Source organism: Methylobacterium longum (assembly GCF_022179385.1).
GTDB classification, from domain to species: domain Bacteria; phylum Pseudomonadota; class Alphaproteobacteria; order Rhizobiales; family Beijerinckiaceae; genus Methylobacterium; species Methylobacterium longum.
The window spans coordinates 167365-225035 of record NZ_BPQS01000006.1 but is presented as its reverse complement, the minus strand read 5'-3'; the positions used below and the strand labels follow the sequence as shown (position 1 = coordinate 225035).

At 70.4% G+C, this 57671-nt stretch carries 47 protein-coding genes (2 of these 47 only partly in view); 23 read left to right on the top strand and 24 right to left on the bottom strand.

The window, feature by feature from the left end; genetic code table 11:
- On the bottom strand, positions 1 to 129 hold the beginning of the coding sequence (fabA, locus tag MFF58_RS08225) for a 3-hydroxyacyl-[acyl-carrier-protein] dehydratase FabA (protein ID WP_238286547.1). Its footprint begins 408 nt before the window's first position; the window shows 129 of its 537 coding nt (coding positions 1–129); it begins with the start codon at positions 127 to 129; its stop codon lies off the left edge, out of view.
- A 218-nt stretch (positions 130 to 347) separates the two neighbouring features.
- On the opposite strand from fabA, the gene irr reads away from it, so the two are divergent.
- Positions 348 to 857: a Fur family transcriptional regulator Irr gene (gene irr / locus MFF58_RS08220; RefSeq protein ID WP_238286546.1), complete on the top strand. Its 510-nt coding sequence runs from the start codon at positions 348 to 350 to the stop codon at positions 855 to 857.
- Between the two features lie 350 nt (positions 858 to 1207).
- Here the strand turns inward: irr and MFF58_RS08215 are convergent, their stop codons facing one another.
- A complete protein-coding gene (locus tag MFF58_RS08215) occupies positions 1208 to 1768 on the bottom strand; it encodes an SH3 domain-containing protein (protein WP_238286545.1) in 561 nt (186 codons plus the stop codon).
- 254 nt (positions 1769 to 2022) lie between these two features.
- Between MFF58_RS08215 and MFF58_RS08210 the strand changes: the two genes are divergently transcribed.
- A complete protein-coding gene (locus MFF58_RS08210; RefSeq protein ID WP_238286544.1) occupies positions 2023 to 3021 on the top strand; it encodes a 2-hydroxyacid dehydrogenase in 999 nt (332 codons plus the stop codon).
- A 201-nt stretch (positions 3022 to 3222) separates the two neighbouring features.
- Here MFF58_RS08210 and MFF58_RS08205 read toward each other — a convergent pair whose 3' ends face one another.
- Positions 3223 to 3849: a Crp/Fnr family transcriptional regulator gene (locus MFF58_RS08205; RefSeq protein WP_238286543.1), complete on the bottom strand. Its 627-nt coding sequence runs from the start codon at positions 3847 to 3849 to the stop codon at positions 3223 to 3225.
- A gap of 87 nt (positions 3850 to 3936) precedes the next feature.
- Positions 3937 to 5313 (bottom strand): flavin monoamine oxidase family protein, encoded by a 1377-nt coding sequence (locus MFF58_RS08200; protein WP_238286542.1) that lies wholly within the window; start codon positions 5311 to 5313, stop codon positions 3937 to 3939.
- A 109-nt stretch (positions 5314 to 5422) separates the two neighbouring features.
- On the opposite strand from MFF58_RS08200, the gene MFF58_RS08195 reads away from it, so the two are divergent.
- Together MFF58_RS08195 and MFF58_RS08190 are read left to right on the top strand one after the other, a co-directional pair.
- Complete coding sequence (locus MFF58_RS08195; protein WP_238286541.1) at positions 5423 to 6127, top strand: sulfate transporter family protein; 705 nt, start codon at positions 5423 to 5425, stop codon at positions 6125 to 6127.
- 109 nt (positions 6128 to 6236) lie between these two features.
- Entirely contained in the window at positions 6237 to 7511 is a 1275-nt protein-coding gene (locus tag MFF58_RS08190; RefSeq protein WP_238286540.1) for an efflux RND transporter periplasmic adaptor subunit, read from the top strand.
- A 6-nt stretch (positions 7512 to 7517) separates the two neighbouring features.
- Here MFF58_RS08190 and MFF58_RS08185 read toward each other — a convergent pair whose 3' ends face one another.
- On the bottom strand, positions 7518 to 7964 hold the full coding sequence (locus MFF58_RS08185; RefSeq protein ID WP_238286539.1) for a plastocyanin/azurin family copper-binding protein: 447 nt from the start codon (positions 7962 to 7964) through the stop codon (positions 7518 to 7520).
- 144 nt (positions 7965 to 8108) lie between these two features.
- Here MFF58_RS08185 and MFF58_RS08180 point away from each other — a divergent pair, with 144 nt between their 5' ends.
- Entirely contained in the window at positions 8109 to 10991 is a 2883-nt protein-coding gene (locus MFF58_RS08180) for an EAL domain-containing protein (protein ID WP_238286537.1), read from the top strand.
- Between the two features lie 223 nt (positions 10992 to 11214).
- Here MFF58_RS08180 and MFF58_RS08175 read toward each other — a convergent pair whose 3' ends face one another.
- From MFF58_RS08175 to MFF58_RS08145, 7 genes are all read right to left on the bottom strand, one after another.
- Positions 11215 to 12597 carry a class II 3-deoxy-7-phosphoheptulonate synthase gene (locus MFF58_RS08175; protein ID WP_238286535.1) on the bottom strand — a complete coding sequence of 461 codons (1383 nt, stop codon included), beginning with the start codon at positions 12595 to 12597 and terminating at the stop codon, positions 11215 to 11217.
- Positions 12598 to 12712: 115 nt separating this feature from the next.
- Positions 12713 to 13030 carry an RNA polymerase sigma factor region1.1 domain-containing protein gene (locus MFF58_RS08170; RefSeq protein ID WP_238286534.1) on the bottom strand — a complete coding sequence of 106 codons (318 nt, stop codon included), beginning with the start codon at positions 13028 to 13030 and terminating at the stop codon, positions 12713 to 12715.
- A gap of 54 nt (positions 13031 to 13084) precedes the next feature.
- A complete protein-coding gene (gor, locus tag MFF58_RS08165; RefSeq protein WP_238286533.1) occupies positions 13085 to 14467 on the bottom strand; it encodes a glutathione-disulfide reductase in 1383 nt (460 codons plus the stop codon).
- On the bottom strand, positions 14464 to 15684 hold the full coding sequence (locus MFF58_RS08160) for an O-antigen ligase family protein (RefSeq protein WP_238286598.1): 1221 nt from the start codon (positions 15682 to 15684) through the stop codon (positions 14464 to 14466). Before MFF58_RS08160 ends, gor begins: the two co-directional genes overlap by 4 nt.
- A gap of 40 nt (positions 15685 to 15724) precedes the next feature.
- The gene (locus MFF58_RS08155; protein WP_238286531.1) at positions 15725 to 16285 is read right to left on the bottom strand and encodes a DUF2059 domain-containing protein; all 561 of its coding nucleotides are present in this window, start codon (positions 16283 to 16285) and stop codon (positions 15725 to 15727) included.
- Between the two features lie 43 nt (positions 16286 to 16328).
- Positions 16329 to 17042: a ribose-5-phosphate isomerase RpiA gene (gene rpiA / locus MFF58_RS08150; RefSeq protein ID WP_238286529.1), complete on the bottom strand. Its 714-nt coding sequence runs from the start codon at positions 17040 to 17042 to the stop codon at positions 16329 to 16331.
- Between the two features lie 170 nt (positions 17043 to 17212).
- Entirely contained in the window at positions 17213 to 17677 is a 465-nt protein-coding gene (locus tag MFF58_RS08145) for a hypothetical protein (RefSeq protein ID WP_238286527.1), read from the bottom strand.
- A 189-nt stretch (positions 17678 to 17866) separates the two neighbouring features.
- Here MFF58_RS08145 and MFF58_RS08140 point away from each other — a divergent pair, with 189 nt between their 5' ends.
- Positions 17867 to 18565, top strand: a complete 699-nt coding sequence (locus MFF58_RS08140; RefSeq protein ID WP_238286526.1) for an HAD family hydrolase — start codon at positions 17867 to 17869, stop codon at positions 18563 to 18565.
- Between the two features lie 3 nt (positions 18566 to 18568).
- On the opposite strand, the gene MFF58_RS08135 is transcribed toward MFF58_RS08140, so the two are convergent.
- Entirely contained in the window at positions 18569 to 19723 is a 1155-nt protein-coding gene (locus tag MFF58_RS08135; protein WP_238286525.1) for an aminotransferase class I/II-fold pyridoxal phosphate-dependent enzyme, read from the bottom strand.
- Between the two features lie 394 nt (positions 19724 to 20117).
- On the opposite strand from MFF58_RS08135, the gene MFF58_RS08130 reads away from it, so the two are divergent.
- From MFF58_RS08130 to aat, 4 genes are all read left to right on the top strand, one after another.
- A complete protein-coding gene (locus MFF58_RS08130; RefSeq protein ID WP_238286524.1) occupies positions 20118 to 20903 on the top strand; it encodes a DsbA family protein in 786 nt (261 codons plus the stop codon).
- 151 nt (positions 20904 to 21054) lie between these two features.
- Positions 21055 to 21531, top strand: coding sequence for an acetyl-CoA carboxylase biotin carboxyl carrier protein (gene accB / locus MFF58_RS08125; protein WP_238286523.1), 477 nt, complete (start codon positions 21055 to 21057; stop codon positions 21529 to 21531).
- Between the two features lie 101 nt (positions 21532 to 21632).
- Entirely contained in the window at positions 21633 to 22985 is a 1353-nt protein-coding gene (gene accC, locus MFF58_RS08120; RefSeq protein WP_238286522.1) for an acetyl-CoA carboxylase biotin carboxylase subunit, read from the top strand.
- A gap of 79 nt (positions 22986 to 23064) precedes the next feature.
- The gene (gene aat, locus MFF58_RS08115; RefSeq protein WP_238286521.1) at positions 23065 to 23748 is read left to right on the top strand and encodes a leucyl/phenylalanyl-tRNA--protein transferase; all 684 of its coding nucleotides are present in this window, start codon (positions 23065 to 23067) and stop codon (positions 23746 to 23748) included.
- Between the two features lie 179 nt (positions 23749 to 23927).
- Here aat and MFF58_RS08110 read toward each other — a convergent pair whose 3' ends face one another.
- On the bottom strand, positions 23928 to 24587 hold the full coding sequence (locus MFF58_RS08110; protein WP_238286520.1) for a DUF2155 domain-containing protein: 660 nt from the start codon (positions 24585 to 24587) through the stop codon (positions 23928 to 23930).
- Between the two features lie 128 nt (positions 24588 to 24715).
- Positions 24716 to 25132 (bottom strand): NADH:ubiquinone oxidoreductase subunit NDUFA12, encoded by a 417-nt coding sequence (locus MFF58_RS08105; protein WP_238286519.1) that lies wholly within the window; start codon positions 25130 to 25132, stop codon positions 24716 to 24718.
- Between the two features lie 514 nt (positions 25133 to 25646).
- Between MFF58_RS08105 and MFF58_RS08100 the strand changes: the two genes are divergently transcribed.
- The 8 genes from MFF58_RS08100 (at position 25647) to MFF58_RS08065 (ending at position 38858) form a co-directional block, all read left to right on the top strand.
- Positions 25647 to 29378 carry a vitamin B12-dependent ribonucleotide reductase gene (locus tag MFF58_RS08100; protein WP_238286517.1) on the top strand — a complete coding sequence of 1244 codons (3732 nt, stop codon included), beginning with the start codon at positions 25647 to 25649 and terminating at the stop codon, positions 29376 to 29378.
- A 309-nt stretch (positions 29379 to 29687) separates the two neighbouring features.
- Entirely contained in the window at positions 29688 to 30737 is a 1050-nt protein-coding gene (locus tag MFF58_RS08095) for an ABC transporter substrate-binding protein (RefSeq protein WP_238286516.1), read from the top strand.
- A gap of 350 nt (positions 30738 to 31087) precedes the next feature.
- Positions 31088 to 31177 carry a K(+)-transporting ATPase subunit F gene (locus MFF58_RS08090; protein WP_020091582.1) on the top strand — a complete coding sequence of 30 codons (90 nt, stop codon included), beginning with the start codon at positions 31088 to 31090 and terminating at the stop codon, positions 31175 to 31177.
- 23 nt (positions 31178 to 31200) lie between these two features.
- Entirely contained in the window at positions 31201 to 32916 is a 1716-nt protein-coding gene (gene kdpA, locus MFF58_RS08085; protein ID WP_238286515.1) for a potassium-transporting ATPase subunit KdpA, read from the top strand.
- Between the two features lies 1 nt (position 32917).
- Positions 32918 to 33115 carry a hypothetical protein gene (locus tag MFF58_RS08080; RefSeq protein WP_238286514.1) on the top strand — a complete coding sequence of 66 codons (198 nt, stop codon included), beginning with the start codon at positions 32918 to 32920 and terminating at the stop codon, positions 33113 to 33115.
- 56 nt (positions 33116 to 33171) lie between these two features.
- Complete coding sequence (gene kdpB / locus MFF58_RS08075; protein WP_238286513.1) at positions 33172 to 35262, top strand: potassium-transporting ATPase subunit KdpB; 2091 nt, start codon at positions 33172 to 33174, stop codon at positions 35260 to 35262.
- Between the two features lie 17 nt (positions 35263 to 35279).
- Complete coding sequence (locus MFF58_RS08070; RefSeq protein WP_238286512.1) at positions 35280 to 35885, top strand: K(+)-transporting ATPase subunit C; 606 nt, start codon at positions 35280 to 35282, stop codon at positions 35883 to 35885.
- Between the two features lie 255 nt (positions 35886 to 36140).
- Positions 36141 to 38858 (top strand): ATP-binding protein, encoded by a 2718-nt coding sequence (locus tag MFF58_RS08065; protein ID WP_238286511.1) that lies wholly within the window; start codon positions 36141 to 36143, stop codon positions 38856 to 38858.
- Positions 38859 to 38900: 42 nt separating this feature from the next.
- Here MFF58_RS08065 and MFF58_RS08060 read toward each other — a convergent pair whose 3' ends face one another.
- From MFF58_RS08060 to MFF58_RS08050, 3 genes are read right to left on the bottom strand one after another with little or no spacing between them, the layout of a single operon-like run.
- Positions 38901 to 40217, bottom strand: a complete 1317-nt coding sequence (locus tag MFF58_RS08060; protein WP_238286510.1) for an NCS2 family permease — start codon at positions 40215 to 40217, stop codon at positions 38901 to 38903.
- A gap of 29 nt (positions 40218 to 40246) precedes the next feature.
- Positions 40247 to 42994: a molybdopterin-dependent oxidoreductase gene (locus tag MFF58_RS08055; protein ID WP_238286509.1), complete on the bottom strand. Its 2748-nt coding sequence runs from the start codon at positions 42992 to 42994 to the stop codon at positions 40247 to 40249.
- A complete protein-coding gene (locus tag MFF58_RS08050) occupies positions 42991 to 43866 on the bottom strand; it encodes an FAD binding domain-containing protein (RefSeq protein ID WP_238286508.1) in 876 nt (291 codons plus the stop codon). The genes MFF58_RS08055 and MFF58_RS08050 overlap by 4 nt, the downstream gene beginning before the upstream one ends.
- Before the next feature lie 156 nt (positions 43867 to 44022).
- Between MFF58_RS08050 and pucL the strand changes: the two genes are divergently transcribed.
- Positions 44023 to 44865 (top strand): factor-independent urate hydroxylase, encoded by an 843-nt coding sequence (gene pucL, locus MFF58_RS08045; RefSeq protein ID WP_238286506.1) that lies wholly within the window; start codon positions 44023 to 44025, stop codon positions 44863 to 44865.
- A 351-nt stretch (positions 44866 to 45216) separates the two neighbouring features.
- Positions 45217 to 46701 carry a methyl-accepting chemotaxis protein gene (locus MFF58_RS08040; RefSeq protein ID WP_238286504.1) on the top strand — a complete coding sequence of 495 codons (1485 nt, stop codon included), beginning with the start codon at positions 45217 to 45219 and terminating at the stop codon, positions 46699 to 46701.
- A gap of 14 nt (positions 46702 to 46715) precedes the next feature.
- Here the strand turns inward: MFF58_RS08040 and MFF58_RS08035 are convergent, their stop codons facing one another.
- A complete protein-coding gene (locus tag MFF58_RS08035) occupies positions 46716 to 47435 on the bottom strand; it encodes a sensor histidine kinase (RefSeq protein WP_238286502.1) in 720 nt (239 codons plus the stop codon).
- A 509-nt stretch (positions 47436 to 47944) separates the two neighbouring features.
- On the opposite strand from MFF58_RS08035, the gene MFF58_RS08030 reads away from it, so the two are divergent.
- The 3 genes from MFF58_RS08030 (at position 47945) to MFF58_RS08020 (ending at position 52479) form a co-directional block, all read left to right on the top strand.
- On the top strand, positions 47945 to 49105 hold the full coding sequence (locus MFF58_RS08030) for a tetratricopeptide repeat-containing glycosyltransferase (RefSeq protein ID WP_238286500.1): 1161 nt from the start codon (positions 47945 to 47947) through the stop codon (positions 49103 to 49105).
- 723 nt (positions 49106 to 49828) lie between these two features.
- The gene (locus tag MFF58_RS08025; protein WP_238286499.1) at positions 49829 to 51496 is read left to right on the top strand and encodes a methyl-accepting chemotaxis protein; all 1668 of its coding nucleotides are present in this window, start codon (positions 49829 to 49831) and stop codon (positions 51494 to 51496) included.
- 146 nt (positions 51497 to 51642) lie between these two features.
- A complete protein-coding gene (locus tag MFF58_RS08020; protein ID WP_238286498.1) occupies positions 51643 to 52479 on the top strand; it encodes a substrate-binding domain-containing protein in 837 nt (278 codons plus the stop codon).
- A gap of 250 nt (positions 52480 to 52729) precedes the next feature.
- On the opposite strand, the gene MFF58_RS08015 is transcribed toward MFF58_RS08020, so the two are convergent.
- The 5 genes from MFF58_RS08015 to mdcE all read right to left on the bottom strand — a co-directional run.
- Positions 52730 to 54211, bottom strand: coding sequence for an aldehyde dehydrogenase (locus MFF58_RS08015; protein ID WP_238286497.1), 1482 nt, complete (start codon positions 54209 to 54211; stop codon positions 52730 to 52732).
- Between the two features lie 68 nt (positions 54212 to 54279).
- A complete protein-coding gene (gene gmd, locus MFF58_RS08010) occupies positions 54280 to 55263 on the bottom strand; it encodes a GDP-mannose 4,6-dehydratase (RefSeq protein WP_238286496.1) in 984 nt (327 codons plus the stop codon).
- 176 nt (positions 55264 to 55439) lie between these two features.
- Positions 55440 to 56366 (bottom strand): acyltransferase domain-containing protein, encoded by a 927-nt coding sequence (locus tag MFF58_RS08005; protein ID WP_238286495.1) that lies wholly within the window; start codon positions 56364 to 56366, stop codon positions 55440 to 55442.
- Positions 56363 to 57022 carry a malonate decarboxylase holo-[acyl-carrier-protein] synthase gene (mdcG, locus tag MFF58_RS08000; RefSeq protein WP_238286494.1) on the bottom strand — a complete coding sequence of 220 codons (660 nt, stop codon included), beginning with the start codon at positions 57020 to 57022 and terminating at the stop codon, positions 56363 to 56365. The genes MFF58_RS08005 and mdcG overlap by 4 nt, the downstream gene beginning before the upstream one ends.
- Positions 57015 to 57671, bottom strand: partial view of a biotin-independent malonate decarboxylase subunit gamma gene (gene mdcE / locus MFF58_RS07995; RefSeq protein ID WP_238286493.1) — the 3' portion only. Its footprint extends 60 nt past the window's final position; 657 of the gene's 717 nt are visible here — the last part of the coding sequence; its start codon lies off the right edge, out of view; it ends in the stop codon at positions 57015 to 57017. Before mdcE ends, mdcG begins: the two co-directional genes overlap by 8 nt.

Below are 57671 nucleotides of genomic sequence, written 5' to 3'. Positions count from 1 at the left end.
GGGCGGCAGTGGCAGCTGCGCGTTGCCGGGCCCGAACAGTTCGCCGCGCCCGCAGGCCAGAAGGTCTTCGTAGGTGTAATGCGACCTGCGGCTCGTGCCCTGCGCGGGTGTCTCGGCGTCTGGCGGCATTGCGGTGGCTGTTTCCTCGGTGATGCGCGCAGGGCGCGTTCTCGGGCGGCGTCGCTCGCCCTTGCGGAGGCGCGCGGGTTAGCACGGGGCGCAGCGCCTTCAAAGCCATTGCCACCCATCGCGGCCGTGCGGGCGTCGGGTTGCGACAGCCGGGCCCGTCTCATATACTAGAGGTAAGTCCGTTCCCCCGGCCCCTTTGTCGAGCGTTCAGTCCAGCAATGTCCGAACCGGTGCCATTCCAGGCCGTCTTCAACGGGCGGGTCCCCCTCCCTCAGCTGGAGGCCAACGGGACCCCGCGCCGCGGCTGCCCGCTCTCCGACCTGCGCGATCGCCTGCGCCGGGCTGGCCTGCGGCCGACGCGGCAGCGTCTGTCCCTCGGCTGGCTGCTGTTCGGTCGGGGCGACCGGCATCTGACGGCCGAGATGCTCTACGACGAGGCCATGCGCGCGAAGGTGCCGGTCTCCCTGGCGACGGTCTACAACACGTTGCACCAGTTCACCGAGGCGGGTCTGCTTCGCCAGCTCGCCCTAGATGGCTCGAAGGCATACTTCGACACCAACCCGAGCGAGCACCACCACTTTTATCTCGAGGATGAGAGTCAGGTGATCGACATGCCCGATTGCGGCATTACGGTCGATTCGCTGCCCGAGGCGCCCGAAGGTATGGAGATCGCGGGTGTCGAGGTGATCGTCCGCCTGCGCCGCAGCCGACCGGCGGGTCGCCGCTAGGGCTGAAGCCGTCGTCCCCACGACGCGAAATGTTCAAGATCGGCATGAGGCCCGGCATAGTCCGGGCCTTTCGCGTTCTAGAACGAGGACTGCGCCACAGTCGGGCCGGGGAATCGAAAACGCCGTTGGTGCTGATCCTGTGAGGTTCAGCGGTTTCCAATCCTAGGCTCCGCTGTGCGGCCCGCGACGATGGAGCGACTGGCGTCAGGGCCTCGGAAAAACCAGCGGCCTTGCTCCCCAGCCTGATCGTGCCACTTCACGCGCACCCCGGAAGGTGTTGCCGAATGGGTGGTCGGGGCTCGCCGAACCCTCGGTGATACGTCCATCACAGGGAGGCACTGCACGAACAGCTACTCCACGACCTCGTTCGGGTAGACGCCCCAGAGCCGGTTCTGCCGGATGTAACCATCCACATCCCGCTTGTTCGGTAATGCCACGATCAGGCGGCACCACGTTCCGGTGCAGCTCTTGACGTTGCCGATCACGCCCGTCTGCAGTCGCGCTTCGTCCGGCGCCCCGTCATCGGCCTTGGCCCGAAGCGATACGGCGGATTTCTCGACGCCCTTGTCGGGGCCCGCATTCACGAGGGCCGTGCGGCGCCCCGAGAGAAGTGAATGCAGCACCCAACCCTCCGTCCCTTCCGAATCGCGGATTCGGCGCCAGGTCTCGAACTCGCCGACGATTTCCACCGGCAGGCCGGCGCGCTGGAAGACCCAGAGGGTCCGGTGATCCTTCGATGGACCCTCCCGGAGATTGACGCGATCGGTCTTCAGGCTGGCATAGCGCGGTAGCGGCAGCTTGGTCACCGGACCGACGCCCGTTTCCGGTCCCGCGGGGGCCGCCACGGCTCCGGTCGCGAGGCCGCCGGCCACCAGCGCCCCGATGGCGAAGCGGAGGCGTGACACGCGCATGGTCCTCTCCCATTTTCGGACGTGACGGGTTCGAGTGCCGGGCCATTCAGAAGCGGGCCGGGCCGGCTTCCGATTGTGTTCCGGCCCACCTCTGGTAGAGAGGCCAGTGGGTCGGAACAGGCTCCGAAACCGGCGCCTCGTACCCGATCCTGTCTGGCCGAGTTCGGTTAACGGACGCTTGCGGGAAGCGGTCCGGACGGAAGTCACCGGACACGCGCTGCAACCAGGGCCGTGGGGCGACGGGGGAGAGAGACGTGTCGAAGCGCAAGCCGCTGGTGGTCGTGACGCGGCGCCTTCCGGATGCCGTCGAGACGCGGATGCGCGAGCTGTTCGACGTCCGGCTCAATTCCGATGATGCTCCCATGGGCGCGGACGCCATGGCGGTAGCCCTGCGCGAAGCCGACGTGCTCGTCCCCACGGTAACCGACGAGATCGATGCCGGGCTGATCGCGCAGGCCGGTCCAAACCTGCGGCTGATCGCCAATTTCGGCAACGGCGTCGATCACATCGACGTGGCGGCGGCGCTGGAGCGGGGCATCACGGTCACCAACACGCCCGGCGTGCTGACCGAGGACACCGCCGACATGACGATGGCTCTGATCCTGGCGGTGGCCCGCCGGGTCACCGAGGGCGCGCGCATCATCCCGGACGACGAGTGGACCACCGGCTGGTCGCCGACTTGGATGCTCGGCCGGCGGATCACCGGCAAGCGGCTCGGTATCGTCGGTATGGGGCGAATCGGTCAGGCGCTGGCCAAGCGCGCTCGCGCCTTTGGACTGCAGGTGCATTACCACAACCGCCGCCGGGTGCCCGCCGCCATCGAGAGCGCGCTCGACGCGACCTACTGGGAATCCCTCGACCAGATGCTGGCGCGGGTCGATATCGTGTCGGTGAACTGCCCCCACACGCCGGCCACCTATCACCTGCTCTCGGCGCGGCGCTTGAAGCTCCTCAAGCCCGAGGCCGTCGTCGTGAACACCGCCCGCGGCGAGGTCATCGACGAGAATGCCCTCGCGCGCTTGATCGAGGGCGGGGAGATCTCGGCGGCCGGCCTCGACGTGTTCGAGCAGGAGCCCGCGGTCAGCCCGCGGCTGGTGAAGCTCGCCCGTCAGGGAAAGGTGGTTCTCCTGCCCCACATGGGCTCGGCGACCTACGAGAGCCGCACCGACATGGGCGAGAAGGTCATCATCAACATCAAGACCTTCATGGACGGCCACCGGCCGCCGGACCGGATCCTGCCGAGCATGCTCTGAAGCGCCGTTCGACGTGGAGAACTCCCATCGGCGGTTGTCCTGAGCGGGCGACCGCTTAATCCCGATTCCTGCCGGTAGTCCCGCGTCGAATCCTAGGCCTGTGGGAAGCAGACCTCCGGGGCGGCTTCGCCATAGCTCGGGATCAGGGCGTCGGTGGGAATGGCCGGGTCAAACGGGCGGTAAGCGATTCCGGCCGACGTCTCACAGGGCGTCCCCCGCCACAACCTGCGGTTTCGCCATGCCCTGCACGCCTTGGAAGAGGCGCTCACTGGTCAGCTTGAGGAAATAGAATCCGAATTCCGGGTTCTGGTAGTAGAGCTGCTTGACGTCCGAATACGACACGCACAACGCGTGTCCGGCCTCGATACAGACCAGCGAAGCGGTGCGCGCATTTCCGGGGGACAGGAGGCCGAGCTCGCCGACGATGGCCCCTTTACGGACTTCGATCCCGACTTCTGTGATCCGGAATACGCCGCTCTCGATGTAGTACATCTCGTCGGCAGTATCACCTTTGCTGAAGACCACCTCGCCGACGCCGAACGGCCGGCGCGAGCCGAAGGGGCGCAGCCATTCGAGGGACAGGTCTCCGTCGGCCGCGGTCTCCACGTCCCGGACGAGACGCAGCATCTGCCAGAGCCGGTAGGCGTTGAACGGCATCTGGATGACTTCGGTGAGCACCACCGGCATGCTCCCGATGAGGATGCCGTACGTGATCACCGCGCAGCTTGCGCAGAGCGAGATGATCCGCAGTGGGATCATCGTGCTCATCGCGGTGGCCGAGATCGTCAGCGCGGTGCCGAGGTATCCGATGCCTTCGATCCAATCCATTGCGGCCCCCTCAAGCTCTTGGCCCGGGGGATGCCCGTCTTGTCCGAGCCCGGCAAGCTGGCCCAATGCCTGCGCGGTGCGCGTGCCTCAACCTGTGCTCGCGCGGGCACGCTCCGGGAGAGTGCCGGCGACGGCCTCGGCGACCGACCCCGCAGCCCGCGTTCCCTCCTCGTAGGCGCCGCCCACCGTCCCCCACTGCTCCCGCGAGAGCGCCTCCCCCGCGAACCAGACGGTGCCCGCGAGCGGCTCCCGCAGGAACTGGCGGGCGGGCGCGTGGCCGGGCGGTACGACCGCCCAGGATCCCAGCGACCAACGATCGTGGCGCCACGCGCTCACCGCCGGGATGGTCAGGTCACGTAACCGCGCCCGGCCGAAGAAAGCGCCGAGGACTGCGCGGACGTGGCGGCGCACGCCGTCGGGCCCCGAGCCGGCGGCATCGATCGCCGCGGCCTCGTGGAGGTCGAGTTCGTAGTAGTGGAACGGCGTGCCGTCGATACGGGTGAGCAGGCCCGCCGGGGCTCGCCGCCCGCCATGGATCGCCGCCAGCCGGTCGCGGCCCCGGAACGGGCTCGACGGCCAGTGGAGCACGGCGTGCTCGTAGATGCCCGTGGAGAAGCCGCTGATCGCGGCCTGAACCGCGTTCGGAAGCGGCGGTGAGAAGGTCGGGCCATCGCGCAGCACCATCAGGGGCACGGTGACGATCACCGCTCGGGCACGGTATTCCGCGCCGCTCTCCGCAGTGACCCGGACGCGCTCGCCTGACCAGTCGATCCGCGTCACCGGGGTGGACAGCGCCACCGGTAGTCCGTCGGCGAGGCGGGCGAGGTAGCTGCCGTAGCCGTCGGCAAGGAAGAAATTCTCACTATACTCGAGGCTGGGGAAGTCTTGCAGAGAGACCTCACTCAGAGGTCTGCCGGACACGAGGCCGTGGACCTGAACAACCCGTCGGCCCCACGGACCCAACCCAGGCGGCAGGGCACTGGAGGCGGGGCGGTCCGAACCGGGTTGCGCGGCGCCGCGTGTCATGGCCCGATCGGCGCGTTCGAAGGCGCGAGCATTAGCGCGAACCGCATCCGGCCCGCCGGGGCGGCGATCGACCCAGACGTGGCTGTCCTGTGGAGCTCGGCGCAGCCGCTCGCCGCGGGCGCGCCCGAGGGCGACCAGGGGATTGATCGGTCCGGCGTGGAGCCAGTGCGCACCCAGATCCAGGGCATGGCCGCGCAGGGCGACCGTGTGAGCGCGTCCCCCCACGCGATCCCGCGCCTCCAGCACTGCCACCCTGACGCCCCGCGCCAACAGTGTCCGCGCCGCGCCGATGCCGGCCGCGCCGGCCCCGATCACCAGGACCTCCGGCGCATCCGGAAGCGCCGCGAGACGCGATACGTAGGCAGGCCGATGCGGCGGATCGGCGCTCCTGAAGCCGTGAGCCTGAACCGCCGGGGTGTCCGTCCCTCTGTCCTGCACGTGTCCTCCCCGTCATCCATCCGAGCCACCGCGACGACCTTGCGCCACCGGTCGCATCGCTTCACAACGCAGCCGCGCCGCGCCTGGCGCGGGCCGGAACCTTCGCCCGATGCTCGTCGAGTCCGCCACGGCGGCTTTGCGCCAGACCTTTTCCCCGCCGCTGCGGGCGATCCTCTGGAAATCCCTCGGCCTGACGCTGGGGCTCCTGGCGCTGATCTGGCTTGCTTTGACCCGCCTGATCCAGGCGTTCCAGGCGAGCCACCACATCTCCGCTCAGTACCCGATCCTCGACAGCCTCGCCTATTATCTCGCAGGGTTCGGCCTCGTCGTCGTGCTGGCCTACCTGATGCCGGCGATCTCGATTCTGGTGGCTGGCTTCTTCCTCGACGACGCGGCCGCCATCGTGGAGCGGACCGACTTTCCCGAGGATCCGCCGGGCCGCGCCATGCCGTTCGGGACCGCCATGCTGTACGCGGCCCGGTTCGCCGGTGTGACGTTGCTGGTAAACCTCGCCGCGTTGGTAATCTTCTTCGTCCCGGTGATCGGGATCGCGGCCTTCTTTGCCGCCAACGCTTACCTGCTCGCCCGCGAGTATTTCGAGATGGCGGCCGCGCGGTTTCGCCCCCTTCCCGAGGCCGCCGAGATGCGCCGGGCCTTCTCGGGCCGGACGCTGGCAGCCGGATGCCTCCTCGCGGGCCTGATGGTGGTGCCGATCCTCAACCTGCTCACGCCGCTCTTCGGGATCGCCCTGATGGTCCATCTGCACAAGCGCCTGAGCGGACGCCCGCGCTTGGCCGGTCCCCGTCCGGCCTAGGCGGCACTGATCCGGCACCGATGCGGCCAAAACCCGCTCTGGCGGTCGTCGGTTACCACCGCTACCATCCCGCAGTCCCGGCTTCACGCTCGGGCGGAGAGCCGGTCGGATGAAGGCGCACGACGCGGGAGAGGACATCCCCCCGCCGCCCGGCAAGGCTCCGTTCCTGCTCGTCGGTCTCGTGGGGATTGGTCTGCTGGCCTGGGGCGGCTACGGCCACTGGCGGCGGGACGCCGAGGCGACCGCCACGCTGGAGCAGACCAAGTCCCTGATCCCGCAGGTCCGCACGGTCGTGGCGGAGCGCGCGGCGGGGCCGCTGGACTTGGTACTGCCCGGCGAGATGCAGGCCTTCACAACGGCGTCGATCGCTGCCCGCGCCACCGGCTACATCGCGGAGCGGCGCGTCGATATCGGCTCCCGGGTCAAGGCCGGAGACCTTCTGCTGCGGATCGCCGCCCCCGACCTCGACCAGCAACTGGCGCAGGCCGAGGCGCAGGTCGGCCAGTTGAAGGCGCAATTGCTCCAGGCGCAGGCGCAGGTCGAGCAGGCCCGCGCCAACGTGAACCTCGCCAACCTGACCAACAACCGCACCACGACGCTGGCCGTTCAGGGCTGGGCCTCGCGGCAGAACGCCGACAACGCGCAGGCCGGCGTGCTCTCCCAGGCGGCGACCCTTGCGGCCGCGGAAGCCGGCGTGAAGGTGGCGACCGCCAACATCCGGACGCAGGAGGCCGCGGTCGAGCGGCTGAGGGCGCTGACCGCCTTCGAGCGGGTCGTAGCGCCCTTCGACGGCGTGGTCACGACCCGCAACGTCGATGTCGGCGATCTCGTGCGGGCCGACAACGGCGGCACGCCGCTTCTGAGCATCGATCAGGACAGCATCCTGCGCATCACCGTCAACGTGCCGCAGAACGATGCAGTCGGGGTCAAGCCGGGCGTCGAGGCGGTGATCACCGTGCCGCAGCTTCCGGGTCGCAGCTTCGACGGCTTCGTGGAGCGCAGCTCGGTCGCATTGAACGCCGCATCGCGCACCCTCACCACGCAGGTCGACGTGCCCAACCCGGACCGGATCCTCCGGGCCGGGCTCTACGCCTACGTGACCCTGAAGATCCCGCGGGGCGCGCCGTCGGTCTCGGTCCCCGCGGAGGCCACGGTGTTCAATACCCAGGGCCTGCAGGTCGCCGAGGTCGGCGGCGACGATCGGGTGACGTGGCGGACCGTGCGGGTGCGGCGCGATCTCGGGCGGACCCTGGAGCTGGAATCCGGCCTGTCGGCGGACAGCCACATCATCTACAGCCCGCCGCCGGACCTCCGCGACGGTCAGGCGATCGAGCGGGTGACGCCGGCGACCGGGGCGCCGGCGATACGCTCGGCCCAGCGCTGACGGGGCTCAGTCCACGCGGACGACGAGCTTCATCTTCGGATGGATGCCGCAGAGGACCTGGAAGGTTCCACGCTCGGTGAAGGTGACCGGCGTCCGGCTGCCGGGTTCCTGATCGCCGGAATCGAAGCTGAAGCTGTCCGATTCGACGAAGACGTGATGCAGCAGGTCGCTGTCGTCGTTGACGAAGGTAATCGTGTCGCCGCGGCCGACGACGAGATTGCCCGGATGGAACATGCGTCCTTTCTGGGACACGGCCGTTCCGGCGGCCTGCAGGGTTCCCGTCAATACCAAGCCGCACAGCGCACCCGCCACCAGGGCCAGCGCGGCGGGGATCATTGTCGGACAGGGTGCAAAGTCGGACACCCGCAGTTTCGAGGCGAACATGTTAGTCCCCGGCATCACGAGATCAGCTTTGCCGGTACTTCCTTGAGAAACCATTTTCTCGATGCGCAAACTATCGCGGATCTCCTCGATCAGTCGGCTTTTAGATCGTCCGATGCGGTCGCCATCCCAGGAAATTCTGGAAACGGACGCATAAGCGCCTCTTAACATGTGGCAATTACACGTGATCGGACGTGCGATGCGGCGACCGGTGCGATGCGAGACCCCGACACAGCGGCGGACGGATACGAGCAGCCTCGGCAGGGACGCGCGGCGCGTCGGACCTTCGGGCTGACCACCACGATCCGGGGCCGGATCTTCGTCGCCTTCCTGGGCATGAGCCTGCTGTCGGGGGCGCTCGGGCTCTACGCGGTGATCGCGATCTCCCACATCGGGACGCTGATCAATCGCACGTACGACGAATCCCTGATGTCCATCAATTACGCCCGCGCGACGGCGGCCGATTTCGCCAAGATGCGGATGGCCTTCGCCCGGCGGATCAGCCGTCACGGCGCGGCCGAGACGGCCAAGCTCGACGCGGAGATCGCGGAGCTGTCGACGACGCTGGCCGAGGATCTGACGATCGCGGTCGAGCGCTCCCAGTCCGATCGGGCGGTCCGGACGGCCGGCGCGGTCCAGGCGGCGGTCGCCGCCTGGGAGGAGATGCGCCGGACGTTCGATCCCGCCACGGCCCGGCCGGAGCGCTGGGATGCCCTCGACCAGCAGGCCAGCGTGGTGGACAATCAGATCGACCTGCTGGTGAATCACACGGCGGGCGACGGCTTCACCTTCCGGCAGGCGGCGCGCACGCTGGTCGCCTGGGAGATGCGGCTCAACGCCATCGCGGCCGCCCTCGCCATCGTGACCTGCGCGCTCATCGCGTGGCTGCTCCACCGGCGCATCAGCGGGCCGCTGGCCGCGGCTTCGGCCGCCGCCGAGCGCATCGCCAGCGGGCGCCTCGAAGACCGCATCCCGGCGGGCGGTCGCGACGAACTGGGCAGCCTGCTGCAATCCATGGCGGCGATGCGCGACAACATCCGGGCCATGATGGCGCGCGAAGTCAGCCAGCGTCGCCGGGCCGAGGCGCTGGTCACCGATGCCCTCCAGACGTCCCGCGAGGCGGTGGTGATCGTCGACGCGGCCGGGCGCATCGCCCTCGCGAACGATCAGGCCCTGCACTTCTTCGACGGCCTCGAGGCCGCCATGGAAGCGGGAACCCGCCTGGACATGCCGGCCGGCGGACCCGAATCCGCCGAAGCCGAGGGCCTGGCGGATTGTTTCCGGGCGCTCGCACGGGATGGCGACCTCCGCCTCGACGACGGCCGCTGGCTGCGGGTCAGCCGCAGCGCCACCCAGCAGGGCGGGTTCATCGCGGTGTGCAGCGACATCAGCCTGCTGAAGGAGCAGGAGGATCGCCTCAGGCAGACCAACCTTCGTCTCGACGCCGCCCTCGACAACATGTCGCAGGGTCTCTGCCTCTACGACGCGCAGGACCGCCTGATGGTGGTCAACCGGCGCTACGGCGAGATCTACGGCCTTCCGCCGCGAGTCGTCGTCCCGGGGATGACCGCTGTCGAGGTCCTCTCGGCGAGCTTGGCGGCCGGCAATCACCCCGGCTGCGACCTGGACACGCTGATCCGGCAACAGGGCGAGTCCTACCTGAACGGTGTGTGGCGCACCCACTTCCAGGAGCTGGCCAACGGACGCATCGTCGCCATCGACCGTCGCCAGACCGCGGACGGCGGCTTCGTGGCCACCTACGAGGATGTCACCGAGCGCCGACGCGCCGAGGCGCGCATCGCGTTCCTGGCCCACCACGACATGCTGACGGGGCTGCCGAACCGCGTAGCCCTGAGCCAGCACATCGAGGCGGCGATGGCCCAGGCCGGGCGCGAGCACGGCTTCGCGGTCTTCGCCGTCGACCTGGACGATTTCCGGCCCGTGAACGAGACCCTGGGCCACGGCGTCGGCGATGAACTGCTGGCCGCGGTCGCCAACCGGCTCACCGCCTGCGTGCGCGAGATCGACTGCGTCGCCCGCCTGGGCGCCGACGAGTTCATCATCGTCCAGCGCGGCATCGACCGCCCGGAGGACGCCGCCGTGCTGGCGCGCCGCATCATCGAGGTGGTGGGTGCCCCCTACAGCCTGAGCAGCCACGAGATCAGCGTCGGGCTGACCATCGGCATCACGCTGGCGCCGGGCGACGGGTCCGGCGGCGAGAAGCTCCTGAAGAACGTCGAGGTCGCCCTCGACCGCGGCAAGGCCGAGGCGCGGGGCTCGTTCCGGTTCTTCGAGCCCGAGATGGATGCCCGTCTCCAGGCGCGCCGCGTTCTCGAACGCGACCTGCGCGACGCCCTCTCCCGCGAGGCCTTCGAGGTCTACTACCAGCCGATCTACAGCCTCGACACGGACCGGATCTGCGGCTTCGAGGCCCTGCTGCGCTGGAACCACCCGCAGCGCGGCTTCATCTCGCCGGCCGAATTCATCCCGATCGCCGAGGAACTCGGCCTGATCGTGCCGCTGGGCGAGTGGGTCCTGCGCCAGGCCTGCGAGGAAGCCACCCGGTGGCCGGACGGGCTCAAGGTCGCCGTCAACGTCTCGGCGGTGCAGTTCACGTCGGCGAGCCTCGTCACGGCGGTGCGCGAGGCCCTGCGCTGGACCGGACTGCCGGGCCGGCGCCTGGAGCTGGAGATCACCGAATCGGTGCTGGTGGCCAATCCCGGCGCCACAACGGCGATCCTGCACAGTCTCAAGGCGCTCGGCGTGCGGGTCGCGATGGACGATTTCGGGACCGGTTACTCGTCGCTGAGCTACCTGCGCAGCTTCCCCTTCGACAAGATCAAGATCGACCAGTCCTTCGTGCGGGATCTCTGCATCAAGGACGGGACGGATTTCATCGTCCGGGCCGTGATCGGCCTGGGCGCGAGCCTCGGCATGACGACCACCGCCGAGGGTGTCGAGACCGAGGCCCAGCTCGCGCAGCTGCGTGCCGAGGGATGCGACGAGGTTCAGGGCTACCTCTTCAGCCGCCCCGTGCCGGTCTCCGAGGTCGCCGCGGTGATCCTGCGCTGGAACGGGGCCAGCCGGGCCATCGCCTGAGCGGATCGAGGGCCTCGGCGACCGCGCTCCAGGGCGGTTCCCCGCCCCCGGCGCGCGGGACAGCGGCGGCGTCGCCCCGGAACCCGGCGCCGGTCGTCGCGCCGCCTCGCTGTCGAGACGGGAGCCGCCCGCGGCCCCGTGCCGTCCGTCCCGGTCCGGGTCCTGCTGTCGCGTCGTCCGTCCGGGACAGGGCCGGCGCGGGCCTGCCGCCCGCGCCCCCGCCCTACTCCGCCGCGTCGAGGCGCGGCCGCTCCACGTGGCTGCGCTCGGCCTTGACCAGCTCGGCCGTGCGGAACGCCACCTCCAGCGCCTGCTCCGCGTTGAGACGCGGGTCGCAGTAGGTGTGATAGCGGTCCTGCAGGTCGTCAGCGGTCAGCGCCCGGGCGCCGCCCGTGCACTCGGTCACGTCCTTGCCGGTCATCTCCAGGTGGATGCCGCCCGCGAAGGTGCCCTCGGCCCGGTGAACGCCGAAGAAGCCCTCGATCTCCTGCATGACCCGCTCGAAGGGCCGGGTCTTGTAGCGGCCCGCCGCCACGGTGTTGCCGTGCATCGGATCGCAGATCCAGACGACCTTGCGGCCCTCGCGCTCCACGGCCCGGATCAGCGCCGGCAGGTGGTCGCCCACCTTGTCGGCCCCGAAGCGGCAGATCAGGCTCAGGCGTCCGGCCTCGTTGTCCGGATTGAGCATGTCGATCAGCCGGATCAGGCCGTCGGCCTTCATCGACGGACCGCATTTGAGGCCGATCGGGTTCTTGATGCCGCGGGCGTATTCCACGTGGGCGTGGTCCGGCTGCCGGGTCCGGTCGCCGATCCACAGCATGTGGCCGGAGGTGGCGTACCAGTCGCCCGTCGTCGAATCGACGCGGGTCAGCGCCTCCTCGTAGCCGAGCAGCAGGGCCTCGTGGCTGGTGTAGAAATCGGTGGTCCGCACCTCCGGATGGGTCTCCGGATTGATGCCGATCGCCCGCATGAAGTCGAGGGCGTCGGTCATGCGGCCGGCGACATCCTGGTAGCGCGAGGATTGCGGCGAATCCTTCACGAAGCCGAGCATCCAGCGATGCGCGTTCTCCAGGTTGGCGTAGCCGCCGGTCGCGAAGGCGCGCAGCAGGTTCAGGGTCGCGGCCGACTGGCGGTAGGCTTCCAGCTGACGCCGCGGATCCGGCACGCGGGACTCGTCCGTGAAGCCGATGCCGTTGACGATGTCGCCGCGGTAGCTCGGCAGACTGACCCCGTCGAGGGTCTCGGTGGGCGAGGAGCGCGGCTTCGCGAACTGCCCGGCGATGCGCCCGACCTTCACCACGGGCGAGCCGCCCGCGAAGGTCAGCACCATCGCCATCTGCAGGAACACGCGGAAGAAGTCGCGGATGTTGTCGGCGGAATGCTCGTCGAAGCTCTCGGCGCAGTCGCCGCCCTGCAGCAGGAAGGCCTCGCCCGCTCCGACACGCGCGAGCGCGGCCTTCAGCTTGCGGGCCTCACCGGCAAACACCAGCGGTGGAAAGCTCGCGATCTGCGTCTCGACGGCACCCAGCGCGGCGGCGTCCGGATAGGCGGGCACCTGCTCGATCGGCAGATGTCTCCAGCTCTTCGGTGTCCAACGCTCGCCCATGACCTCTCTCCGCGCACCTTTCGTGCGACCGCGCTTCGTGCGCGAAGCGCGGCTTATAGAGGGGTTCCCGCCGCGTTGCGAGTGCCGGGCGTGCAGGGGCAGGCACGCCGACGCGTCAGGCCTCGCCGTCCTCGACCTCGATCCCGTGCTCGGCGAGGATCCAGAAGATGGCCTCGAGATCCTCCGCCGAGACGTCGCGGGGCGGCAGGGCCTCCTCAAGGTCGTCGTAGGTCAGGCAGCGGCTGCGCTGGGATTCTGCCTTGGCGAGGAGCTGGTCGATGGCGTGCCGGATGTCCGGCGGCAGCGCCTCGTGGCTCGGCGGCCGGTGGAAGGCCGGGCGCAGGGCGTCGGCCAGCAGGCCGTCGATGACCGCCTGTCGACGCGCATGCGCGTCGTCGCCGCCCCGTCCCTTGCCTGCGCCCTGCTTGCCCATGACCCTGATATGGCTCGGGCGAGCACCGCGTCGAGGGCCTGCGCCGCGGAGTCCTCAGCCGACGCCCACCGGATGCTTGGTGACCTCCGGGACCCGCATGGTCACGAGTTCCTCGGCGGCGGTGGGATGGACCGCGATCGTGCGGTCGAAATCGGCCTTGGTGGCGCCCATCGTCACGGCGATGCCCACCGCCTGGATGACCTCGCCGGCGTCGTGGCCGAAGATGTGGACGCCCACCACCCGGTCGGTGGCGCAGTCGACCAGCACCTTCATGAAGATCCGCTCCTCGCGGCCCGACAGGGTCGCCTTCATGGGGCGGAAACGCGCCTTGTAGACGTCGATCTTCCCGTAGACCTCCCGCGCCGCCGCCTCGGTGTGGCCGACCACGCCGATCTCGGGGGTGGAGAACACCGCGGTCGGGATCAGGCGATGGTCGACGCAGGCCGGCTTGCCGCCGAAGACCGTGTCGGCGAAGGCGTGCCCCTCGCGGATCGCCACCGGGGTCAGGTTGGCCCGGTTCGTCACGTCGCCCACCGCGTAGATCGACGGGACGCAGGTCTGGGAATAGGCGTCGACCGGGATCGCCCCCGCGGCGTCGGTCCCGATGCCCACCCGGTCGAGGCCCAGCCCGGCGACGTTCGGACGCCGCCCCGTGGCGACCAGCACCTGATCGACCGGGATCGCGCTGCCGTCATCGAGCTCGGCCCGGAGGCTGCCGTCGTGGCGCTCGATCCGCGTGAGCGTCCGCCCGAGCCGCAGGTCCATCCGGTGGCCGTAGGCTTCCGCGAGGGCATCCCGGACCTCGTCGTCGAAGCCGCGCAGCAGGCGGTCGCCGCGGTGCAGCAGGGTCGTCCGGCTTCCCAGCGCGGCGAAGACGCCCGCGAACTCCACCGCGATGTAGCCGCCGCCGATGACCAGGATCCGCTCCGGCAGGCTCTCCAGCTCGAACACCTCGTTGGAGGTGATCGCACCCTCGATGCCGGGCACCGCGGGCTCCTTCACCGGATGCCCGCCGACCGCCACCAGGATCCGTTCGGCCCGGACGGTCCGCCCCGATCCGACGAGGCGCACCATGTGCGGATCCTCGATCACTGCCCGCTCGGGCACGATCTCGACCCCGGCGCGGATCAGGTTGGCGTCGTAGATGCCTTCGAGGCGGGTCACCTCGGCGTCGCGGCGGCGCTTGAGGGTGCCCCAGTCGAAGCGGGGCTTCTCCACCGTCCAGCCGAAGCCGGCCGCGTCCTCGAACTCGTCGGCGAACCGGCCCGCGTAAACCATCAGCTTCTTCGGGACGCAGCCGCGGATCACGCAGGTGCCGCCGACCCGGTACTCCTCGGCGAGCATCACCCGGGCGCCGTAGCCGGACGCGATCCGCGCCGCGCGGACGCCCCCCGAACCGCCGCCGATGACGAAGAGGTCGACGTCGTACGCGCTCATGCCGAATCGTCCATCCCGGATCCCGTGATCGCGCCGGGCTTCGAGGCGGCGCGCATCCACGAGATGGCAGCGCCGAGCCCCGCCGTCCACCACGCGGCCCAGCCGTTGTGCTCGACGAACGCGATCGCCGCCGTGCCGGCGACGAGACCGAGGGCCGCGGCCCGGTCCGGCTGGGGCAGCCGGGCGATCCGGGCGAGGAGCAGCATCAGCGCGAGGCTGGCGAGGACCGCGCCGGGCAACCCCAGTTCGGCCCAGACCTGGAGGAAGCTGTTGTGCGGGTGCCCGACCCCGAGCAGGACCCGCATCTCGGGCGGGACCGTCCCGGCGACGGGTGTCTCGGCGAAGCGCGCGCTGGTGCCGACGCCCGCGCCCCGCCAGGGATCGGCGGCGACGCTCGCCCCGAAGCTCCGCGCGATGGCGACCCGCGCCCGCGACGAGGACTGGACGAGGCGCTCGTGGGCGGCCTCCGGCATGATGCGGGCCAGGAGATCGCCCTCGACCGGGGCGAGGGCCACCGCGAGGCCGAGGCCGAGGCCGGCCAGCCCGATCCCGATCCGCGGCGGCAGCACCCGGGCCAGGGCGAACATCGCGGCGCCGGCCAACAGGCCGAGCTGCGCGGCCCCGCTGATCGAGCGCAGCACCCCGAGCGCCGCCAGGGCGATCACCGCCGTCGCGGGGCCGCGGGCGCGCCGCCGCCACAGGACCAGCGCCACCGGGCCGGCCACGAGATCGAGCGTCAGCGCCGGCCTGTTGTGCACGAAGGCGGCGACGCGGCGCCCCAGCGCGCGTTCCAGGGCGAGATCGGACGCCAGATCCCCCGCGATCAGCAGGCCCGCGAGGCCGATCACGCCTGCGGCCAGGCGCGGCGCGAAGGCCGGGATGCGGCCGGGCGCCAGGGCGGCGAGCAGGTAGGCGGCGGCCAGGGTCGGCAGGAACTCGCCGAGCACCCGGAGCGCGCTCGCCGGGAACGGGGTCCAGCTCAGCGAGACGAGACACCAGGCCAGGAACGCCAGGGCCGTGCCCCCGAGCGCGCTCACGAGGGGCCGGAGGAGATGCTCCCGGCAGGCGGCGGCGTCCTCAAGGCAGCGCCCGGCCAGGAAGGCGAGCGCGGCGAGGCCGACGACCGCCGGGCTCGACCGGTTGGCGAGCACCATCGCGAGCGGCATGACGGCAAGCAGCCCGCCACCCGCCGCGTAGAGGCGGCCGGCCGCGACCATGCGGTCCGTCACCGTGACCCGCTCCCGGGCGCGGCCGTCCTCACTGCATCTGGTGTCCGCGCTTGCCCATCTCGGCGCGGACGCGGACCATCACGTATTCCGAGACGTCCTGCGTCCAGTCCTGCATCTCCTGCACCATCTCGTCGAGGAGCTGCGGCTGCGCCTCGACGTAGTGCTTGCCGGCGGGCGAGCGGAAGAAGGTTGCGATCTCCTTCAGCTCGGTCTCCGAGAACTTGGTCGCGTAGGTGCGCGCCGCGATGCCGATCATGCGCTGCTTCTGCAGCTCCATCTCCGGCTGGAGCGAGGCTAGGACCTCGTCGAGGTCTTTGGCGAGTTCGGGCCGGGTGACCGCCTGCTTGCGGATCTGCTCCGCGAAGGACGGCAGCACCGAATCGAACGAGCGGGCGATGCCGGAACTCAGCATCACCTCGCGGGCGAGCGCGAGGTGGCTCTGGGAATAGGTCTCGCCGGGCGTGTTGGCGGCCGCCGTGCCGGGCGTCGCGGCCGGCTTGGCGGGCGCGGGCTTGTTCGCCTGGGCGGAGGCCGCCTGCGGAGACGCGAGGAGCGCGAGGCCGAGCGCGGCGATGAGGCGTCGGGACATGCGGGGCTTTCTTGAGACGATGGCCTGAGGGGAGCGCGGCGCCTCAGGCGAGGCTGCCGAGAACGGTGACTTCGGCCGTCCCGTCGCGGGCGGCGGCCAGGATCGCGGCGTCGGCGATGCCGAGGAACAGGCCGTGTTCGACGACGCCCGGCACGGCCCAGAGCGCGGCGCCCAGGCCTTCCGGATCGAGGATCGTGCCGAGATGCGCGTCGAGGATATGGTGCCCGCCGTCCGTGACGACGGCGCCGCCGTCCGGCCCGTGCCGGAGGCGGACCGGGCCGGCGCAGCCGGCGCGTGCGACCGCCGCCTCGACGGCGCGCTGGGTGGCGGTGAGGCCGAACGGGTTCACCTCGATCGGCAGGGGAAAGGCGCCCAGCGTCGCGACCCGCTTGGCGGCGTCGGCAATCACCACCATCCGGCGGCTGGCGAAGGCCACGATCTTCTCGCGCAGGAGCGCGGCGCCGCCACCCTTGATCAGGCGCAGCTCAGAATCGACCTCGTCGGCGCCGTCGATCGTCAGGTCGAGGTCCGGCTGCTCATCCAGGGTGGCGAGGCGGATGCCGAGGCCCTCGGCCTGCAGGCGCGTCGCCTCCGAGGTCGGCACCCCGATGATGTCGAGCCCGTCGCGCACCCGCTCGCCAAGGAGCGCCACGAAGGCCGCGGCGGTCGAGCCGGTTCCGAGGCCGAGCCGCATGCCGGGCTCGACGAGATCGAGGGCGCGTGCCGCCGCCGCGCGGCGCAGGTCCGGCCCGCTCACCGCGCGGGGTTCCTGTCGGCGATGTCGGTCGAGGGAGCGCGCATCCTGTGCCGATCGTCCTTCCGCTGAGTCCGGCCGGCCCCTAGCATGGGACAGGTCCGATCGGAACGCCCGCTCCGACAATGCCGCGACAATGCCGCGTCACCGGCGGCCGGCGCGCGTCGGCCGCCTCAGGGGCGCCCGCCCTGCGTCGGCGTGGCGCTGGCCCCGGCGCGGCCGGGCGCCGAGCCGGTCAGCGGCGCGTCGGATCCGGCCTCGGCTCCGGGCTTGCCCTGCTGGGTGCAGACCACCTGCTCCTTCTTCACGAGCACGAAGCAGATGCTCATCTCGCCGGTCCGGTAGTTCACGCGGAAGACGCCGGCCTCGCGGCTGTGGCGGCTCGCCACCAGCCCGTATTCCGACGGGGTCTGGGCGCCCGCGCCCTCGCCCGGGCCGAAGCAGACGGTCTGGCCGATCCCGCCCACCGATTCCTGCAGGCCGTACTGGCAGGAGGTCACCTCACCGGTGACCTTGTCGACGCGATACATGCGGTTGAGGTCGGTCTGGGGCGCGGGCACGAACTCGTAGGACGCCGCCGCGGCCGGCAGGGCGTGGAGCGCGGCGCACACGGCCAGGAGGGGCAGAGACGGTTTCATCGCGGATCCCTCGGGGCGGGTGAACGCAGCCTCTCGCGCCGCTTTCGGGCGAGTCTGGGGCGTGGCGTCCCATATACCGGGCCCGTCCGGAAAGGTACCTGCACGCGCCCGGACCCGCGTCGCGGCGTCGGGTTGCTCCGCGTGCCGCGCACCGCTAGCGAGACCGGACCCAACAGGAGCCCCGCATCCATGTCCGCCGAACCGTCGTCCCGCCCGCCGATCGCCGTGTTCGACCTGGACGGGACCCTCGCGGAGACCGCGGGCGACCTGATCGGCACCCTCAACGTGCTGATGAAGCGTGAGGGGTTGGCCGAGCTGCCCCTGTCGCAGGCCAGGGGCCTGATCGGGGCCGGCGCCAAGGCGCTGATCCGGCGCGGCTTCGAGGCTGAGGGGCGCGCCCTCTCGCCGGAGGATCACGAGCGCCTGTTCGACGACTTCATCGCCCATTACGGCGACCACCTCGCCGACACGTCGCACCTCTACCCGGGCGTGGTCGAGGCCCTCGACGCGCTGGAAGCGGCGGGCTTCCGGCTCGCGGTCTGCACCAACAAGTACGAGGGACAGTCGGTCGAGCTGCTGCGGATCCTCGGCATCGGCCACCGCTTCGCGGCCATCTGCGGCCGCGATACGTTCCCGCAGTTCAAGCCCGATCCGCGCCACCTCGCCGGCACGATCGCGCAGGCGGGGGGCGACCCGGCCCGGGCCGTGATGGTCGGCGATTCCCGCACCGACATCGACACCGCCAAGGCGGCGGGGATCCCGGTGGTCGCCGTCACCTTCGGCTACACCGACCGCCCGGTCGCCGAACTCGGGCCCGACCGGGTGATCGAGCATTTCGCGCAGCTGTTCGAGGCGGTCGGCGATCTGGTGCCGGTGGAAGCCGCCTGACCGTCAGCGCAGCCAGGCGCGCAGGCGGGAGACCGCCTCGCGGCACTCGGCCTCCGAGCCCGCGAACGAGAACCGGACGTGGTGGTGACCCTCCTCCGGGTCGAAGTCGAGCCCCGGCGTCGCCGCGACATGCGCCTCGTCGAGCATCCGCCGGCAGAAGTCGGAGGCGTCGCCGGTGAGGTTCGCCACGTCGGCGTAGAGGTAGAAGGCGCCGTCCGCCGGGTGGAGGCGCCCCAGGCCGAGGCCGGGCAGCGCGTCGAGCAGGATCCCGCGGTTGCGCGCGTATCCGTCGCGCACGGCGTCCAGTTCCGCCGTGGCATCGAAGGCCGCCAGCGCGGCGACCTGCGAGAGGTAGGGCGCCGAGATGTACAGGTTCTGCGCCAGGCGCTCGATCGGGCGGACCAGCGCCTCCGGCACCACCATCCAGCCGATGCGCCAGCCGGTCATGCAGTGGTACTTCGAGAACGAGTTGATCACCACCGCGTCCGGATCGAACTGGAGGGCCGTGACGGTGGGCAGCCCGTAGCTGAGGCCGTGGTAGATCTCGTCCGAGATCAGTGGCAGGCCCAGGGCCCGGGTCGTCGTGCAGAGGTCGCGCAGGGCTGCCTCCGTGATCACCGTGCCGGACGGATTGGCGGGGCTCATCACCAGCACGCCGGCCACCGCGGCACGCGCGTGGGTCTCGCGGAGGAGGGCGGCCGTCGGCGCGAAGCGATCCTCGGCGCGCAGGATCATGGGCGCCGGGACGAGGTCGAGGGCCGACAGGATGTTGCGATAGGCCGGATAGCCGGGCTGCGGCACCGCCACGCGGGCTCCGGCGTCGAACAGGCTCATGAAGGCCAGGATGAAGCCGGCCGAGGATCCGGTCGTGATCACCACGCGCTCCGGACCGACCGCGACGCCGTGCCGCTCCGCGTAATCCCGGGCGATCCGCGCGCGCAGGGTCGGCAGCCCGAGGGCTTCCGTGTAGGGCACGCGGCCGGTGGCCAGGGCCGCCTGCGCGGCCGCGATCACCGCCTGCGGTGCCGGCGCGGAGGGCTGGCCGACCTCCATCCGCACCACGTCGCTCCCGGCGCGGGCCTTCGCGGCGGCGGCGGCCATGACGTCCATGGCGAGGAACGGCTGGACGGCGGCGGCGCGCCGGGAAATCGGGGTCATGCGGTTGCCATTCTGCGCCGGGCGAGGCCGGCCCCCCGGGGTAGCCCCTCGCGGTGCCAGCCTCAAGCGGAGGGCCCGCTGGGCCGCGTCAGGACCTTGGCCGCCTGGGCCCGGCCGCCCGTACCCTCGGCCGCAAAGCCGTGCCTGATCCCGCCCTTGCCGTCCCGCCTGTCGTCAGTGCTGGCTGAGCGCCTTGGCCCCGGTGCGACCGAGCCGGTCCTCTGGCCGGGCGCGGCCGCCCGGCTTCTGGATTCGGGCGCTGCCGGACCGACGGCGGCCGCTGTATCGCCCCGCGAAGTCGTCACCGGATTTGACCGGGTGCCGTGAAAACGCCAAACCCGGTTCCTACCGCTCGCCCCACGCGCGGGCCGGCTTGCCCCGCAAGCGAGGATCCATGCCGTTCATCCGCCCCCTGCCCGCTCTGATCCTCGCGCTCGGCCTCGCGGCCGCGCCAGCGCTCGCGCAGACCGCGCAACCGCCCGCGGCGGCGCCGTTCACGGACGCGCAGCGCGCCGGTATCGAGGCGATCGTCAAGGATTACTTGGTCAAGCACCCCGAGGTTCTCCAGGAAGCGCTCGCCGAGGCCGAGAAGCAGCAGACCGAGACGCAGCGCCTCGCCCAGGCCGCCGCTCTCAAGGAGTCGCGCGAGGCGCTGCTCAACGGCCCGCACGACGTGGTCGCCGGCAACCCGTCGGGCGACGTCACGCTGGTCGAGTTCTTCGACTATAATTGCGGCTACTGCCGCAAGGCGCTGGGCGACGTGCAGGCGCTGATCAAGTCCGATCCGAAGCTGCGGGTCGTGATCAAGGATTTCCCGGTGCTCGGTCCGGAATCCCTCGAGGCCAGCCAGGCTGCCGTCGCGGTGCGTCAGCAGCTTAAGGGCGAAAAGCTGTTCGAATTTCACCAGAAGCTTCTGGAATCCAAGGGCCGGGTGAACGGCGCCAAGGCCATCCAGGTGGCCAAGGACCTCGGCGTCGACACCGCCAAGTTGCAGAAGGACATGGCCTCGCCCGAGGTGAAGGCCGCGCTCAGCGAGAATCGCGGTCTCGGCGACCGGCTCGGCCTGTCGGGCACGCCGGCCTTCATCATCGGCGACGAGGTGATCCCGGGCGCGGTCGGCGTCGAGCCGATGCGCAAGACCATCGCCGACGTGCGTCAATGCGGCCACGCCTCCTGCTGAGCGGCAGGGTCGGCCCGCCGCATGACGGAAGGTGCTCCGCGTGGCCTTGTCGCGCCGGGCTGCCTTCGTCTAAGAGCCGCCAGCCGCAGGGCCACGGTCCAGCGCCGTTCCGGATGAACCGGGCGGCGCGCCGCGATACGAAGTAGGCCGGATGCCAAAGAACGACGCCATCGATCCCGAGCTCGTGCGCGAGCTCGCCAACCTCGTCACCGAGACCGGCTTGTCCGAGATCGAGGTCGAGAAGGGCGACCTGCGCATCCGCGTCGTGCGGCGGCTCGAACCCGTGAGCGTGCAGGTCGCGGCCCCGGCGCCGATGGCGGCGATCGCCGCCCCCGTGCCGGCGGCGCCCTCGGCTTCGTCCGCCCTCGCCCCCGCCGAACCCGTGCGGACGCAGCCCGGCAGCGTGCCGTCGCCGATGGTCGGAACCGCCTATCTGCGGCCCTCGCCCGACGCCAAGGCCTTCGTGGATATCGGCTCGACGGTCGCGGTCGGCGACAAGCTGCTCCTCATCGAGGCGATGAAGACCTTCAACGAGATCGTGGCGCCCCGCGCCGGCACGGTCACCGCCATCTTCGTGGAGGACGGCCAGCCGGTCGAGTTCGGCGAGGCCCTGCTCGTCATCAGTTAGGACGTCCGCCGGGCTCGCCGTTCAGTCCTGGAAGACGCCGCACAACAAGAGGATAGTGCCTCCTGCGCGGTTCGGATCGCCAGGACGCCCTAACGGGTCCGATGTTCGACAAGATCCTGATCGCGAACCGCGGCGAGATCGCCCTGCGCATCCTGCGGGCCGCGAAGGAGCTCGGGATCGCCACCGTGGCGGTCCACTCGACGGCGGATGCCGACGCCATGCATGTGCGGCTGGCCGACGAGAGCGTCTGCATCGGGCCGCCGGCCGCCCGCGACAGCTATCTCAACATCCCGTCCCTCATCGCGGCCTGCGAGATCACGGGCGCGGACGCGGTGCACCCCGGCTACGGCTTCCTGTCGGAGAATGCGCGCTTCGCCGAGGTTCTGGCCCATCACCAGATCGGCTTCATCGGCCCCAAGGCGCAGCACATCCGCACCATGGGCGACAAGATCGAGGCCAAGCGCACGGCGCTGAAGCTCGGCATCCCCTGCGTCCCCGGCTCCGAGGGCGGCGTCGAGGATGCCGTCACCGCCAAGCGGGTCGCCGCCGAGATCGGCTACCCGGTCCTGGTCAAGGCCGCGTCGGGCGGCGGCGGGCGCGGCATGAAGGTGGCGCGCACCGAGGCCGATCTGGAGCAGGCGATCGGCATGGCCAAGTCCGAGGCGAAGGCGGCGTTCGGCGACGACGCGGTCTATCTGGAGAAGTACCTGGAGAAGCCCCGCCACATCGAGGTGCAGGTCCTGGGCGACGGGCGCGGCGGCGCGGTCCACCTCGCGGAGCGCGACTGCTCGCTCCAGCGGCGTCACCAGAAGGTCTGGGAGGAAGGCGGATCGCCGGCGCTCAACGAATCGATGCGCGCCGAGATCGGCGGCATCTGCGCCAACGCCATGAAGGAACTCGGCTATCTCGGCGCCGGCACCGTCGAGTTCCTGTACGAGGACGGCCGGTTCTACTTCATCGAGATGAACACCCGGATCCAGGTGGAGCACCCGGTCACCGAGATGATCACCGGCATCGACCTCGTCATCGAGCAGATCCAGGTCGCGTCGGGCGGTCCGCTGTCGGTGTCGCAGGCCGACATCAAGGTCGAGGGCCATGCCATCGAGTGCCGGATCAACGCCGAGCACCCGGAGACCTTCCGCCCGTCGCCGGGCGAGATCACCCACTACCACACGCCGGGCGGTCTCGGCGTCCGGGTCGATTCCGCCGCCTTCCAGGGCTACCGGATCCCGCCGCACTACGACTCGCTGATCGGCAAGCTGATCGTCCACGGGCGCACCCGCAACGAGTGCCTGATGCGCCTGCGCCGCGCGCTGGACGAATTCGTCATCGACGGCGTCGACACGACCCTGCCGTTGTTCCGGACCCTGGTTCGTAACGCGGACGTGCAGAACGGGCTTTACGACATCCACTGGCTGGAGCATTTCCTGGAAGACGGCGGCATGAAGGCCTGACCGGCTCAGGCCGGATCTGCGGCGACCGCGCCCCGCCCGGGCTCTGGTCTTCGCGCCGCCCGCGCGCGACACTGAGGCCATGCACGATCCCAGCCGCGTGGACATCACCCCCGAGATCCTGCTGAAGGCCTACGCGGCGGGCATCTTCCCGATGGCCGAGGATGCCGACGACCCGACCCTCTACTGGGTCGAGCCCAAGGCGCGCGGCGTCCTGCCCCTCCACGATTTCCGCGTGCCCCGGCGCCTCGCCCGGACGGTGCGGTCCGACCAGTTCGAGGTCCGCTGCGACACGGATTTCCACGGGGTGATCGACGGCTGCGCCGCGCCGCGCCGGGACAGCGAGCGCACGTGGATCAACGGGCGGATCCGCGACCTCTACGGCGCGCTCTACGATCTCGGCTACGTCCACACCGTGGAGGTCTATGCCGGGGAGGACCGCCGCCTCGTCGGCGGCCTGTACGGCGTCTCCCTCGGGGCGGCCTTCTTCGGCGAGAGCATGTTCCACGAGGTGCGCGACGCCTCGAAGGTCGCTCTCGTCCACCTGATGGGCCGCCTGCGCGCCGGGCGATACCGGCTCGCCGACACCCAGTTCGTCACCGAGCACCTCTCGCAGTTCGGCGCCGAGGAACTGCCCCGCCATATCTACAAGCGGCGGCTCGCCGAGGCCCTCGAACAGGCCGCGGATTGGCACGTCTGGCCCTGCGACGGCTCGGTCAGGGGCGCCCGGGTGCTCGCGGCCCTCGGGAGCGGCGACGAGGCTTAGGCGCCGCGACGGGTGCGTCCGATGGCGCCGCGCTTCCGGGGGCAAGCTGTCGGGCCGTCACGGCCGGCCCCGTCCGACCCGAGGCCCTCAGGCCGAGCTTCAGGATGAGGGTGGGCTGGAGCGTCCGCCCATGGGTCCGAATCCCGGCACCGGACGCGTTTCAGGGTTCGGGATCTGTCCTATCGGAACAGCGCGTCGAACAGGTTCTGCGGCTGCTGCTGCACGGGTGGCGGCGCCGGCGCCGGGCCCTCGTTCGACGGGAAGAATTTGCGCGACGGCTTCTGGCGGGGCTGGACCGGCACTCCGCGGGGGGCCTCCACGTCCACCTGGCCGGCGGCGTTGAGCTGCTGGGCGGTCTTCGTGGCGTCCCGGCCCGGGCGCTTGGCCTTCTCGGGCTTGGCCGCGACGGCGGGAACATCCTCCTGCTCCTTGGCCTCGGCGATCACGTCGCTGCCGCCTTTGCAGTCGACCAGCCACACGTCGTAGATCGGATGCTCGATGGCGTGCAGGCCGGGGCTCGACGCGAACATCCAGCCGGTGAAGATCCGGCGGTACTTGCTGTCGAGGGTCACCTCGTCGACTTCGAGGAACGCCGTGGTCTTCACGCTCTCGGTGGGCGGCCTCGTGTAGCAGACCCGCGGGGTGAGCTGCAGGGCGCCGAACTGCACGGTCTCGTCCACCGCGACCTCGAACGACACGATGCGGCCGGTGATCTTGTCGAGACCGGAGAAGACGGCGGTCGGGTTCTTGATCTTGTCGGCGGCGGCCGGGCTCGCGCAGAGAGCGAGCGCGAGGCTCGGGGCGAGCACGCGGCGTGCGAGGGTTGTGATGCGGCTCAAGGCTCGGACCCCTAGACGAGGGTGGCCGGCCGCGCCGTCAGGTGCGCGGCGGACGTTCGGGATTGGCCCGCCATGAACACCGCAACGGTGGCGGCAAAAGGGCGCCGCAGCGGCCGGAGCGCCGCGTCCTACTCGCCCGGCGTCCAGGACACGTAATCGCCGGTGGTCGCCGGCCGCTGCCCCCAGGAGAGCTGCGATCCCGCGGGCCGGTAGGCGTTCGGCGTCCCGGTCTGGTTCTCGACGTGGGACTTCTGCCACGCGCGCGGCTCGTAGGTCTCCTCGCTCGGGGCCACGTCGACGTTGTGGCAGAGCCAGCCGCGCCAGCCCGGGGGCACCTTCGAGGCGTCGGCGTAGCCGTTATAGACCACCCAGCGCCGCTCCGAACCGACCGAGCGGTCGATCAGGGCGCCCTCGGCCTTGTAGTACTTGTTCCCGAACTCGTCCTCGCCGACGAAGATGCCGGTGCGCGCGGTCTGCATGGCGAGGGAGACGGTCTGACCGTTCCACCACGTGAAGACGCGCAGCAAAGTGTCCTTCAGCGCCATCGCCGATCCCGAGGTCGTGCCGCGCCGCCACGGCGCGTCTGGGCGCCGTTATGGTCAGCGCGCACGTCCAAGTCCAGCCGCCTGGCGGTTGTGTCGCTCTCCGGCAACGCACCGACTCCGGATCGGGCCTTCCGCCGCACCCGATGGACCCCGGCTTCGCGTTGCGCTGTGAATCCAAAATTTTCCCGAGGCGATTCCGGGAAGCCGGAAGGACACTTATCCGGACCGCCCGGGATATCCACAGGCTTTTGCGAGCCGGCACAACATCTAGCGTGGAACAGAGTCGCCGCACACCACTTGTTGACGTGAGTGGCTTGGCGGCGGTAGTGTCCCTGCATCGGTCGCGCCCTTGAGTGGTGCGTTAGAGCAGGGCTGGCCGTTCCAAGATTCGATTCGCGGATCCGCCTCGCGCCCGGCCTTCGGGCGCGGCGGACTCCGAGTCCCATCATCGGGCACAGACCCCGCTTCGAGGCGGGGCCGGGACCGTCGTGTCCCGTCGGGAGAGGTGTGTTTCATGCGGTTCGAGCGTCGCTACACCACGGCCGGACAATCGCCCTATTCCGGCATCCCCTTCCGCAAGGCGCTGAGCGAGATCCGCAACCCGGACGGATCGATCGTCTTCCGCCTCGACGGCATCGACGTGCCGGAGAGCTGGAGCCAGGTCGCGAGCGACGTGCTCGCGCAGAAGTACTTCCGCAAGGCGGGCGTGCCGGCCCGGCTGCGCAAGGTCGAGGAGAACGCGGTCCCGTCCTTCCTCTGGCGCGCGGTGCCGGACGACGCGGCGCTGGCCGAACTCCCCGAGGATGAGCGCTTCATCTCCGAATCCTCCGCCACGCAGGTCTTCGACCGGCTCGCCGGCTGCTGGACCTACTGGGGCTGGAAGGGCGGCTACTTCTCGTCCGAGGACGATGCCGCGGCCTTCATGGACGAGCTGCGCTTCATGTTCGCCCGCCAGATGGTGGCGCCGAACTCGCCGCAATGGTTCAACACCGGCCTGCACTGGGCCTACGGGATCGATGGCCCGAGCCAGGGCCATTATTACTGCGACCCGAAGACCGGCGTGCTGACCAAGTCGGCCTCGGCCTACGAGCACCCGCAGCCGCATGCCTGCTTCATCCAGTCGGTCCAGGACGACCTCGTCAACGAGGGCGGCATCATGGACCTGTGGGTCCGCGAGGCGCGGCTGTTCAAGTACGGCTCAGGCACCGGCTCCAACTTCTCGATGCTGCGTGGCGAGAACGAGAAGCTCGGCGGCGGCGGCAAGTCGTCGGGCCTGATGAGCTTCCTCAAGATCGGTGACCGGGCGGCCGGCGCGATCAAGTCGGGCGGCACCACCCGGCGCGCCGCCAAGATGGTGATCGTCGACATCGACCATCCGGACATCGAGTCCTTCATCGACTGGAAGGTGAAGGAGGAGCAGAAGGTCGCCGCCCTGGTGACGGGCTCGAAGGTGGTCTCCAAGCACCTCAACCTCGTGATGAAGGCCTGCACCCAGTGCGAGGCGGAGGGGGACGCCTGCTTCGATCCGGAGCGCAACCCCGCCCTCAAGCGGGAGATCAAGGCCGCCCGCCGCGCCTCCGTGCCGGACGCCTACATCAAGCGCGTCGTGCAGTTCGCCCGGCAGGGCTTCACCAAGATCGACTTCCCCGTCTACGACACCGACTGGGACTCGGAGGCCTACCTCACGGTCGCGGGCCAGAACTCCAACAACTCGGTCTCGCTGACCGACGACTTCCTGCGCGCCGTCGAGGCGGATGCCGACTGGAGCCTCCAGGCCCGCACCACCGGCAAGGTCACCAAGACCCTGAAGGCCCGTGAGCTGTGGGAGCGGATCGGCGAGGCGGCCTGGGCCTCGGCGGATCCGGGCCTGCACTTCAACAGCACGATGAACGACTGGCACACCTGCCCGGCCGGCGGGCGGATCCGGGCGTCGAACCCGTGCTCCGAGTACATGTTCCTCGACGACACGGCCTGCAATCTCGCCTCGGCGAACCTGCTGACGATGTACGACCGGGAGACCAAGCGCTTCGACGTGGAGGCGTTCGAGCACCTCAACCGCCTCTGGACGGTGGTGCTCGAGATCTCCGTGATGATGGCGCAGTTTCCGTCGAAGGAGATCGCGGAACTCTCCTACCGCTACCGCACGCTGGGTCTGGGCTACGCCAACATCGGCGGCCTGCTGATGACCATGGGCCTGCCCTACGATTCGGACGCCGGCCGGGCACTCGCCGGCGCGCTCACGGCGATCATGACCGGCGTCGCCTACGCGACCTCGGCCGAGATGGCGGCCGAACTCGGCACCTTCCCGGCCTATGAGGAGAATGCCGACGCGATGCTGCGGGTGATCCGCAACCATCGCCGGGCCGCGCACGGCGAGGCGGAGGGCTATGAGTTCCTCAACGTCGCGCCGGTCGCCCTCGACCACGCCAACATCCCGCAGGCCGATCTCGGCGACCATGCCCGCGCCGCCTGGGACCGGGCGCTGAAGCTCGGCGAGGAGCACGGCTACCGCAATGCGCAGGCCACCGTGATCGCGCCCACCGGCACGATCGGCCTCGTGATGGACTGCGACACCACCGGCATCGAGCCCGACTTCGCCCTGGTGAAGTTCAAGAAGCTCGCCGGCGGCGGCTACTTCAAGATCATCAACCAGGCCGCGCCGGACGCCCTGCGGGCCCTGGGCTACCGCGAATCCGAGATCGCCGAGATCGAGGCCTACGCGGTCGGTCACGGCTCCATGGGGCAGGCGCCGGGCGTCAACCCGACGACGCTGCGCGCGAAGGGGTTCTCCGACGACAAGATCGCCGCGGTGGAGAAGGGCCTGAAGTCGGCCTTCGACATCAAGTTCGTGTTCAACCGCTGGACGCTCGGCGACGACTTCCTGACCCAGACCCTCGAGGTCCCGGCCGAGAAGCTGTCGGACCCGACCTTCGAGCTGCTGCCCTTCCTCGGTTTCTCGAAGAAGGAGATCGAGGCCGCCAACACCCATATCTGCGGGGCGATGACGCTGGAGGGCGCGCCCTTCCTCAAGCTCGAGCACTACGCGGTCTTCGATTGCGCCAATCCCTGCGGCCGGATCGGCAAGCGCTACCTCTCGGTGGAGAGCCACATCCGCATGATGGCGGCGGCGCAGCCCTTCATCTCGGGGGCGATCTCCAAGACCATCAACATGCCCAACGACGCCACGGTGGAGGATTGCAAAGCGGCCTACCTGCTGTCCTGGCGCCTCGCCCTCAAGGCGAACGCCCTCTACCGCGACGGCTCGAAGCTGTCGCAGCCGCTGAACGCCGCCCTCATCTCGGAGGAGGACGACGAGGCGGACGAGGGCATCGAGGCGCTGCTCCAGGCGCCGGCGGCCGCCAAGGCCGCGGCGGTGGCGGAGAAGATCGTCGAGCGGGTGATCGAGCGCGTCGAGCGGATCCGGTCCCGCGAGAAGCTCCCGACCCGCCGGAAGGGCTACACCCAGAAGGCGGTGGTGGGAGGCCACAAGGTCTACCTGCGCACCGGCGAGTACGACGACGGCCGCCTCGGCGAGATCTTCATCGACATGCACAAGGAGGGCGCGACCTTCCGGAGCCTGATGAACAACTTCGCCATCGCGATCTCGCTGGGCCTCCAGTACGGCGTGCCCCTGGAGGAGTACGTCGAGGCCTTCACCTTCACGCGGTTCGAGCCGGCCGGCTTCGTGCAGGGCAACGACGCGATCAAGAACGCGACCTCGCTCCTCGACTACGTGTTCCGGGAGCTGGCGGTCTCGTATCTCGGCCGTGCCGACCTCGCCCATGTCAGCCCCGCCGAGATCGGCGGCACGGTGATCGGCGGCGGCGAGAGCGGCGACACGACCCGCGAGGGTCCGAAGCCGGCGCCGGCCTCCTCGGTGGTCTCCCGCGGCCTGCTGCGCGGCTCGGCCGACCGTCTGACCCTGATCCAGGGCGGCCCGGCCGGCGGGACTGTCGGCGTCGGCGCGGTGAGTGCCGGCCAGTCGGCCCCGGCCGGCGGCGTCGTCCACGCGATCCGCGGCAGCGCGGCGCTGAAGGCCGAGCCGGCGGCTGCCGGCCACGCCGAGACCATCGCCGACACCCTCCCCTTCGCCAAGGCGGAGCGGAGCGTCGCCGACCGCCGCGCCGAGGCGAAGATGAAGGGCTATGTCGGCGAGGCCTGCCCGGAATGCGCGAACTTCACGCTGGTCCGCAACGGCACCTGCCTGAAGTGCGACACCTGCGGCGGCACCACCGGCTGCTCGTGATCGGAGCCGTCTGATCCGGCGGGCGAGCAGCGCAGGCTGCGCGCCCGCCCGGAAACCGTGTCGAACGCGTCCCGGCGGGGCGCGGTCGGCCACAGCGTCCGGACGACCGACGGCGATGCGCCCGAACGGGCACCGGACCTTACGACCGCCCGTCGCACCGGCCGCCATGCCGCGGAAAACCGGGAGCGTCCGCAGGCATTTCGCTGGAATACCAATTCCCGCTACCCGCCGGCGCCCTCTTGCACTAGCCTGGCCGCAGGGTTCGGCCGAAACGACCGGTTGGGCTCACCCATCCCGTACGGGGGCCCCATGCGTTCAGGCGACACCAAGACAGTTCGTGGCGGTTCCACCCGCCGGAAGCTCCTGCAGACCGGCCTCTCGGTCGCTGCCCTCGGATCGCCCCTGGTCTGGTCCCGCTCCGCACGGGCTGAGGCCGGCGAGCTGCGCATCGCGAAGCAGCCCGGCCTGTCCTACCTGCCCGCCGTGATCGCCGAGAAGCTCGGCCTCGTCGAGAAGCACGCGAAAGCCGCCGGGATCGACAATCTCCGGGTGAGCTGGACGCGCCTCACCAACGGCGGCGCCAGCAACGACGCGCTGCTGTCGGGCGGCGTCGACATGGTCATCAGCGGCGGCCCCAACATGCTGATCATGTGGGGCAAGACCAGCGGACGGGTGAAGGGCGTCGTGGCGACCGGCGCGCTGCCGATGAAGCTCGTCACCAACAATCCGAACGTGAAGGCGCTGAGCGATTTCGGGCCGAACGACCGCATCGCGGTTCCGACCATCCGGGTCGGGACGCAGCCCGTCGTGCTGGGGATCGCCGTCGAGAAGCAGTTCGGGGCCGGAGCCCTGGAGAAGTTCAACGCGATGACCGTCGGGATGGGTCACCCCGACGCGATGATCGCGCTCCAGAACAAGAACAACGGCGTCACCGCGCACTTCTCCCAGCCCCCCTACCAGGACCAGGAGCTGGCCATGCCGGACGTCCACGAGGTCCTCGACTCGGTGGCGGTGATGGGCGGTCCGCTGACGAACGGCTGCGTCTACAGCACGACCACCTTCCACGACGCCAATCCCAAGATCATCGCGGCGTTCGTCGGGGCCATCAAGGAGGCCATCGCGCTTATCGAGACGGACAAAGCGGCGGCGGCCGGGATCTATCTCGAGATCAACAAGGAGAGCATCTCCGCGGACGCGCTCGCCGCCCTGATCGCGCGGCCCGGGATGGTGTTCTCGGCGGCGCCGCAGAACCTCCTGCCCGCCGCCCAGTTCTTTTCCCGGGCCGGCTACATCAAGCAGAAGCCGACCAGCTGGAAGGAATTCTTCTTCGAGGAGGTCCACGATCTCCCCGGAAGCTGAAGCGCCGGCGCGGATCCGGCCGTCCTGACGGGCGCATCGACGAGGCGGGTGGGTTGGAGGGCGCCTCCGGCCGCTCGCGTCCGGCGTCGCAGATCGCTGGCGGGGACGATGGCGTCCGCCCGATCCTAACGCGGTCCTTATAAGTTCACCCCCGCGGCCGTCTCGAACCCTCACGCGGTTCGGGGCCATTCTTCCGGCCGGCCAAGACCGCCGCCGGACCTCCGCGGCCGGTCCGCCGAACCGGACCGGATCACCATGCTCGACATCGTCTTTCTCGCGGGGGGGCTCGCCGCCTTCGCGGCTTCCGCCGGCTACGCCGCCCTGTGCGAGCGGCTCTGAGCGAGGCCGCCGTGACCCTGGACCTCGCCCTCGGCGCGTGCGTGACCGCCGGCCTCCTCGTCTACCTCACCTACGCCCTCGTCCGCCCCGAGCGGTTCTGAGCGGCTGAGCACGGACCTCCCCCATGAATCTCGACGGCTGGATCCAGATCGCGCTCTACGGCGCGGTCGTTCTGGCGCTCGTGAAGCCCCTCGGGTCGTACATGACCCGCGTCTTCACCGGTGAGCGCACCCTCCTCTCGCCCGTGCTCGGCCCCGTCGAGCGCGGGCTCTACCGGGCTGCGGGGCTCGATGCCCGCCAGGAGCAGCACTGGCTGGCCTACACCGGCGCGGTGATCCTGTTCCACCTGCTGGGCTTCGCGGTGCTCTACGCGATCCTGCGCCTGCAGGCGGTCCTGCCGCTCAACCCGGCCGATCAGGGCGCGGTGGCGCCGGACCTCGCGTTCAACACGTCGACCAGCTTCATCACCAACACCAACTGGCAATCCTACGGGGGCGAGACCACGCTCTCGTACCTGTCCCAGATGCTGGGGCTGACGCACCAGAACTTCCTGTCGGCGGCGACCGGCATCGCGGTGGCGGTCGCGCTGATCCGCGGCTTCGCCCGCGCCTCCTCGGGCACGATCGGCTCGTTCTGGGTCGATGTCACCCGCGCGACCCTCTACGTGCTCCTGCCGATCTGCGTGCCCTACACCCTGTTCCTCGTCTGGCAGGGCATGCCGCAGACGCTCGGCGCCTACGCCGACGCCACGACGCTGGAGGGGGCCCACCAGACCATCGCGCTGGGGCCGGTGGCGAGCCAGGTGGCGATCAAGATGCTCGGCACCAACGGCGGCGGCTTCTTCAACGCCAACGCCGCGCACCCGTTCGAGAATCCCACCGCCCTATCGAACTTCGTCCAGATGGTGTCGATCTTCGCGATCGGCGCCGCGCTCACCAACGTCTTCGGCCGCATGGTCGGCGACGAGCGCCAGGGCTGGGCGATCCTCGGCGCCATGGGGATCCTGTTCCTGGCGGGCGTCGCCGTCACCTACTGGGCCGAGGCCCACGGCAGCTCGGTGCTTAACGGCTTCGGGCTGACCGGCGGCAACATGGAAGGCAAGGAGACCCGCTTCGGCATCGCGGCCTCGGCGCTGTTCGCGGTGATCACCACGGCGGCCTCCTGCGGCGCCGTCAACGCCATGCACGACTCGTTCACGGCGCTCGGCGGCCTGATCCCGCTGCTCAACATGCAGCTCGGCGAGATCATCATCGGTGGCGTCGGCGCCGGCCTGTACGGCATGCTGATCTTCGTGATCGTGGCGATCTTCGTGGCGGGCCTGATGGTCGGCCGCACCCCCGAATATCTCGGCAAGAAGATCGAGGCGAAGGAGGTGAAGATGGCCATGCTCGGCATCCTCTGCCTGCCGCTGATGATGCTGGGCTTCACGGCGCTCGCCACCGTGCTGCCGGCGGGTCTCGCCGGCCCGGCCAATGCCGGCCCGCACGGCTTCACCGAGATCCTCTACGCCTACACGTCGGCGGCGGCCAACAACGGATCGGCCTTCGGCGGTCTGTCGGCCAACACGCTGTTCTACAACAGCACCCTGGCCATCGGCATGCTGGTCGGGCGGTTCTTCGTGAAGATCCCGGTCCTGGCGATCGCGGGTTCGCTCGCGGCCAAGAAGACGGTTCCGGCCTCCGCGGGCACGTTCCCGACCCATGGCGGCCTGTTCGTCGGGCTCCTCGTCGGCGTGATCCTGATCATCGGCGGCCTGACCTTCTTCCCGTCACTGGCGCTGGGCCCCGTGGTCGAGCACCTCGCGGGCGCGGCCGGCCAGACCTTCGCGACGGGGGGCTGAGATGCCCCGCGCCCTCCCCGCCCGGCGTCTGCCGCGCCACCACCTCGCGCTGCGCCGGCAACCACGGCGGCGCGACCGCGCCGCGTCCCAGCCGGTGCGGACCTCCGACCTCGTTCTGGCGCTCCTCGGCGTGGTGCTGCTCGGCGGCTTCGCCCTGCTGGCCGCCTACGCGCTGACGGCCGGCAGGCTGGCCTCCTGATCCCGACAGTGCCCGGCGCGCGGCGCCGAGTTCCCCATCCCTTCCGGACATCCCCCATGTCGCGTCAGACATCATCCCTGTTCAGCGCCGCCCTGATCGGGCCGGCCCTCCTCGGCTCCGTCAGGAAGCTCGATCCCCGCGCCATGATCCGCAACCCGGTCATGTTCGTGGTCGAGGTCGTGGCGGCGCTGACCACGGTCCTGTTCGCCCGCGACCTCGTCGCCGGCGGCAGCGACCTCGCATTCTCCGGCCAGATCATCCTCTGGCTCTGGTTCACCCTGATCTTCGCCAACTTCGCCGAGGCGCTCGCCGAGGGCCGCGGCAAGGCCCAGGCCGACAGCCTGCGGCGCACCCGCACCGAGATGACGGCCAAGCGCCTCAAGGGCCCCGGCGCGACCTACGAGACGGTGCCCGGCACCGCCCTGAAGGTCGGCGACGTCGTCCTCGTGGAGGCCGGCGACCTGATCCCCTCCGACGGCGAGGTGATCGCGGGCGTGGCCTCCGTGAACGAGGCCGCCATCACGGGCGAGTCCGCCCCGGTGATCCGCGAATCCGGCGGCGACCGCTCGGCCGTCACGGGCGGAACGCAGGTCCTCTCCGACACCATCAAGGTCCGCATCACCGCTGCCGCCGGCTCGACCTTCGTGGACCGCATGATCGCCCTGGTCGAGGGCGCCGCGCGCCAGAAGACGCCGAACGAGATCGCCCTGAACATCCTGCTCGCCGGGCTGACCATCGTGTTCGTCTTCGCGGTGGCCTCGATCCCGAGCTTCGCGAGCTACGCCGGCGGTGCGATCCCGGTGATCGTGCTGGTGGCCCTGTTCGTCACGCTGATCCCGACGACCATCGGCGCGCTGCTGTCGGCGATCGGCATCGCCGGCATGGACCGCTTGGTGCGCTTCAACGTCCTCGCCATGTCGGGCCGGGCTGTCGAGGCGGCGGGCGACGTCGACACGCTGCTCCTCGACAAGACCGGCACCATCACCCTGGGCAACCGGCAGGCCACCGAGTTCCGCCCGGTCTCCGGCGTCACCGAGCAGGAACTGGCCGACGCGGCGCAACTCGCCTCCCTGGCGGACGAGACGCCGGAAGGCCGCTCGATCGTGGTGCTCGCCAAGGAGAAGTACGGCATCCGCGCCCGCGACATGGCCGCGCTCAACGCCAGCTTCGTGCCGTTCACCGCACAGTCGCGCATGTCCGGCGTCGATCTGGAGACCGCGTCGATCCGCAAGGGCGCGGTCGACGCGGTGATCGCCTCCCTGTCCGGGGCGCCCATGGCGAGCCGGGGCTCGAACGCCGCTCTGGCCTTCCGGCCGGACCCGGAGACGGCCGCCGCCACGGAAACCCGCGCCATCGCGGAGGCGATCGCCAGGGCCGGCGGCACCCCGCTCGCGGTCGCCCGCGACGGGCGGCTGCTCGGGATCGTCTACCTGAAGGACATCGTGAAGGGCGGCATCCGCGAGCGCTTCGCGGAGCTGCGCCAGATGGGCATCCGCACGGTGATGATCACCGGCGACAACCCGATGACCGCGGCCGCCATCGCGGCCGAGGCCGGGGTGGACGACTTCCTCGCCCAGGCCACCCCCGAGGACAAGCTCGCGCTGATCCGGAAGGAACAGGCGCAGGGCAAGCTCGTCGCCATGTGCGGCGACGGTACCAACGACGCGCCCGCGCTCGCCCAGGCCGATGTCGGCGTCGCCATGAACACCGGCACGGTGGCGGCCCGCGAGGCCGGCAACATGGTCGACCTCGACAGCGACCCGACCAAGCTCATCGAGATCGTCGGCATCGGCAAGCAGCTGCTGATGACCCGCGGCGCGCTGACGACATTCTCCATCGCCAACGACGTGGCCAAGTACTTCGCCATCATCCCGGCGATGTTCCTGGGGCTCTATCCGCAGCTCCAGGCGCTCAACGTCATGCACTTGGCCTCGCCGCAGAGCGCGATCCTGTCGGCGATCATCTTCAACGCGCTGATCATCGTGGCGCTGATCCCGCTGGCCCTGCGCGGCGTGACCTATCGCGCCGTCGGCGCCGCCGCGCTGCTGCGGCGCAACCTCCTGATCTACGGCCTCGGCGGCGTCCTCGTGCCCTTCGTCGCCATCAAGGCCATCGACCTCGCCGTCACCGCCCTCCATCTCGCGTAAGGTCCCGGAGACCGCCCATGCCGAACCAGCTTCGCCCCGCTCTGGTGCTGCTCACCGCGCTGACGGTGATCACCGGCCTCGCCTACCCCCTCGCCATGACGGGCCTCGCCGGGGCCCTCTTCCCCGCCAAGGCCGCCGGTAGCCTGATCGAGCGCGACGGCAGGGTCGTCGGATCCAGCCTGATCGGTCAGAGCTTCACGGGTGCCGGCTACTTCCACGGAAGGCCCTCGGCCACCACGGCCCCGGACCCCGCCGATGCCTCCAAGACGGTGCCGGCGCCCTACAACGCCGCCAACTCGTCGGGCTCGAACCTCGGGCCCACCAGCGCGGCGCTGGCCGAGCGGGTCAGGGGCGACCTCGAGGCGCTGAAGGCCGAGAACGCGAAGACCCCGGTGCCCGTGAACCTCGTGACCACCAGCGGATCCGGCCTCGACCCGGACATCTCGCCCGAGGCGGCCTATTTCCAGGTTCCCCGCGTCGCCGGGGACCGCCACGTCCCGGAGGACCGCCTGCGCGATTTCGTGACGTCCCGCATCGCGGGCCGCACGTTCGGCATCCTCGGCGAGCCGCGCGTCAACGTGTTGGCGCTGAACCTCGCGCTGGACGAGCTCGCCCGCCGCTGAAGGCGAGCGGGGTCCGGTCCGCTCCCGCGTGGGATCGCGATCCTGTCGCCCGGTCCCGGTGCGGCGGAATCGTGAGATGTGGACACCGCTTACCCGCGACCGCATCCTGTGACGCCGCGCCGGTCGCGCCGACGGAGGCGTTCCGGGATCGCGCGGCGGCCGGAGGCCTCCGTCGAGGGCTCCGTTCGCCGTCGGCCCCACAGGATGCGGTCGCCGGGGGCGTGACGGAGCCGAACAGGCGCGCCGTGGAGAATCATGCCCGAGACCGGACGCGACCCGAACCGCCCCTCCCCCGAAGCGCTCCTCGAGGCGGCGCGTCGGGAGGAGCGGACCCGCGGCCGGCTCAAGGTCTTCCTCGGCGCGGCGCCCGGTGTCGGCAAGACCTACGAGATGCTCACCATCGGTCGCGCCCGGCTGAAGGCCGGAATCGACGTGGTGGTCGGCGTCGTCGAGACCCATGCCCGGGCCGAGACCGAGGCTCTGCTCGACGGGTTGGAGACGGTAGCCCGCCGCCCGGTGGCGTATCACGGCACCGTCCTCGACGAGATGGATCTCGACGCGTTGCTGGCCCGGCGCCCGGCCCTGGCCCTCGTCGACGAACTCGCCCACACCAACGCGCCGGGCTCACGCCACCCGAAGCGCTACCAGGATGTCGAGGAGCTGCTCGACGCCGGCATCGACGTCCTGACGACGCTGAACATCCAGCACGTCGAGAGCCTCAACGACGTGGTCGCGTCGATCACCCGTATCCGGGTTCGCGAGACGGTCCCGGACGGCGTGCTCGACCGGGCCGACGACATCGAGGTGGTGGATCTCAACCCCGACGACCTGATCCAGCGCCTCAAGGACGGAAAGGTCTACGTTCCGACCAACGCCGAGCGCGCGTTGAAGCACTACTTCTCGCGCGGCAACCTCACGGCCCTGCGCGAACTGGCGCTTCGGCGCACGGCCGATCGCGTCGATGACGAGCTGCTCGGCCACATGCGGGCCAACGCCATCCCGGGGCCCTGGGCGGCGGGCGAGCGGGTGCTGGTCTGCGTGAACGAGGATCCGCGCTCCGCCGGCCTCGTCCGCTACACCAAGCGGCTCGCCGACCGCCTGCACGCGCCCTGGACGGCGCTCTCCATCGAGGGCGCGCGCACGATGTCCCTGCGCGAGGCGCAGCGCGATCGGATCGCCGAGGCCCTGCGCCTGGCCGACCGGCTCGGGGGCGATGCCGTCACCCTCCCGGGTGGCCGCCGGATCGCGGACGACGCCCTGGCCTATGCCCGTTCGGCCAACGTGAACCACATCGTGGTGGGCAAGGCGAACCGGTCGCGGCTGTTCGAACTGCTGCACGGCTCGGTGGTCCACGACCTGCTGCGCGACAGCGGCAACATCAGTGTGCACGTGGTTCCGGGGGAAGCGGCGCCCGCCGACAGGCAGACGCGCCGCGCGATCACGATGGCCGCACCGCGCCGCGGCTTCAGCCTCGGTCCCTATGCCGGGGCGCTCGCCGCGATCGCGGCCGGCCTGGCGAGCGCCATCCTGGCCCAGCCCTACGCGGGCGTCGAGAACGCCGACCTGTTCCTGCTCACCGCGGTCGTGTCGGTCGCGGTGCGCTGGGGGCTCGGCCCGGCCCTCGCCAGCGTGGTGGCGGCTTCGCTCGCCTACAACTTCTTCTTCCTGCCGCCGGTCTACACCCTCACGATCGCCGACCCGACCAACGTCGCCGCGTTCCTGCTGTTCACGCTCGTGGCGGTGCTGGTCTCGAATCTGGCCGCCCGCGCCCGCCGGGTCGCCGTGGTCAGCCAGGGCCGAGCCCGGGCCACCGAGCGCCTGTTCGGCTTCTCCCGGAAGCTCGCCGCCTGCGGTACCCTCGACGACGTGCTCTGGGCCACGAGCGCCCAGGTCGCCGCGATGCTGAAGGTCCGCGTCGTCCTCCTCCTCCCCGACGGCAAGGCCGTGACGGTCATGGCCGGCTATCCGCCCGAGGACAGGCTCGACGAGGCCGACGTGGCGGCGGCACAATGGGCCTTCGACAACGAGCGTCCGGCCGGCCGCTGCGCCGACACGCTGCCGGGCGCCAAGCGCCTGTTCCTGCCGATGCGCACCGGCCGGGGCACGATCGGGGTGATCGGCCTCGACGCCGACGGCGCTGGTCCGATCCTGACGCCGGAGGGCCGGCGCCTGCTCGATGCGCTCGCCGACATGGGCGCGCTCGCCATCGAGCGCGTGCGCCTCGTCGAGGATCTCGACCGGGCCGAGCGGGCCGCCGAGACCGACCGGCTGCGCCAGGCGCTGCTCACCTCGATCAGCCATGACCTGCGCACGCCGCTCGCCTCCGTGCTGGGCGCGGCCAGCACCCTGCGCGACCTCGACGCGGCCCTCGCGCCCGACGCGAAGGCGGAGCTGCTCGGGACCGTCATCGGCGAGGCGGAGCGCCTCAACCGCTTCATCGCCAACCTGCTGGACATGACCCGCCTGGAGGCCGGCGCGGTGGCGCCGAACCTGTCCGCCCAGGACGTCGCCGAGACGATCGATACAGCCCTGCGCCGGACCGACAAGATCCTGGCCGGGCATGCGGTGGCGGTCGAGGTCGCGCCGGACCTGCCGCCCCTCGCCCTCGATCCGGTCCTGTTCGAGCAGGTCCTGGTCAACCTGCTCGACAACGCCGCCAAATACGCGCCGGCGGGCTCGACCGTGACCCTACGGGCCGCGCGCGAGGGCGAGTCCGTGACAATCCGGGTGCTGGACGAGGGCGACGGCCTGTCCGGGGCGGATGCCGAGCGGATCTTCGACAAGTTCTACCGCGTCCAGAAGGGCGACCGGGTCCGGGCCGGCACGGGGCTGGGGCTCGCCATCGCACGCGGCTTCGTCGAGGCGATGGGCGGGACCGTCACAGCCGGCAACCGCCCCGATCGCCGCGGGGCCGGCTTCACCGTCACCCTGCCGGTTCCGGCTCGCGGCGCCGCCGAGGGCATCGCCGCCTGACGCTCGCCTTCCGCTCGGGGCCGGCGCGGCCGGGCCGGTGGCTCAATGCGCCCCGCCCGTCTCCACGAGCTTGAACAGGAACACGGCCGCGATCACCCAGACCACCGGCTTCACCTCACGGGCCCGCCCGGCCAGCAGCTTCAGCACCGCGTAGGTGATGAAGCCGAACGAGACGCCGGTGGCGATCGAGTAGGTGAACGGCATGAACAGCGCCGTGACGCAGGCGGGGATCGCCTCGGTGCGGTCATCCCAGTCGAGCGCCACCAGCTCCCGGATCATCAGGCAGGCCACGTAGAACAGGGCCGGCGCCGTGGCGTAGGGCGGCACCGCCGCGGCCAGCGGGGCGAGGAACAGGCAGGCGAGGAACAGCAGCGCCACGGTGGCGGCGGTCAGGCCGGTGCGGCCGCCCTCCTCCACGCCGGAGGCGCTCTCGAGGTAGGCTGTCGCGCTCGATGTGCCGAGCAGCGAGCCCGCGAAGACCGAGACCGAATCGGCCATCAGCGCCCGGTCGAGCCGGCGCATCCGGCCCTCGGTCAGCAGCCCGGCGCGGCTCGCCACCGCCATCAGCGTGCCGGTAGCGTCGAACAGCTCGACCAGGAACAGCACGAGGATCACGTTGAGCAGGCCTGCCGACAGGGCGGCCGGCACGTCGAGGGCGAACAGGGTCGGGGCGATCGAGGGCGGCAGGGCGACGATCCCCTGGAAGGCGTTGTCCGTCATCCCGAAGCTCAGCGCCGTGACGGTGAGGATACTGGCGAGCAGGGCCGCCCGCACCTTCCGGGCGGACAGGACGGCGACCATCAGGAAGCCGATCACCGCCCGCACCGCCTCGGGCTTGTGCAGGTCGCCCAGGGTGACGAGGGTCGCCGGGCTCGCCACGACGAGACCGGCGTTCTTGAGGGCGATGATCGCCAGGAACAGGCCGATCCCCACGGTCATCGCGACGCGCATCGAACGCGGGATCCCGTCGACGATGAGCGCGCGCAGGCCCGTCAGGGTGACGATCAGGAAGCACAGGCCGGAGATGAACACCGCTCCGAGGGCGGCCTGCCACGTGAAGCCCAGCCCCTGGACCACCACGTAGGTGAAGTAGGCGTTGAGCCCCATGCCGGGGGCCAGGGCGATCGGGTAGTTGGCGCTGAGCGCCATGATCAGCGAGCCCAGGGCCGACACGAGGCAGGTCGCCACGAAGACCGCCCCCCGGGGCATGCCGGCCTCCGCCAGGATGCTCGGGTTGATGAAGACGATGTAGGCCATCGTCAGGAAGGTCGTCAGCCCGGCCAGCACCTCCGTACGGACGGTCGTGCCGTGCTCCGCCAGCCGGAACCTGCGCTCCAGGAGGCCGCGCAGGCCGGACATCCGCGCCGGGTCCGCGGGCCGCGCCTCCGTCACAGCGTTTCCGCCAGGCCGCCCGCCAAGCTGCCGGCCACGGCCCGGTAGATCCGGTCGGCCGCGAACGGCGTCGCCGTGAGCCGGGCGCCGGTGGCGTCGCGGATGGCGTTGCCGAGCGCCGCCGCGACCGGGTTGAACGGCGATTCGCTCATGGATTTGGCGCCGAGCGGCCCCACGCTGTCATACGTGTCGGCGAACAGGACCTCGGTCTCCGGAACGTCGGCGCAGGTCGGGATGTGATAGTCGCGGAACGTCTGGGTGACGACCCGGCCGCCGTCGTCCAGCGTGAGATCCTCGTAGAGCGCGGCGCCGATCGCCTGTGCCACGCCGCCCTCGACCTGGCCGCGGCACTGCATCGGGTTGATCACGCGCCCGGCATCGGCGGCGTGGATGCTCCGGAGGATGCGGACCTCGCCGCTCACCGGGTGGACGGCCACCCGGAAGGCCTGGACGTTGAACGCCACCGAGCGCGGGCTGCCGTCGGCCCGGCCGCTCGCCTCCAGCGGGCCGATCGCCGCGAGCGGAACCGCTGCCACCGGCGTCTCGACCGCCGCGCCGGCCAGCCGACACGCCGTCGGCGCCGCGCCGGTGAGCTCCGAGGCGCGGCCGCGGATCCGATTCAGCAGGGCCTCGGCGGCGCGCAGGGTCGCGAGGCCCGCCACCACGATGCCGGTGCTGCCGTAGGCGCCCGTATCGTGGCCGACCGCGTCGGTGTCGGCGCCCACGATGCGCACGCGCTCCGGCGCGATGCCGAGCGCCGAGCCGGCGATCTGCCGGTGCACGGTGCTGGTGCCGTTGCCGAATTCGGCCGTGCCCACCCGGATGGTGACACTGCCGTCGACGGCGAGGCTCGCCCGCGCCTCGGCGTGATGCCCGCGAGGCGGGATCGTGTCGATCATCGCCATCGCCATGCCGGAGCCCGCGCACCAGCCGGGCTCCGGCTCCGGTCCGGGATCGGCCTTGAGCGCGTCCTCCACCAGGGACAGGCACTGATCGAGCCCGTAGCTGCCGTACTGGACGTCGTGCGGGGCGAGGCTGTGCGCGACCAGCGGGTCGCCGGGCTTCACGGCGTTGATCCGGCGCAGGGTGAAGGGATCGATCCCGAGGGCGCGGGCGACCTCGTCGAGGGCGGATTCCAGCGCGAAGATCGTCTGGCTCAGGCCGTAGCCCCGGAAGGCGCCCGCCGGCAGCGTGTTGGTGTAGACCGCGCGGCCCGTGACCCGCTTGTTCGGGCAGGCATAGGCGGCCAGAACCTCGTTGCAGCCGTGATGGAGCACGCCGCCCGCGTGGTTGGCGTAGGCGCCCGTGTCGGCCAGCACGTCGAGGCTGAGCGCCGTCAGGGTGCCGTCCCGGCGTGCGCCGACCTTGACGCCGACGCGCATCGGGTGGCGCGTCGGCGTCGCGATGAACTGCTCCTGCCGGGTCAGCTCCCAGCGCACGGGACGGCCGGTGCGCAGGACCGCCAGGGCGACGAGATCCTCGGTGAGCATCTCCTGCTTGCCGCCGAAGCCGCCGCCGACGCGACCGCAGACGACGCGCACGGAATCCCGCTCCAGGTCGAACAGCGCGCACAGGGCGTCCCGGGTCAGGAAGGGCACTTGGCTGCTCGTGCGCAGGGTCAGCCGCCCGTCCGGATCGCGCCAGCCGACGCAGCCGTGCGTCTCCAGGGCGGCGTGCTGCAGGCGCTGCGACTGGAAGGTCTGCGCGTAGACGAAGTCGGCCCGCGCGAAGCCAACATCCACGGCGCCGACCTCGCCCCGGACCTCGGCGGCGAGGTTCGGGTGGCCTGCGCCGGCCTGCGGATCCCCCTCCGGGCGGTCGGCGGGATCGTGGACGCGGGGCGCGTCGGGCAGAAGCGCCCGGGCCGGATCCAGGAGCGCGGGACGCAGGTCGTAGCGCACGCGGAGCGCCCGGCAGCCGGCCTCGGCGGCGGCCTCGGTCTCCGCGACCACCGCGGCGACCCTCTGGCCGACGAACCGCAGGATCGGGTCGAGGACGAGGGTGTCGGCGGCGTCGTCGCGGGGGTCCTGATGGCGGGCGGTGGAGAACCGGCGCTGCGGCGCGTCCGCGTGCGTGAGCACCGCCACGATTCCCGGGATCGCGAGCGCCGCCGACGCGTCGATCGCCGTGACCCGGGCATGGGCGTGGGGCGATCGCAGCACCTTGAGGTGCAGCGCCGCGTCGGCCGCGCTATCGAAGGTGAACCGGGCTTGCCCGCGCACCACGGCGGGCGCCGCCGGTGCCGGCAGGTTCTGTCCCACAGGGTCACCCGCTCCGCACCATTGATCTGCCTGCGCGATCCCCGCGACGGCATCCCGGACGGCGCGATAGCCGGTGCAGCGACACAGGTTGCCCTTGAGGGCGGTGCCGAGATCCTGCCTCTGTCCCTGGTCGAGGCAGGCAACCGTCATGATCATGCCGGCCGTGCAGAAGCCGCACTGGAAGCCCTGCGCCGCCAGGAAGGCGGCCTGCACCGGGTGGAGCGCCGGGGCCTCGGCATCCCCGGGTCGGCACGGTCCTGCGAGCCCCTCGATGGTGGTGACGCTGCGTCCCTCGGCGCGGAAGACCGGGATCAGGCAGCTCTGCACCGGTTCGCCGTCGAGATGGACCGTGCAGGCGCCGCAATCGCCTGCATCGCAGCCCCTCTTGACGCCGAACCAGCCGGCCTCGCGCAGGAACGTGCGCAGGCACTGCCCGGGCCGAGCCGCGCCGTCATGGACGTGCCCGTTGACGGTAAGCCTCACGGGCCGGCTCCCTCGGCCGGTGCGGCGCCGAGCGCCGCGTGGATCTCGTCGGCCGGTGCGTCGCCGAGCGCGGCGCGGATCTCGTCGGCGAGGTGCCGGGTGACGTGACGGCGCCAGTCCGGCCGACCGTGCACGTCGTCGTGATAGAGCGCCTCCGGGATCGCGTCGTCGATGGCCCGCGCCAGGGCCGCGGGCCCGGGCAGCCCCTCGAAAGTGAGGCGCAACGGCCGCCGCACCGAGGCCGTGACGGTGAGCGCGAAGGCGCCGTCCGCATCGCGGGTCCCGATCAGCAGCGCTCCCGATCGCCCGTTCGCGCTGAGGCTGGTGCGGCGGAACGCCGTGCGGCGCGCGAGGGCCACCGCCGGGATCCGCACGTCCCGGAGAATCTCGCCCGGTTGCAGGATCGTGTGCCGCGGACCGAGGACGAACTCCGTCGTGGCGAGGCCCCGCTCGCCCCCGCCCGGGGACCAGATCGTGCAGGTCGCCTCCAGGGCGGTGGCGAGCGCGATCATCGGCCCGGCCGGGAGGGCCAGGCACAGGTTGCCGCCCACGGTGGCGGTGTTCCAGATCTTGAAGGAGCCGAGCAGGGCCCGGCAGCACTGCCCTATGAGCGGGGCGGCGATCCAGGCCGGGGGCAGCGCCAGCCGGTCGAGCTGCGCGATCGTGCAGGTCGCCGCGAGGGTCAGGCCGTCCGCGGTGATGGTGTGCGGCGGCCAGCCGAGGCTCGCGAGGTCGAGGAGACGCCGCGTCGCGGGTTGCGGCTCGGAGAACAGCCACGTACCGCCGCCCAGGCACGCATCGCCGTCCCGCCACGCCGGCAGCTCGCCCCGGCTGCGCGGCTGAAGGATGGCTTCGATGGTGTTCAGGTCCATGCTCTCTCCTGAACCGGAATCACGCGTCCGAGCCGGGCAGTATGCGGACCGGCCGACGGCCGCGGTCAAGTCGCACGCCAACCGGTCTTGGAGCCGCCGCCACCCAGGCCCTAAGCTCTTGCATCGTCCGTGCCGCGGTTTGCCGAGGAGATCCCCATGCCCCTGATCGCGTCCCGCTACGGCAAGGAACGGGTTCGGGTGCTGCGCCTCGCCCGCGACGGCGACCACCATGTTCCGCGCGAGCTGACGCTCTCCGTGATGTTGACCGGCGACTTCGACGCAGCCTGGACCGCGGGCGACAATCGCGCCTGCATCGCCACCGACAGCGTGAAGAACATCGTCAACGTCACCGCGGCCCGCCACCTCGCCGCCGATGCCGAGGGCTTCGTCACCGCCGTGGCGCAGGTGCTGCTCGATACCTATCCGCAAGTGGAGGCGGTCTCGATCGAGGCCGAGGAGACCCGGTGGAAGCGGCACCTCGTCGACGGCGTGCCGCACGGACACACCTTCACGCGCGACGGCAACGGCTTCGGCTTCGTCGGGCTGGGGGCGAGCCGGGCGGGCTCGTCCCTGCATTCGGGGCTGCGCGGTTTCACCTTCATGAAGACGACGCAGTCCGGCTGGTCCGGCTTCGTCGATGACGGATACCGCACCCTGCCCGACACGGAGGATCGCATCGCCGCGACCAGCATGGACGCGACCTGGACGTGGTCGGGCACCCCGCCGGACTACGCCGCGGCGAATGCCCGGATCCTGGCGACCATGCTGACGGTATTCGGCACCACGTACAGTCGAGGTGTGCAGGACAGCATGTACCGGATGGGCGAAGCAGTGCTCGCCGAGGTCGCGGATCTCGCGGCCATCACCTTCGTCATGCCCAACAAGCACTACCTCCCCGTCGACCTCAAGCCGTTCGGGCTCGCGAATGCGGGCGCCGTCTTCCTGCCGACCGATGAACCCTACGGTCGGATCGAGGCGACGGTCAGTCGCAGCCGCTGAAAATGTCGCAGCCCGTCTTCCGACGGACCGTCGGATGCGTCCAAACTTGGATATGCAACCACAGGTGGGCGATATTTAACAACATGCGCTAAGGTCTTGCAATCTCCAGATGCGTTGAAACGGGGCGCTACACAACCGTTGGCGCAAGTTTACGTGGGCGCCCAAGATCAGATCGGGCGTCTTAACTGTTGTTCAAGGCACCATCTGATAGATCCGATGTGAAACGGGTCGGGTCAGCTGCGTGGCGGTCTGCATCAATCCAGTCGCTACTGAAATTTACATCGCAGATCTGATCGGTTCGAAAAAGCGCGCGCTCTATCGCGTAGAACGCTCAAATACTTGGAGGAAGCCATGTTCGCGCGCTTGAGGAGCCGCCGAGACCAGCATGCCAAGCTGGCCGCGCTGAGTCGATCGCTCGCCACGATCGAGTTCGCGCTGGACGGCACCATCCTGGATGCCAACCAGAACTTCCTCGGGGCGATGGGCTACACGCTGGAGGAGATAAGAGGCCGCCATCACGGTCTGTTCGTCGAGCCGGGCCACCGGGAGAGCGAGGCCTATCGACAGTTCTGGGAGCGGCTGCGGCGCGGCGAGTTCCAGACCGCCGAGTACAAGCGCATCGCCAAGGGCGGCCGGGAAGTCTGGATCCAGGCGAGCTACAACCCGGTGCTCGACGCGACCGGGGCGCCGGTCAAGATCGTGAAGTTCGCCACCGACATCACGGCGCACAAGTTGCGCTCCCTGGATCTCGAAGGGCAGATCTCCGCGCTGCACCGCTCCCAGGCGGTCATCGCCTTCGGCCTGGACGGAACCGTGCTGAGTGCCAACCAGAACTTCCTCGACGCGGTCGGGTACCGCCTCGACGAGATCGTCGGTCGCCACCACGGCATCTTCGTCAGCGAAGCGGATCGTGCCAGCGAGGCTTACCGCGCCTTCTGGGCTGCGCTGGCCCGCGGCGAATACCAGTCCGGCGCGTACAAGCGCCTCGCCAAGGGCGGCCGGGAGGTCTGGATCCAGGCGACCTACAACCCGATCACCGATGCCGACGGCCGGCCCGTCCGGGTCGTGAAGTTCGCCACCGACATCACCGTGCAGGTCAACGAGCGACAGCGCCGGGCGGAGACCCAGCGGGCGATCGGCCATGACCTCGATGCCATCGGTCACGCCGTCGCGGATGTCACGCGGCAGACGGGCGAGGCGGCGGCCACGGTCGGTCGGGTCTCCGACGACATTCGGTCCGTGGCATCCGGCGCGGAGCAGCTGTCCGTCTCGGTGGACGAGATCAGCCAGCAGGTGAGCCACGCCGCGGGGATTGCCGGTCAGGCGGTCGATCAGGCGCAGCGCACCGGACGCATCGTCGCCGGCCTCAGCGAGCAGGCCACGCAGATCGGCGACGTGGTCGGGCTGATCTCCGGCATCGCCGCGCAGACCAACCTGCTGGCCCTGAACGCCACGATCGAGGCGGCCCGCGCGGGCGAGGCGGGGCGCGGCTTCGCGGTGGTCGCCAGCGAGGTCAAGACCCTGGCCGAGCAGACCGGCCGGGCGACCGACCAGATCCGCGGGCAGATCGCGTCGACCCAGTCGGCGACCCGCGAAGCGGTCGACGCCATCGGCATCATCCAGGGCACGATCAGCACGCTGAGCCAAGTGTCCTCCACCATCGCGGCGGCGGTGGAGGAGCAGTCGGCGGTGACGCGGGAGATGTCCGGCAGCATGCGGGCCGCGTCGCAGGGCGTTTCGGCGATCTCGTCCGGTATGGACACCATCGCCCAGGCGAGCGAACGGGTCGACCATGCCACCCGGCAGGTGCGCGAGGCCTCGCACGCCCTCGCCTGAGCGGGTCTGAAGTCTCAGTCCGCCTCGCCGTTCTCCTCGGCGCCGGTCTCGTCGACGACGCGTCCCACCCGGGAAACGAGGGGAAACGTCACGGTGCAGCGCAACCCGTCGGGCTCGAAGGCGAGGGCGACGCGGGCGCCGAGCTCGTAGTTCAGCATGTCGTTCAGGACCTGCATGCCGAAGCCCTGCCGCGTCGGCGGGGCGATGCCGGAGCCGCCCGTCTCGTTCCAGACGAGGCTCAGGACGCCCGGGCCCTTCGGGTCGTCGCCCTCCACCACCCACGCCACATCGACCTCGCCCCCGGCGCGGCCGAAGACTCCGTGCTCGACGGCGTTGCTCGAGAGTTCGTGGATCGCGAGCGCCAGCAGTTGCGCGGCCTTCGGCCGGAGCTTCACCGATGGCCCGGACAGCGCCGCCTGTTCTCCCTCGCGGATGAGGTGAATCATCAGCTCGTCCGAGATCAACGTGTGCAGGTTGACGTCGCCGAACGTGTCGGTGGCGACCCGGACCCGCGCGATGGCGTCGAGCCGTCCTTCGAGGTGGGTCGCGTAGCCCTCGACGCTCTCCGCCGTCTCGGCTGAGAGGCGCAGAACCGCCCGCAGCATCGCCATTGTGTCGCGCAGGCCGTGGCGCAGTCCGTCGGGTGTGCCCGTCGTATCCAGGAGGCGGCGCAGGCGCGCATTATCGGCCTCCAGCCGCGCGAGGCGAGCCGCCATGTCGTCAGCCTCTGCCATGCAGGCCTACTCCGCGGGAAACGCTCTAACGGTGGGCGGCTCAGAGGATACTGGCGACGCCCGGGAAAGCATCACGCCTCGACGAATGGGGGTCAACTGTGCCGACGGGCGGGCCCGTGCGCCGACCGTCTGCTCGGCGCGGCGTTGCCGGCGTCACGGTTCTCCCGGAGCTGCGGTCTCGCGGCGGTCTGACGCAGCGCGCGGGGCTGATCCGCGGGCTCGAAACAGCCGGCCGGCGGCCTTCATAGCCGGCGAGAACCACGGGACGAAGCTGACTCTCCGGTAGGATTAAAAAAATTGTTTCATCCCTAGGTTTTGACAAAGCTCGGTCATGAATTTTGATTTAAAGAAAATTGCGCTAATATTGTATGGTATTTATCAATATATATGTGTCTGTATATGCTGACCGCGTCATGGGAGACGTTTGCGATCAGTTTGATCGGAAGATAAAATCCGGTCCATAAGCCCAGGGTTGTGACCATATCTGGGTTTTTTGGAACTGTCGGACGATGAATGTTTCAGACCAAAAGATTTGCCTCTCGATGATCGTCAAGAATGAGGCGCACGTTATCCGTCGGTGTCTCGACTCGGTCCGGCCGATCATTGATCATTGGGTGATCGTCGACACCGGATCGTCGGACGGGACGCAGGACGTGATCCGGGCCGCCATGGACGGCTTGCCCGGCCGCCTCGTGGAGCGCCCCTGGGTCGATTTCGCCTTCAACCGAAGCGAGGCGCTGACGCTGGCGCGGCCGCACGGTCACTATTCACTGATCATCGACGCCGACGACGAGCTCGTCATCCCGGCAGGCTTCACGATGCCGAGGCTCGATGCGCCGGGCTACGTCTTCACGATCCTGGATAGTTTCACCCGTTACACGCGGATTCAGTTGGTCGATAACGCCTATCCCTGGCGCTACCGCGGCGTGCTGCACGAGTTCCTCGCCTGCGAAGGGGCGTCCGGGACGGCAACCCTCCCCCTCGCGATGCGGCGCGGCGAGGACGGCGCGCGGCACCGCGACAGATCCACGTACGACAGCGACGTCGCGGTTCTCGAGAAGGCCCTCGCCACCGAGAAGGATCCGGCTCTGATCTCCCGGTACACGTTCTACCTCGCCCAGAGCTACCGGGATCGTGGTGATCGGCGGAAGGCGCTTGAACTGTACATGAAGCGCGCCGAACTCGGGTTCTGGCATGAGGAGGTCTACATCAGTCTCCTGAGCTCCGCCTATATCATGGAGGGCTTCGACGAGCCTGAGGGCGCGACCCTCGCCGTCTATGACCGGGCGATCGCGATCTGTCCGGAGCGCGCGGAGGCCCGCCACGGCGCCAGCCGGTATTGCAGGGAACGTCGCAACTACGTGAAGGGTCTGCATTACGCGGAGGCCGGCTTGCGTCTGCGCATGCCGGCCGACGCGCTGTTCCTCCAGCCGTGGATCTACGCTTACGGTCTGCAGGACGAGTATGCCGTCAACGCGTACTGCACGGGCCAGTATCGGGCGGCCCTGCAGACCTGCCTCGATATCCTCAAGCACCCGGACGTCCCGGCCGAGCATCGTGCGCGGATCGCGAGATTGTCCCAGGAGGCCTTGGACAAGATGTTGGATCCCGTCTGGGGCTTCTCGAAGACATCGTATCGTTCTGAATTCATGCCGCTGTGGCAGTTCTGACCCACGTGCAGCCGGCCCGTGCCGCGTCGCGACTTGCCGTTCCCCGGCCCTCGCCGGCCCGTTGCCGCCGATATCTCGCACGGGGGACGGTACGGGAGATCGGATGCGGCGGAAGGTGAGTCCGCGTGGCGTCGCCCGCGACAGGCCGCTGCGCGGTCCCCGGCGTGACGCTGACGTCGGCAGCGCCGTCCCGGGGGGATCGCCGCGGGACTCGTCACCGTCGAATCGTTTGTCCGTTCGTGGATGGCACGGGCTGGCTTGATGTGGCTCGGGCGGCGGTCGCGGCCGCTCTGAGGCTGCTCCGTCCCAGGGTTCGATGGCGCGTCGCGCCGGCCGCGGACAGTCGCACCCCATGCCGAGGCACTGGAAGGCCGGAAGCCACGTGCGGGCGGCGCGCCGTCAGCCCAACTTCGTCACCCGGTCGTCGCGCCGGCGTCGGGGTCTGGCGATGCCGTGGGCGGCCGATCACTCGGTCTCTCCTCGCGGGAACGATCGAATCGGGCTCGATCGAAGCGAATCGTACATGCTGATCCCGAAAACTATTTTGGGTCCGCAGATAGTATATGTGCGGATTGGATGTGACGTAGCTGATCCAAATGTATCATTAGTCGAACAAAATTTGCGCTCCTGGGGTCGGTCATTTAGATAAGACGTTCCGCTGCGTCGGTACCTGGCTGAATGTCTCTCGAGAAAATCAAATCTGCTCGGACGTCTATCTCCAGTTTGCGCGTCATCATCATCGGCACGACCCTCCTTCTGTTCGGCCTCTCTGCCGGGACCGGAGCCTTCTCGATCGCGCGTATCGGCACGATCAATGCCGTCGGCCGGGCGCTGGCCGGCGAGGTCAAGGCGTTGACGATCCTCGGGACGATGAAGCAGCTGAGCCAGGAGCTGCGCGCCCTCGATCTGCTGGCCCACAACGCCCCGTCCGAGGCGACGCGTCGGGGTTATCGTGAGCAGGCCGCCCGGGCGGCGAAGGCCTTCGCGGCGGCCTGGAGCGCCTATGCGCCGACGGTCGCCGGTGCGGACGAGCAGCGGCTCGCCCACGAGCTGAGGGAGTCGTGGCAGCACTTCATGGCGGTGGAGGCCGAGGCCGCCGCCCTCGACCGGGCCGGGGAGCGCGACTTGGCCGAGACGGTCTTCACCGCCGCGCTGCAGGATGACGCCGCGACCTTCACGCGGGCCGTGGATGCCGTGCTCGTTTTCCGGCAGGCCCGGACATCCGAACGGACGGCCGAAGCCGATGCCGTGGGCGCCAACGCATGCTGGGCGGTCATCGTGGCCGCTTCCGTCGCCGGCTCGATGACGCTGGGGGTGGTCTGGTTCGTTCTTCGCCGGGTCGCGGCACCCATCGGCACGATGACCCGCGTGATGGAACGGCTGGCCGAGAACGACCTCACCGTCGCAATCCCGCACGCGGAGCGAACCGACGAACTCGGCGCTATGGCGGGGGCCGTGCGGGTGTTCAAGGACAACATGCTGCGCGCGCGGTCGCTGGAGGTGGAGGCGGTGCAGGCCCGCATGGCGGCCGAGCAAGAGCGTCAGGCCGCTTTGCGTGCGATGGCGGAGGGCTTCGAGACCGCGGTCGGTGGAATCGTCGGTACGGTGACGTCGGCGGCGGTGGAACTGCGCGGAACGGCTGACGTGATGAGTCAGTTTGCCGGAGAAACCGCGAGCCGGTCGACGGACGTTGCGGCCGCGGCTGAACAGGCCCGATCCCACGTTCGCATGATCGCCGCCGCCGCCGAAGAATTCGGCAGCTCCGTCGGTGAAGTGGGACGTCAGGCCGAGATGACGGCCGCGATGGCCATGGCCGCCGCCGCGGAATCCGGACAGACCACGGCGCTGGTCCTGGCGCTGAGCGGTGCGGCGGACCGGATCGGCGACGTGGTGCGCATCATCGCCAAGATCGCAGCCCAGACCAACCTGCTCGCCCTCAACGCGGCGATCGAGGCCGCCCGCGCCGGCGAGGCGGGCCGCGGGTTTGCCGTCGTCGCCGCCGAGGTGAAGGCGCTGGCCGCCCAGACCAAGCAGGCGACGGACGACATCGCCGGGCACGTGGCCGTGATCCAGGGCTCCACCACCCAGGCCGTCGGCGCCATCGCGGGGATCACCACGCGGGTCGAGGACATGAGCCGGGCCGCAGCCTCGATCGCCGCGGCGGTCGAGGAACAGGGTGCGGCCACCCGGGAGATCGTCCACAGCATCGCGCAGGCCGCCCATGGCGCCGGCGAAATCAGCGCGCATATCGCGGGCGTTGCCGGCACCGCCGATCGGGCGGATGCGACCGCGCACGGGGTCCTCGCGGCGGCGAGCGCCCTGTCCCACGACGCGGAGCGGCTGAGCGCTGAACTGGACCGCTTCCTCGAGCATGTCAGGGCCGCCGGATGAGGGCGATGGCGATCAACCACGGGGCGGCAGCCGGCAGGGACCTCTCACACCCCCCACGTGCCCTCACCCGGATCGTTCGCATCGCCGCGGCGGTCGTGCTCCTCGTCGTTTCGGCGCCCGCCTGCGCCACCACGATCGGCGTCACCATGAGCCCGCCGGTGGCCTTCATGCGGCTTCTGCGGGACAGCATCGCCGAGCACGCGGCGTCCCGCGGCCTCACCGTGGACTTCGCCCATGCGGCGGACGGCGCCGGTGAGCGGCAGATCGCCCAGGTCCGGCAGTTCATCGCCGCGAAGGTCGATGCCCTGCTGGTCGTACCGGTCGACGCCGCGGCCGGCACGACCATCACGCGCCTCGCCCAGGAGGCCGATATCCCCTTGATCTATATGAACAACGGTCCGCGGGAGGACTGGGTCGCCGGTCGCGTCGCCTTGGTCCTGCCGAACGATCTCGTGGCCGGGCGTCTGCAGATGCGCAAGCTCGCCCAGATGCTGAACGGAACGGGACGTGTCGCGATCCTGTCGGGCCACCCGGCCCATGCCGGCGCGGCGTTGCGCACGCGTGGCGTCAAGGAGGTGATCGCGGAGTTCCCCGGACTCCGGCTCGTTGCGGAGCGCGCGGCCGATTGGGATCGCGCGAAGGCGCGGATCTGCGTCGCGGACTGGCTCACCCGAAACATCGCCATCGATGCGATCGCCGCCAACAACGACGAAATGGCCCTCGGCGCCGCCGAAGCGCTGGAGGCCGCCGGCATTCCCACCGGCCGCATTCTGATCGGCGGAGTGGATGCCACTGCCGACGGCATCGCCGCCATGCAGCGCAAGCGCCTTGCCGTGACGATCTATCAGGACGCGGCCATGCAGGCGCGACGGGCGATCGAAGATGCCCTGGCGTCGATCTGGCGCGAGCCTGTGCAGCAATACGATTGGGTGCCCTTCGAGCTGGTGACCGATCGCATGTCGACGACGCACTTCGCCAGATGAGGCCTCGGAGGGCCGCGTTCCGGAACGCTGCCGGCGAAGCCGAGACGTGGACAGGCCGGGAGCAGGACGTGTCCGCGCACCCGGCTCTACCCCGTTAGGATATGCCGCAGCACCTTGAAGGCGCCCCTGCGCCTTCTCGCGCGGGCAGCTCCCCATTGGGGGCGGGCGTGACGTCCGACCCGCTCGACGAAGCGGACGAGTGGGCTGAAGCTGCGGCGGCGGCCGTTCCCTGCCCCGTCCGCGACGCGGCTCACCGCATCACGAACGGATTGTCCGGCGCGTCGCGGCTGGTCGAGATCCAGACGCTCTTGGTCTCCAGGTATTCCCGGATCGCCTCGATGCCGCTCTCGCGGCCGATGCCCGAGCGCTTCATGCCGCCGAACGGCATCATGTAGCTCACCGCCCGGTAGGTGTTCACCCAGACCGTGCCGGCCCGCAGCCCCTTCGACATGCGCATCGCCCGGCCGATATCCTGGGTCCAGACGCCGGCGGCGAGCCCGTAGATCACGTCGTTGCCGACCCTGAGCGCCTCGGCCTCGTCCTCGAAGCCGATGATCGACAGGACCGGGCCGAATACCTCTTCCTGGGCGATGCGCATGTCGTTGGTGACGCCGGTGAAGATCGTCGGCTCGACGAACTGGCCGCCGAGCACGCCGGGACCGGAGGCGGGATTGCCGCCGAAGACGCAGCGCGCGCCCTCGCTCTTGGCAAGCGCGATGTAGTCGAGCACCTTGGTGTACTGGGGCGGCGTCGTGATCGGCCCGATATTGGTTTCGGCCTGCATCGGGTCGCCGAGCTTGGCGGTGCGGGCGAGCTCGACCAAGCGGTCGGTGAATTCCTGTCGGATGCTGTTCTGCACCAACAGGCGCGAGCCGGCGATGCAGGTCTGCCCGGTGGCCGCGAAGATGCCCGAGATCGCGCCCGCCGCAGCGGCTTTCAGGTCGGCATCAGCGAAGACGATGTTGGGCGACTTGCCGCCGAGCTCCAGGGACACCCGCTTGATCTGCCGCGCGGCTGCCTCGTAGACCTTCGCGCCGGTCACGTCCGAGCCCGTGAAGGTGATCTTGGCGACGTCCGGGTGCTCGACGATCGCCGTGCCGGCCTCGCCGCCGAAGCCGGTGACGACGTTGAACATCCCGTCCGGAAGCCCGGCCTCCTTCGTCAGCGCGGCGAATTCCAGCGTGCTGGCAGAGGCAAATTCCGAGGGCTTCACCACGACCGTACAACCGGCGGCGAGCGCGGGGGCGCATTTCCAGGCCACGAACAGCAGCGGCGAGTTCCAGGCGGTGAGCGCCCCGACGACGCCCACCGGCTCGTGCCGGGTGAACGCGAAGGTCTCGGGTTTGTCGATCGGCACCTGCGCGCCCTCGACCTTGTCGGCGAGGCCCGCGTAGTACCACCACCATTCCGGCTGGTAGCGGGTCTGGCCGTACATCTCCGCGAAGAGCTTGCCGTTGTCGCGCACTTCGACTTCGGCGAGGGCCTTCGCGTCGCGCTCGATGAGATCGCCGATTCGGCGCAGCACCTTGCCGCGGGCCGAGGCCGTCATGGTCGCCCAGGGTCCGTCCCACATGGCGCGCTTGGCGGCAGCCACGGCCCGGTCGACATCGGCCCGGGAGGCGCGGGGGATGCGGGCCCAGGGCTCGCCCCGATAGGGATCGATCGACTCGAACCACGAGCCCTCGACCGGATCGACGTGCCGGCCGTCGATGTAGAGCTGATAGGTCTTCACGGCGCGCATCTCCGAGGCTGGACGCGCGCCATATGGACCGGGAGGCGGGCCTCGGCGAGCCCGGCCGGTCAGGCGTTGGCGCTGAGGCGCTTGATGTCGGCGTCGACCATCTCGGTGATCAGCGCCTCCAGGCTCGTCTGGGCCTCCCAGCCGAAGGTCGCCTTGGCCTTGCCGGGATTGCCCAGCAGCACCTCGACTTCCGCCGGCCGGAACAAGGCCGGGTCGATCACGAGGTGATCGTCGATATTCAGGCCGACATGCTTGAACGCGATCGCGCACATGTCGCGCACGGTCGTGGTCCGCCCGGTGGCGATGACGTAGTCGTCCGGCCGGTCCTGCTGCAGCATCAGCCACATCGCCTGCACGTAGTCGCGGGCGTGGCCCCAGTCGCGCTTGGCGTCGATGTTGCCGAGCCGCAACTCCTTCTGCTTGCCCAGCTTGATCCGCGCCACCGCGTCCGTGACCTTGCGGGTCACGAACTCCACGCCCCGCAGCGGGCTCTCGTGGTTGAACAGGATGCCGTTCGAGGCGTGCAGCCCGAAGCTCTCGCGGTAGTTGATCGTCATCCAGTGGGCGTAGAGCTTGGCCACACCGTAGGGCGAACGCGGGTAGAACGGCGTGGACTCGCTCTGGCGCTCCTCCTGGATCAGCCCGAACATCTCCGAGGTCGAGGCCTGGTAGTAGCGCGCGTGCGGCGCGGTCGAGCGCAGGCACTCCAGCATGTGCACGGCGCCGAGACCCGTCACCTGCCCGGTGAGCAGCGGCTGCTGCCAGGAGGACGTCACGAACGATTGGGCGGCGAGGTTGTAGATCTCGTCGGGTTTGGCGGCCTGGACGATGCGCAGCAGCGCAGACTGGTCGAGCAGGTTGCCGTCGACCAGCTCGACATCGTCCAGGATGCCGAGCCACTTCAACCGATGGTCGAATACGCCGGCATGGCTGGAGCGGCGCACGATGCCGGTGACCGCGTAGCCCTTCTCCAGCAGCAGCTGCGCAAGATACGCGCCGTCCTGGCCCGTCACCCCGGTGATCAGCGCTCGCTTGGCCGTCATGTACCCGTCCTGTCCCGACAACGTCCGGCTGCTACGACCGCGACGGCATCCGCGTCAAGGCGAGGTGTCTACGGCAATACTCGCTGAAGTCGTGCGCCGCCGGAGCCGGGTGGATGTTCGAAGGCGTGACGCGGACACATCGCGGGGTCAGATCTCGCAAGACGAGGATGCCGGACCTAATCCTGGCGCAGCCAGTCGATCACGCCCGCGAGCGACCGGAACTCATCGACGGCGTGGATTCGGGCCTCCGGGAGCGCGGTGCGCGCCATGGTGGCCAGGGCGTGGCCGGGGCCGAGCTCGAGCACGCGGTCCGCGCCGAACTCGCGGCAGGCTTCCAGGCAGGCCGCCCAATCGATCGCGTGCGAGATCTGGAGCGCGAGCTTCTCGAGACCGTCCGCGACACGAAAGACGGCCGCGCCGTCCAGTCCGCTGAGGAGGCGGGGTGCGGAGGGCGGCGGCGGGCGCTGCGGCGTCGCGGCCAGCGCGGCCCGGAACGCATCCGTGGCCGCAGCGAGGAGCGGCGTGTGCGAGGGCGTGTGGACCGGAAGGACCACCGCCCGTTGCGCGCCCGACGCCTGCGCGTCCCGGCACAGGCTCTCCAGGACCTCGCGCGGGCCGCCCACGACCCCGCTGTCGGCGGCGTTGCGGATCGCGAGATGGCACCCGCGTCCCGCGGCGAGGCCCGCGAGGGCGTCGAGGGACAGGCCGCGGATGCCCGCCAACCCGAAGCCCGCGCCGGAGGCCGCGTCCATCGCCTCCGCGCGCCGCGCGGCGAGTCCGAGCAGATCCGCCGGATCCAATCGTCCGACGATGCCCCAGGCCGCGAGGTCACCGACGCTGTAGCCGGCCGCGATGGCGCGAACCGGCCGAGCCGCGCCGAGGGCGCGCCAGGTGGCGAGCGCGGCGACGCAGCACAGGATCTGGCCCGTGCGGTTCTCGTGCAGGCGGTCGCCGCCGGACCGGGCGAGGTCGCGCGGGTCGACCCCGCCGAAAAGGGGCTTCGCGAACGCGAAGATCTCCTGCGCCTCGGGAGCGTCCGCCGTGAGGTCGAACATCCCGGGGTGCTGGCCGCCCTGGCCGGACAGGAGGATCGCGAGAGTCATGCGGGTGTCGCTGCACGGAGCGGATCGGCGGGCCGAATGGTCAGCCGGTCCATGCTCTTGGCCAGGACCGAACCGCCCGCCGGTGCCTCCAGCAACTCCCGCCAGTGCAGGCCGAAACCGTCCGGGAACAGGATCTCTCCGTCGACGCGCATCGGTGCGGCGGCCGCGACAACGCCGATCCGTTCGAGCAGGCCGGGCGGCACGCCGCGGTGGCAGGGCCAGAGCAGGTCGAGATCGGAGGTCGTGCTCAGGTAGGTCAGGCCGGTCACGGCCTGCCACAACAGACTGCCGAACGGCCGCGGCGTGATCTCGTGGGCCGATCCGATCGCGTCGAGAGCCCTGATGGTCGACCGCCAGGCCGGAGGGGCTTCGCCTGCGACGTCGCTCAGGCTGATCCGAGCCAGCGGCGTGAGGGCCGTCGTGGGAAACGCCAGCGCGATACGCCGCTTGCCGTCCGCGGGCGGGAGGGGCAGGCCCAGCGGGACCGCCTCGTCGCCCTCACCCGGCATTCGGCGCCGAACGATCAGCGGGCGACCCGCATCGGCCCAGCCACGAAGTTGGCGCAGGCCGGCGAGTTCGGGGTGGGCCGCGAGCCACGCCGCCCAGGCCGCCGGATCGGCCCGGACGAGGTCGTGACGCTGCAGGGGCTCAGCCAAGGCGAGCCTGATCGGCCACGGCCGCCGCGACGGCGCGGGCAACCGGCCGGCCGCCGCGCTCCTCGCCGAGCCGGTCCCGGACATCCCCCGGCTGCATCCCGGCGATGAGCGCGCCGATCTGGCCGGGGAGTGGTTTGCCGGGATCGAGGACGACGTGGACGGCGCCGGTGGCCACCATGTTGTCGAGGCCGGGCGCGAAGACCGGCGTCGACGTCGCCATGTCCTGCAGTTTCTCCAGGGGCAGCTTCGTGACGCGCGCCACCGAGGGCAAGTCCATCACGCTGGGATTGGCACCGGGCAGCGCCGCCAGCACCCGCGTGGCGAGCGCCGTGGCGATGAACGCTCCCGCGGCCGAATGGCCGTAGATCAGCCCGATGGTCGGATGTCCCGACCGGTCCGCGAGCAGCAGCGCCTTGGCGAGGTGGGCGAGGTACTCGTTCAGGCCTAGGAGTTCATCCCGCCGGCTCATGCGCTGGCTGTCGGAATCGACGGCGACCAGGATCGGGGCAACATCACCTGCCCGCACCGCGTCGAGCACGGCGCGCGACAGCGTCAGCGCCCCCTCGATGCCCAGCGGCGCGTCGCCGTCGACGCCCACGACGTGGATCCGGCCGTCCCCGAACGGTCCGCTGCCGGTCACCAACCCGTC

What these genes read in the sequence shown, in the direction of transcription:
- MFF58_RS08080 (WP_238286514.1), top strand. Translation starts at nt 32,918, where the DNA reads ATGCCCCGCGCCCTCCCCGCCCGGCGTCTGCCGCGCCACCACCTCGCG.
- MFF58_RS08195 (WP_238286541.1), top strand. Translation starts at nt 5,423, where the DNA reads ATGCTCGTCGAGTCCGCCACGGCGGCTTTGCGCCAGACCTTTTCCCCG.
- MFF58_RS08135 (WP_238286525.1), bottom strand. Translation starts at nt 19,723, where the DNA reads ATGACCCCGATTTCCCGGCGCGCCGCCGCCGTCCAGCCGTTCCTCGCC.
- MFF58_RS08180 (WP_238286537.1), top strand. Translation starts at nt 8,109, where the DNA reads ATGCGAGACCCCGACACAGCGGCGGACGGATACGAGCAGCCTCGGCAG.
- MFF58_RS08190 (WP_238286540.1), top strand. Translation starts at nt 6,237, where the DNA reads ATGAAGGCGCACGACGCGGGAGAGGACATCCCCCCGCCGCCCGGCAAG.
- MFF58_RS08100 (WP_238286517.1), top strand. Translation starts at nt 25,647, where the DNA reads ATGCGGTTCGAGCGTCGCTACACCACGGCCGGACAATCGCCCTATTCC.
- MFF58_RS08035 (WP_238286502.1), bottom strand. Translation starts at nt 47,435, where the DNA reads ATGGCAGAGGCTGACGACATGGCGGCTCGCCTCGCGCGGCTGGAGGCC.
- MFF58_RS08145 (WP_238286527.1), bottom strand. Translation starts at nt 17,677, where the DNA reads ATGAAACCGTCTCTGCCCCTCCTGGCCGTGTGCGCCGCGCTCCACGCC.
- gor (WP_238286533.1), bottom strand. Translation starts at nt 14,467, where the DNA reads ATGAGCGCGTACGACGTCGACCTCTTCGTCATCGGCGGCGGTTCGGGG.
- MFF58_RS08170 (WP_238286534.1), bottom strand. Translation starts at nt 13,030, where the DNA reads ATGGGCAAGCAGGGCGCAGGCAAGGGACGGGGCGGCGACGACGCGCAT.
- MFF58_RS08040 (WP_238286504.1), top strand. Translation starts at nt 45,217, where the DNA reads ATGTTCGCGCGCTTGAGGAGCCGCCGAGACCAGCATGCCAAGCTGGCC.
- MFF58_RS08205 (WP_238286543.1), bottom strand. Translation starts at nt 3,849, where the DNA reads ATGGATTGGATCGAAGGCATCGGATACCTCGGCACCGCGCTGACGATC.
- pucL (WP_238286506.1), top strand. Translation starts at nt 44,023, where the DNA reads ATGCCCCTGATCGCGTCCCGCTACGGCAAGGAACGGGTTCGGGTGCTG.
- MFF58_RS08060 (WP_238286510.1), bottom strand. Translation starts at nt 40,217, where the DNA reads ATGTCCGGCCTGCGCGGCCTCCTGGAGCGCAGGTTCCGGCTGGCGGAG.
- MFF58_RS08005 (WP_238286495.1), bottom strand. Translation starts at nt 56,366, where the DNA reads ATGACTCTCGCGATCCTCCTGTCCGGCCAGGGCGGCCAGCACCCCGGG.
- irr (WP_238286546.1), top strand. Translation starts at nt 348, where the DNA reads ATGTCCGAACCGGTGCCATTCCAGGCCGTCTTCAACGGGCGGGTCCCC.
- MFF58_RS08130 (WP_238286524.1), top strand. Translation starts at nt 20,118, where the DNA reads ATGCCGTTCATCCGCCCCCTGCCCGCTCTGATCCTCGCGCTCGGCCTC.
- aat (WP_238286521.1), top strand. Translation starts at nt 23,065, where the DNA reads ATGCACGATCCCAGCCGCGTGGACATCACCCCCGAGATCCTGCTGAAG.
- MFF58_RS08070 (WP_238286512.1), top strand. Translation starts at nt 35,280, where the DNA reads ATGCCGAACCAGCTTCGCCCCGCTCTGGTGCTGCTCACCGCGCTGACG.
- MFF58_RS08105 (WP_238286519.1), bottom strand. Translation starts at nt 25,132, where the DNA reads ATGGCGCTGAAGGACACTTTGCTGCGCGTCTTCACGTGGTGGAACGGT.
- MFF58_RS08160 (WP_238286598.1), bottom strand. Translation starts at nt 15,684, where the DNA reads ATGGTCGCGGCCGGCCGCCTCTACGCGGCGGGTGGCGGGCTGCTTGCC.
- MFF58_RS08155 (WP_238286531.1), bottom strand. Translation starts at nt 16,285, where the DNA reads ATGTCCCGACGCCTCATCGCCGCGCTCGGCCTCGCGCTCCTCGCGTCT.
- MFF58_RS08095 (WP_238286516.1), top strand. Translation starts at nt 29,688, where the DNA reads ATGCGTTCAGGCGACACCAAGACAGTTCGTGGCGGTTCCACCCGCCGG.
- MFF58_RS08140 (WP_238286526.1), top strand. Translation starts at nt 17,867, where the DNA reads ATGTCCGCCGAACCGTCGTCCCGCCCGCCGATCGCCGTGTTCGACCTG.
- MFF58_RS08175 (WP_238286535.1), bottom strand. Translation starts at nt 12,597, where the DNA reads ATGGGCGAGCGTTGGACACCGAAGAGCTGGAGACATCTGCCGATCGAG.
- MFF58_RS08050 (WP_238286508.1), bottom strand. Translation starts at nt 43,866, where the DNA reads ATGGACCTGAACACCATCGAAGCCATCCTTCAGCCGCGCAGCCGGGGC.
- accB (WP_238286523.1), top strand. Translation starts at nt 21,055, where the DNA reads ATGCCAAAGAACGACGCCATCGATCCCGAGCTCGTGCGCGAGCTCGCC.
- MFF58_RS08030 (WP_238286500.1), top strand. Translation starts at nt 47,945, where the DNA reads ATGAATGTTTCAGACCAAAAGATTTGCCTCTCGATGATCGTCAAGAAT.
- gmd (WP_238286496.1), bottom strand. Translation starts at nt 55,263, where the DNA reads ATGACGGCCAAGCGAGCGCTGATCACCGGGGTGACGGGCCAGGACGGC.
- MFF58_RS08020 (WP_238286498.1), top strand. Translation starts at nt 51,643, where the DNA reads ATGAGCCCGCCGGTGGCCTTCATGCGGCTTCTGCGGGACAGCATCGCC.
- kdpB (WP_238286513.1), top strand. Translation starts at nt 33,172, where the DNA reads ATGTCGCGTCAGACATCATCCCTGTTCAGCGCCGCCCTGATCGGGCCG.
- kdpA (WP_238286515.1), top strand. Translation starts at nt 31,201, where the DNA reads ATGAATCTCGACGGCTGGATCCAGATCGCGCTCTACGGCGCGGTCGTT.
- MFF58_RS08065 (WP_238286511.1), top strand. Translation starts at nt 36,141, where the DNA reads ATGCCCGAGACCGGACGCGACCCGAACCGCCCCTCCCCCGAAGCGCTC.
- accC (WP_238286522.1), top strand. Translation starts at nt 21,633, where the DNA reads ATGTTCGACAAGATCCTGATCGCGAACCGCGGCGAGATCGCCCTGCGC.
- MFF58_RS08215 (WP_238286545.1), bottom strand. Translation starts at nt 1,768, where the DNA reads ATGCGCGTGTCACGCCTCCGCTTCGCCATCGGGGCGCTGGTGGCCGGC.